The sequence below is a fragment of the Amycolatopsis sp. CA-161197 genome (genome assembly GCF_050942255.1).
Taxonomy (GTDB): Bacteria; Actinomycetota; Actinomycetes; order Mycobacteriales; family Pseudonocardiaceae; genus Amycolatopsis.
The window spans coordinates 2,629,532-2,685,910 of the sequence record NZ_CP192059.1 but is presented as its reverse complement, the minus strand read 5'-3'; the positions used below and the strand labels follow the sequence as shown (position 1 = coordinate 2,685,910).

Genomic DNA, 56,379 nt, shown 5'->3' with positions numbered 1-56,379 from the left:
ATGCGGTAGACGCCGGGCGCGGCGGGCAGGCCCTCGGCGCGGGTGTAGCCGTAGACCACGGTGAGGCCGGTGAAGCGGGGGCGGTCGGCGTCCGGGTCGATGAGGGTGCGGACCTCGGAGCGCACGCCGTCGGCGCCCACGAGCACGTCGCCGGTCGCGGTGGAGCCGTCGGCGAAGGTGGCGACGACGCCTTGAGCAGTGGTTTCGGCGGAGACGAGGCGGCGGCCGTGCTCCACGGTGATCCCGCGGCGGCCGGCTTCCTCCTGCAGCGCGCGGTAGAGCGCGGCGCGGGTGAGCGTGCGCGGCCCGGCGAGCTCACCGGTGTCGAACTCGCGCGTGCCCATCGACGTGCCGTCCGGCCCGACCAGCTCGACGCCGAGGGCGGCGAACGACGTGTCGTTCACGGGACCGTCGGCGTCGATCGCCTTCAGCGCGTCCATGCCGTTGTGCATCACCGTGAGGAACGCGCCGGCGTCGGCTCCTCCGGAGGGATAGGCCTCGAAGACCACGGGCTCGTGGCCGGCGCGCTGCAGCGCCATCGCCGTGACCGTGCCCGCGACGCCACCGCCGGCGATGAGAACGCGCATCGAAATCCCCCCAGTGCCCGAGTCCGTGCCACCGCCGACCGTACCGGGCGGCGGTGGCACAGAACGCCTCAGGCGGTCTGGGCGACGGCCAGGCGCAGGCAGACGACGAGCGCGCGCACGGCTTCCTCGACCTCTTCGAGAACCGGGAAGGTCGGCGCGATGCGGATGGTCGCGTCCTTCGGGTCGTCGCCGTACGGGTGCGTGGCCCCGGCCGGGGTCAGGGCGACGCCGGCCTCCTTGGCCAGGCGCACGATCTCCTTGGCGGTGCCCTCGGGCACGGTCAGCGAGATGAAGTACCCGCCGGTCGGCTTGGTCCAGGTGGCCAGGCCCGAGCCGCCCAGCTCCTCGGTGAGGATGCGGTCGACGGCCGCGAACTTCGGCGCGATGATCTCCGCGTGCTTGCGCATGTGGGCGCGCACGCCGTCGGCGTCCTTGAGGAACATCGCGTGCCGCAGCTGGTTGACCTTGTCGGGGCCGATCGTGCGCTTGGCCAGCACACCCGACCACCACGCGATGTTGGCCGCCGACGACCCGAAGAACCCGACGCCGGAGCCGGCGAGCGTGATCTTCGAGGTGGAGCCGAACACGAACGCGCGGTCGGCGTTGCCGGCCTCGGCGCACAGCGCCAGGATGTCGGCGACCTCGACCTCGGTGTCCGTGAGGTGGTGCACGGCGTAGGCGTTGTCCCAGAAGATGCGGAAGTCCGGCGCGGCCGTGGGCATCGCGGCCAGGCGGCGGGCGACCTCGTCGGAGAAGGTGACGCCGGTCGGGTTCGAGTACTTGGGCACGCACCAGATGCCCTTGATGCCGGCGTCCTCGGCCACGAGACGCTCGACCACGTCCATGTCCGGGCCCTCGTCGGTCATCGGGACCTGGATCAGCTCGATGCCGAAGCGCTCGGCGAGCGCGAAGTGGCGGTCGTAGCCCGGCACCGGGCACAGCATCGCGACGCGCGGCTCGTCGGCCCAGCGGCGCTCACCGCCCGGCAGGGTGCTCAGCAGCGCCTGCACCACGGCGTCGTGCATCAGCTCGAGGCTCGAGTTGCCGGCCGCGAGCAGCTGGTCGACGGGGACCTGCAGCGCGCCGGCGAAGATCCGGCGCAGCTCGGTCAGGCCCTTGAGGCCGCCGTAGTTGCGCGTGTCGGTGCCGTCTTCGGCCTTGTACTCGCCGTTCGGCAGCGTGAGCAGGTCCGCGGAGAGGTCGAGCTGCCGGGGGGACGGCTTGCCGCGGGTGATGTCCAGGGAGAGGCCGCGCTCGACGAGCGCCGCGTAGTCGCGACGGGCGGTGTCGACGTCGACGGGAGCAGTGGTCATGGGCTCAACGCTAAACCGCGCGTCGATACCATTTCGGGTGACCCCCTGTCCAGGGTCTACGGTGGGGTCTCGTGCGTCTCGTGATCCATGCCGATCAGCGTCAGTTCTCGTTGCGGGACAACACCGCCTGGGTCCCCGGCGACGGCGGGTGGTCCGACGAGGCGGTGACCTCGCACCGGATCGCGGTGGAGCCGTCGTCGCTCGCGGTCGCCACCGCGCGTTCCGATCTGGTCGAGGTCGACGTCGCCCTGCATGCCGCCGCGCCCGCCATTCCGGCCGACGCGGAGCACGCGGTCGAGGCCGACCTCGCCGTGCCGGGCGGGACGATGACGCTCGCCGGTCCGGCCGACTACCCGGGCCAGGAACACGAGCTGGTGCTCGCTCCCGGCCGGTACCGCGTGCGAGTGTCCTATGTGGAGAGCGGGCCGCCGGCCGTGACGTGGAACGAGCACGAGTACGGCGAGCACTTCCGCTACGTCGTGGACCTGTGGCCGGTTGCCGAGCCGACGCCCGTCGCCGTGGTGCGCCAGGGCGCCGCGGTCTGGGACGGCTGACCGGAAGCGGCCATCCGGGACCCCTCCCGCTCCTGCGCTCTTACCGTCTTCGCAGAGCAACGCGGAAAGCGGGGAGAGGCAGTGCGGGACAGCCAGAAAGCCGAGATCGTCCGGATCTCCGAGGCGGTGGCGCGGTCGATGTTCGGCCAGGCCGCGATGTACTGGGGCATCGACCGCGAGGTGCACGCGCGGCTGCCCGAGACGATCCGCCGCCACGCCGAGGGCCTGCTGCCGCCGCTCGCGCAGGCGGCGGTCGCAGATGCGACGCCGGACCTGGCCGAGGCGCAGGCGTCGGTGGAGCTCGCCCTGCGGGACACGCTGCGCGCGTCGGCAGCGGAAGCCGTGGAGTCCACCTCGGCGCAGCTGCTGCCGGACCTGGCCGAACGCGCGGTGCGGGCGGCGACGCCGGACGTCGAGTCCCTCCGCGCGAAGCTGGTGTCGGCGGCCACGCCGGAGGTGGCCGAGGCCGTACGCGAGCAGACGGCCCAGACCGTGGCCGGAGCCGTGGAAGAGGCCACCGCCGAGGTGCGGTCCACGCTCGCCGAGCAGCTCCGGCGCACGGTGCTGCCGGATCTCGCCCGCGAGGCCGTCACGAAGGCGACGCCCGATCCCGAAGAGCTGCGCGAGCACCTGCTGCACGAAGCGACGGCCGCGTTGTCCGGCAAGATCGAGAAGGCCGTGGCCGAGGTGGCGCGGCAGGCCAAACCCGACCTGGTCGAGCGGGTGTCGGCTGTGGCGGTGGCGCGCGTCCGCTCCGCCGTGCAGGCGGCGGCGGAGAAGGAGCTCGCGAAGTATTCGCCGACCGTGGTGTCGGTGGTGCTGCCGCAGGGCAAGCCGATCGAGCTGGCCGAGGACACGCACACCGTGCTGCCGGAGGTGCTGGTGGCCCTGCACGCGCGCTGCCACGTGCTGCTGGTCGGTCCCGCGGGCACGGGCAAGTCGATGCTGGCCAAGCATGCGGCGCAGGCGCTGGGGCTGCAGTTCCAGGCGTTGTCGCTGGGCCCGACCACGCCGATGAGCAAGGTGTTCGGCTACTACGACGCCAACGGCCACTACCACGACACCCCGTTCCGTCGGGCGTTCGAGCACGGCGGCGTGATGCTGCTCGACGAGCTCGACAACGGCCACCCCGGCCTGCTGGCCGAGCTCAACCAGGCGCTCGCGCTCGGCGTGTGCGCCTTCGCCGACCGCATGGTGACCGCACACGCCGACTTCCGGCTCGTGGCCACCAGCAACACCTACGGCACCGGCGGCGACCGCCAGTACGTCGGCCGCCAGACGCTGGACTCGGCCACGCTGGACCGGTTCGTGGTGCTCGACGTGCCCATCGACGAGGGACTGGAGGAACGCGTCGCGCTGCGGCACGCGCCTTCGCACCCGGACGCGGTGGAGGAGCTGGTGGCGTCGATCCGGGAGCTGCGCGCGACGGCGCTGGCCAAGAAGCTCCCGGTGATCCTCTCGCCGCGCGCCAGCATCGACGGCGCGAAGCTGCTGGAAGCCGGCGCGACCGTGGAGCAGGTCATGCAGTGGCGCGTGATCCGCGGGCTGTCGGACGCCCACCGCGCGGCGCTCGGGCTGGACTGATGCTGCCCGTCCACCTGCCCCCGATGCTGTCGTGGCACGAGTTCGTGGAGAAGGCCACCGCGCCGCCGACCGTCGTCGGCGCGGAGAGCCGCCGGTCCAAGGGCGGCTGGCACGGCGCGACCTGGGAAGAGGCGCTCACGCTCGCCGTCGACGGGTGGCCATTGGCGCTGGAGGAAGCCGACGTCACCGTGGCCGAGCTACGGGCGGGCGCCGGCCTCGACCAGGGGGCGACCGAGCTGGAACCCGCGTGGGACGTGACCGGCAGCGAGGTCGACATCGCCGCCTTCCTGGCCGGGGTGCCCGAATGCATGGTGGACGCGGTGCCGCGCCAGGTGTCGCGGCGCGGCAAGGTCGTCACGTTCCTCATCCCGGCCGGCTACTCGCACGCGATCGGGCACCAGGTGATCATCAACCGCGGCCTCGCGCTCGCGACACTCTGCACGGCGATCATCGACGTCGGCCACAGCGTCGAAATCTGGTCGGGGGACACGAGCACGCTGCGGACGCCGGAGGGAAAGCTGCGCTCCCGCGCGATGGCCCGGGTGATCACCGCGGGCGAGCCCTTCGACGTCGGCCGGCTGATCTTCGCCGTGGCCCACCCGGCCATGCTGCGCCGGCTCTGGTTCGGCGTGTGGGACGGCCAACCGAAGGAAGTCGCGAAAGCCATGATGCTCGACAACTACGGCCTGCCCGCCCCGTGCCGGACCGACGACCTGCCAGCCGACATCGCCGACCCGTACGTGCTCCCACACCTGGAGGAACACGACCGCCAGTGGGACGACCTGCCGTCCGCGCTGGCGTGGAGCAGGCGGATGTTCGGGGAGCTGGGGCTGATCCAGCACTGACACGGCGCTGCACCGCCGGCAGCAGCCACGATCACGTGCGGCGCTGGTTCTCGGCGAGATCGGACAAAGCCGCTCGGAGATTCACGATCAGGTGTCCGCCGGTGTTGTCACGGCCGCCGAGGGCAGGACAGCCGAGGGCTCCTCGCCAACGGCGAGGCCGATCACCTGATTGCCTCGGACGTCCGTCGTGAGCCCGACGGTGACCTCGATCCGCCTGCCCACAGTGGAGGTGATCACAAGGTCGGCTGCGTGCAGTGGGACGACCTGCCGTCCGCGCTGGCGTGGAGCAGGCGGATGTTCGGGAAGCTGGGGCTGATCCAGCACTGAAAACACCGTGCGCGGCCCGGCCGCGGCGGTCAGACTGGGGCGCGTGCACATGATCGACTTGCCCGACACCGTCCGCGGCGCCCTCGAACTCGAAACCACCGAACGCGGCCTGGTGCCGCACCGGCTGCCCGCGTGGGCTCGCGCGCGAGGGGACGCGCAGCTGGCCATGGTGGAGGCGCAACCCTCCGGGGTGCGGCTGGCGTTCCGGACCGCCGCAACCGTGGTGGAGCTGGACGCGCTGCGCACCAAGGTGTCCTACGTCGGCGCGGCGGCCCGGCCCGACGGGGTGTACGAGCTGTTCATGGACGGCACGCCCGCCGGCGCCGGGACGGTGGGCGGCGGGGACGAGCTTGTTGTCGACATGACGACCGGCTCGACCGAGGTGCGCCGCGGCGAGCCGGGCACGGTGCGGTTCGCCGGCCTGCCCGCGCGGACCAAGGACGTCGAGATCTGGTTGCCGCACAACGAACTCACCACGCTCGTCGCGCTCCGAGCCGACGTGCCCGCCAGCGCGCCGACCTCGGCCGGCCGCCGGCGGTGGCTGCACCACGGCAGCTCCATCAGCCAGGGCTCCGGCGCGGCCAGCCCTACCACCGCGTGGCCGGCGGTCGCCGCACGGCACGCGGGCGTCGAGCTCACCAACCTGGGCTTCGGCGGCAGTGCGCTGCTGGACCCGTTCACGGCGCAGGTCATGCGCGACACCCCGGCCGACGTCGTGAGCGTGAAACTCGGGATCAACCTGGTCAACGCGGACCTGATGCGGCTGCGCGCTTTCGGGCCCGCCGTGCACGGGTTCTTGGACACGATCCGCGCCGGCCACCCCACTGCCCCGCTGCTGGTCGTCTCGCCGCTGCTGTGCCCGATCCACGAGGACACCCCGGGCCCCGGCGCCCCGGTCTTCGAGGGCGACGGGGTGGTCCGCTTCCGCGCGACCGGTGAGCCGGGTCCGGGCAAGCTGACGTTGCGGGTCATCCGGGACGAACTGGCGCGGATCGTCGCGCAGCGTTCCGACGATCCGAATCTGCACCTGCTCGACGGTCTCGCCCTCTATGGCGAGGCCGACTTCGCGGAGCTGCCTCTGCCCGACGCGCTGCACCCGGATGCCGAGACCCACTTGCGTGTCGGCGAGCGCTTTGCGCAGCTGGCGTTCGGTGCGGGCGGTCCGTTCGGGAACGGGTAGCCGCCCGGCTCGGCACGGCGCGCGCCGGACCGAGCCAGGCCCTCGCCGAGCGATCAGTAGCCGGAGACCCCGCCGGTGCCGTTCGACGTGGTCGCCGGAGCGGCCCCGCCCGGGGTGACCACGACCGCGTGCCACGTGCCCAGCACGCCGTCGCCCTTCGTCTGCCCGGGGGCGCTGTCCTGGGCGTAGGTGTAAACGGGCTTCCCGTTGAAGGTCTCCTGCACGATGCCGTCGGAGCGGGTGAACGTGGCGAGCTGCCCGGGCAGACTCACGCCGTTCGCGGGCTGCGCCGGGCCGGTGATCGGCGGCCAGAGCGACTTGCACCCGCTGTCGGTGCACGCCGACATGCCGGGCTTGTCCTCGTCGAACGTGTAGAGCGTGAAGCCCTTGGCGTTCACGAGAACTGTCCCGAGCGACGTGTTCGCCTCACCCACCGTCGTGAGCGCGGCTGCCGAGGAGGCGGGCGCCTGAGCGCCGGCCGGCGGGGGCGCCGAGGCGGCCATGCCGCCGCTCCCGCACGCCGCCAGCACGGCCATCGCCGCGACCGCGCTGCCTGCGATCGCGAGAATCCTGAGGTTTTTCACGGTTTTCACCCTTCTCCTTCGCGACTCCCCCACACCCGGAACACGTAGCGCTCCGGGTCCGGGTTCGACCGGAACCCCTTGCGGCGACGCGGATCACACCGTCTCGTCCACTGTGGACGCAGCAGAAGTGAAGCGGGTCACCGCGGTGAACAAAGAGGACGCGGGTTTCGTGTGACCGGCCGGAAGGTTTCGGGCGAAAGCGCACTATTCGCCCGCGGAGGACGGGATCTACAGCGGGTCGAGACCGGTGATCTTCCACGCCCCGTCGACGCGGTGAGCGGTCACGGCCAGCTGCGCGACGGAAGACTGCGGCACTCCCCCGCCGGACAGGATCGTCTGCTGGTCCAGGAAAAGCAGCAGGGTCGCTTCGTCGCCGTGGAGGGTGCGGACGCCGGCGGAGCGGACGGTGGTGGTGCGGATCAGCTTGCCGGCGATGGCGCGTTGGGTCGCGGCGGCGAACTGGGCGTCGTACTGGCCGATGGCGGGTCCGCTGAGCACCGAGGCGGCGGCGCGCGAGGTGCGGTCGAGGTTGGTGTAGTCGTAGGAAAACAGGGCCTTCACGGCGGCGCTCACCTGGTCGCGGACCTGGGTGGTGGTGGTCTGGTCGACCAGGGCGTCGTCGTCGCGGGGTTGCAGGGCCGAGGCCTGCACGGCGAACCACGCCGCGCAGGCTAAGGCGACCACCGTCACGGCGATCGGCCGGCGTTTCATGAGCCCACCGCCTGGACGCCGGCGACTTTCCACGTGTCGCCGTCGCGGGTGAAGTCGACGGTGAGGCGCGCCTGTTTCGGCACGGGGGCGCCGCCGGCGGTGCTCACGCGGACGTCGAGCACGGCGATGACGCGGGCCGTGCCGGCGGTCGGGTCGAGGTCGGTGACGGCGGCCTGCAGGAGTGACGCCGTCGAGACGGTCTTGGTGCTCGTCGCGCGGTCGAGTTGCAGCCGGCGGTCGCCGGCGAGGGTGGCGCCGTACTGGCCGGTGGTGGCGGCGATCCAACGGTCCACGTCGGCGCCGCCGGTGTGGTAGTCGATCGTGTTGAGGGCGACCAGGTCCGTGGTCGCCGCGGCGACCACGGCGTCGCGGGCGCGGCCGCGGGCCAGGTCGTCGTCGTGGGCCGCGTGCCACCAGGACCAGCCGAACCAGGCGGCCGCGAGGACGGCGAGCACCGGCACGACCAGCAGCGCCTTCATCACGAGCCGCCCAGCAGCGCCCCGAGGCCGCCCGCCGGCGGCGTGAGCAGGCCGAGCAGACCCGGCAGCTGGTTCGCGTCCGGAGTGGTCGACGCCGCCGATTCCTTCGGTGCGGCCGGGATCGCCGGCGGCTTGCCGGCGTACGGCGCGTTCTGCGCCCCACGCACCTCGACGGGGCTGCCCGGCGGCTCCGCGCAGTAGGCGTTCACGTTCACCGGCGCTTCGGTGGTGTCGTTGGCCGGACGCTGCTTCGTGCCCTCGTAGCCCTTCGTGCACGACGCCGGGTCGAAGAAGTTGAACACCACACCGAGGTGCCCGGTGCCGTCCGGCGAAGTCGACGGCGAGAACGCCGAGATCACCGGATAAGCGACCAGCAGCTCCTCGATCGCGTCGGTGCGCGCGGACGTGATCTGGGCCGTGGTCAGGGAGTTCGCGAAGATCACGCCCAGGTCGGAACCCGAGGTGGCGAGCACGTCGCTGATCTGGCGGCTCAGCTGCGGCGCCTGGTCGATCACCGTGCGCAGGTCCGGGTCCGACGACTTCAGCTGCGCCGCGATCGTCTTCAGCCCGCCCGCGAAGTCGGTGATGTTCTGCGCCTGCCGTTCCTGCGTGGCGAACACCGTGCGCGAGTTCGCCAGCAGCCCACGTGTCTGCGGGATGTACTGCGCGGCCTTCGCGGTGAGCGAACCCGTGCTGTCCAACAGCTTCTGCAGCTGTGGCCCGGTGCCGGCGAACGCGTCGTAGGTCTCGTCGACGACGGTCTTGAGCGAGTCCGGGTGCACACTCGCCACGAGATCGTCCAAATGCGACAGCACGGAGTCCGGCGACGCGGGCAGCGACGTGCGGTCCTGCGTGATCACCGAACCGTCGTGCAGGTACGGGCCCGTCTCACGGTCGGGCAGCAGGTCCACGAACTGCTCGCCCACGGCCGAGCGGTTCGCCACCTGCGCGTGGAGGTCGTCGGGGATGTCCGGGCCGCCCGAGTCGAGGTCGAGGTGCACGTCGAGGCCGTGGCCGGTGAGCGTCATGGCCGACACGCGCCCGACGGTCACACCGCGGTAGGCGACCTCGGAGTTCACGAAGATGCCGCCGGAATCGGCCAGCTGCAAGGTGACCTGGTAGCCGCGCGAGCCGAAGAGCCGGTCGAGGCCCGCGTACTTGCCGCCCGCGTAGACCACCGACACCACGGCGATCACCACGAACGCGATGAGCTGGATCCGCGTCTTGCGCGAGGTCATCCCGCACCTCCCCCGAGCAGGCCGCCCAGCAGACCACCGAGCAGCCCGCCCGGCCCGGCCTGGTTCTTCGCCGGCGGAGCGGTCGTCGGCAATGGCAGGGGCAGCGCCGGCGTGGCCGCACCCGTACCCGGCGGCGAAGTCAGCCCGGAAATCTGGATCGGCGGCTGCGAGGAGTTGGTGAAGTTCTGCAGCAGCTTGTCGAGATCGAGGTTCACGGTCGCGTCGACGTTGGCGTAGTCACCCTTGATCGTGTTGCCCGCGTAGTCCGGGAACGGGTAGGTGAGCAGGATCTGCAACGCGTTCGGCAGGTCCTGGCCCGCCTCGCCGAGCTTCTGCAACGTCGGCTGCAGCGCCTTGAGGTTGGCCACGAGCTGGTCGCGGCTGCGGTTCACGGTGTCCACCGCGACGCCGGAAAGCTTGTTCAGCGCGTTCAGCATCCCCACGAGCTGGTCGCGCTGGTCGGCCACGATCTTCAGGCCCGGCGCCAGGTTGTCCAGCGCGGTCTTGATGTTCTGCTGCTGCCCGGCGAGCGTGTGCGAGAGCTTGTCCAGCCCGTCGATCGCGCGCAGGATCTCGCCCTTGTGCCCGTCGAGCTGAGTGGCGAGATCGTCCACTCGCGACAGCAGCGCGCGCATCTCGGGTTCGTTGCCGGACCACGCGTCGTTGAGCTCGTGGCTGATGTCCTGCAGCTGGCCGAGACCGCCGCCGTTGAGGAGCAGCGAAAGCGCGCCGAGGACCTCTTCGACCTCGGGGTTGCGGTTGGTGCGCCCGAGCGGGATCTGCGCGCCGTCGGCGAGGTGACCGGCCGGCTTCTCGGCGGTCGGCTGCCCCAGCTCGACGAACTTCTCGCCCAGCAGGCTCGACTGGCGCAGCTCGGCGCGCGCGTTGGCGGGCAGCTGCACGTCACCGTTCACGGTCATGGCGACCAGCGCCGAGCGCGTGTCGGGCGTGAGCGTGATCTTGTCGACCCGGCCCACGGCCACGTCGTCGACCTTCACGCTCGCCTGCGGCACGAGGTCGAGCACGTCGGTGAACAGCGCCGTCACGTGGTACGGGTGGTCGCCGAGATCGGGCCCACCCGGCAGCGGCGTCGAGTACAGGCCGTTGAAGCCGCCGTCGCTGCACCCGGCGAGCACGAGCACGCCGGCGAGCACCCCGGCCAGGCGCCGCCGCTTCACTTGCCACCGCCGGAAAGCTGCGTCATCACGTCCACGAGCGGGAGCGGCAACGGGGGCAGCTGGCCGTTCTGCAGCGAGTTGAGCACCTGCGGCACGGTCGGCAGCTTCAGCGCTCCGTCGAGGACCGGCGCCAGCTGCTTGCAGATGTCGGTCAGCGTCGTGGGCACGCCCTTCGGGGTGCCCGCAGCGAGGATCCGGCAGACGGTGAGGATCGGCGGGTTGGTGATCTCGTTGAGGTTGTCGCGCACGGCGATGGTGCCGGAGGCGGCATCGTAGGAGTTGATGAAGTTCGTGGCCCCGGTCGGCGCGATGTCGAGCACCTCGGCGAGCGCGGCCCGCTGGTCCACGAGCACGCCCGTGAGCGAGGCCAGCTTGTCCACATTGGACTCCAGGCCGGCCTTGTTGTCGGCCACGAACTGTTTCACGTCACCGAGCGAGGAGGCCAGGGAGCTCAGCGCAGCACCGACGTCGGCCGAGTCGTCGGCGAGGAACCCGCTGACGTCGGCGACGCGTTGGTAGAACTCGTTGAGCTGGCTGTCGCTCTGAGCGAGGGCGTCCGTGAAGGAGTTCAGGTTCTGGACGGTGGCGAACAGGTCGTCCTTGGAGTCGTCGAGCGTGCCCGCGAGGTCGGCGAGACGGCCGACGGTGGAGTTGAGGTCGGCGCCGTTGCCCTTGAGGTTGGCGGCCGCGGTGTCGAGGACGTCGGACAGGGCGCCGTTCTTGTTGGCACCGTTGGGACCCAGCGCGGTGGAGAGCTTGTCGAGGCTCGCGTAGAGGTCGTCGAGCTCCACCGGCGTGGCCGTCTTGTCGCGGGCGAGGACGGTGCCGCTGGCGAGCGTCGGGCCACTGTCGTAGGCCGGGGTCAGCTGCACGTAGCGGTCACTGACCAGGCTCGGGGCGACCACCACGGCGCCGACATCGACGGGGATCGGCACGTCGTCGTTCACGCGCATGTCCACGCGCACGGCCTGCCCGTCCGGCGTCACGGCGGTGACCTCGCCGACCGGCACGCCGAGTACACGAACCGAAGATCCGGCGTAGAGGCCGACGGTCTTGCCGAAGTAGGCCGACAACGTGGTGCCGCTGCTCGTGCGGAAGACCAGCCACAATCCGGCTGTCAGCAGTAGCGCCAAGACGCAGGCGAAACCCAGCCACGTCACCAGGCTCCGCTGAGTCTTCGTTTCGATCGTCACCGTCCACCCACCCCCTGGTTCGGCGCCGCGATGGGCGGGGTGCAGCCCTCGGGGTTGATCGACAGCCCACCCGCCGTGATCGTCGGCGGCAGCAGCCCGCACAGGTAGCCCTCGAACCAGCGCCCGTTGCCCGTCGCGTTGGCGCCGACGCGCGCGAACGGCGCCATCAGCGCCAGGCCGCGGTCGAGGTTGCCCTGGTTGCGCTGCAGCACGTCGGTCACCTTCCCCAGCGCGTCGAGCGTCGGCTTCAGCTGCGTGCGGTTGTCGGCGACGAGGCCGGACAGCTGCTGCGAGATCTGCTGTGTGCCCTTGAGCAACGCGCTGATCTGGTCCCGGCGGTTCTGCAGCTCGGTCAGCAGCAGGTTGCCGTCGCTGATCACCTGCTGCAGCTGCGTGTTGCGGTCCGAGAGCGTCTTGGAGATCGCGCTCGTGTTGGCCAGCAGCGTGTGCAGGTCGTCGTCGCGCGAGGACACCGTCTTCGACAGCGCGGACAGGCCCGAAAGCGTGTCCTTGAGGTACTGCGGGCTGTCCTTGAGCGAATCCGAGAGCGCGGTGAAGCTGTCGGCGAGCTGCTTCGTGTCGATGTCGCCGACGGTCGTGGACAACTGGTCGAACGCGTCCTGCAGCTGGAACGGCGTACGTGTGCGCTGCAGCGGGATCGTGTCACCGGGGCTCTGCGTGCCGGCGCCCTTCGGGTCGAGCGCGAGGTACTTCTCCCCCAGCAGCGTCTTGATCTCGATCGACGCGGTGGACGCGTCGCCCACGCGCACGCCCTTCACCCGGAACTTCACCAGCACCTGCTTGTGCGCCAGCTCCACCGAGGTCACCTGGCCCACCTTCACGCCGGCGACCTCCACCTCGTTGTCCGGCGCGAGCCCGGCGGCCTCGCCGAAGTACGCGGAGTACGTGGTGCCGTTGCCGAACATCGGGATGCTGTCGGAGAAGTAGGCCACGGCGGTCACGAGCAGGATCAGCACCAGCGTCACTCCACCGACCGCCGCCTGGTTGCGTTCCTTGAGCCGCTTCACGGGCCGCACCTCGCCGCGCGCTGGGTGGCCGGCAAGGGAACGATCGGCAGCGTCACGTCCAGCGACGAAATCCCGATCGTGCCTTCGATCCCGCACAGGTAGTAGTTGAACCAGCTGCCGTAGCTCAGCGTGCGCGTGAACTTCTCCAGGTTGCCCGGCAGCACCTGCAGCAGGTGGTCGAGCAGCTGGTCGGAGTCGGCGAGGTTGTTCGACAGCGTGCCGAGCTGCTTCACGTCGTCCTGCACGGCCGGGCGCGCGTCGGCGAGCAGACCCGAGGTCGTCTCGGTCAGCTCGCCCAGCGCGCCCACGGCGTCGCCGATCGGCTTGCGCTGCTCGGCCAGGCCGCTCACGAGCCGCTGCGTCTGGTCGATGAGATCACCCAGCTGCGGGCCACGCGAGTTCACCGTGGTCAGGACCTGGTTGAGGTTGTCGATGACCTGGCCGATCACCTGGTCCTTGCCGGCGATCGACGTCGTGATCGACGCGGTGTGGGCCAGCAGGCTCGTGATCGTGCCGCCCTCGCCCTGGAAGACCTGGATGATCTCGGCCGAGAGCTGGTTGACCTCTTTCGGGTCCAGCGCCTGGAACAGCGGCTTGAACCCGTTGAACAGCACGGTGAGGTTCAGGGCGGGTTTGGTGCGCTCGGGCGGGATCGTCGCGCCGTCGGCCAGCGTGCCGCCGCCGGTGACGTCGGTGCCGAGCGCGAGGTAGCGCTGGCCGACGAGGTTGCGGTACTTGATCGTCGCGGTCGTGAGCGCAGGCAGTTTGTACTGGGCGTCGACGGCGAAACGCACGTTGGCTAGATTCTGGGCTCCGTTCTGGTCGCCCTGCTGCACGTCGATCGAGTCGACCTGCCCCACCTTCACGCCGGAGATGCGCGCGTCGTCGCCCGGCTGCAGGCCCGACGCGTCGGTGAACTTCGCGGCGAAGCCCGCCGTGGTGCCGAAGTTCGTGTTCGCGATGGTGGCCGCGAGGATGCCGGTGAGCAGCACGGTGACGGCGGCGAAGATCAGGATCTTCACCAGCGCGGGGACGAAGGACCTCACTTGAGCTCCACCTCCGCTCCGCGGTAGAGCGGCCCGACGAGCAGGCCGGCCCAGCCGGGCACCTGGTCCGGTGTGGTCTTCATCGCCGACGAGGCCAGCAGGTCGATCAGCTCCTGCTCGTCGGTGGACCCGAAGATCGAGGGCGCACCACCCGACTCGCCGCCGCCGCCGTTGCCCTTACCCGCGACGGTGTTCGACGTGATCGCGCCCGAGGTGATCTCGCCCGGCAGCGACTCGGCCGGGCTGTGCGGCGGCGCGGGTTTCGAGGAGCCGTCCTTGACCGCGCCGTCGGGCGGGTACTGCGGCCAGTACCCGGGTTTCGGCACCTGCGGGTAACAGCGGGGGCCGCGCTTGTCGTCGTACTTCGGCTCGTCGACGCCCGGCAGGTACTTGCCGCGGCTGGCGCTGAACTCGATCGTCACGCGGCTCACCTCGGGGTGGGCCGTGCCCTTGCCGAACGCCAGCTCCGCCTCCGGCACCGAAGCGGCGAGCTGCTTGAGCAGGCACGGGTACTCGGGCGCGTACTTCGCGAGCACGTCGAGCGTCGGCTGCACGGCCGTGGTGAGCCGGATCAGGTTGTCCTTGTTGACGTCCAGGAAGCTCGTGAGGTCGGCCGACGCCGCCGAGACCGAGGCGTACACATCGGACAGTCCCTGGCGTTTCTCCACAATGGTCCGAGTCGTCGTGGTGAGGTCGGCCAACGCGTCGAGCAGGTCGGGCGCGGCCTTGTCGTAGGTGCCCGAAACGTTGGCCAGGCCCGTGATGTCGGCCTTGAGGTCGGGCAGCGACGGGTTCAGCTGCCCGAGGTAGTCCGACAGGTTCACGAGCGTCTGGCCGAGTTGCTTGCCGCGGCCGTCGAGCGCGCTCGACACGGCGCTGAGCGTGCTGGAGAGCTTCTCCGGTTGCACCGCCTGCAGCAGCGGCATCACGTCGTCGAGCACCTGTTCCAGCTCGATCGCCGTGCTGCTGCGGTCCTGCGGGATCACGTCGCCGGCTTCGATGTGCGCGGCGGGCTTTTCGGGTAGCTGCAACGCGACGTAGCGCTCGCCGAAGAGCGTCTTGGGCAGCAGCCTCGCTGACACGTTGCTGGGGATCTCGTCGATCTTGTCCGGCTGCAGCGCTAGTTCCAGCTCCGCGTGGTCGCCCTTTGCCGTGACCGAACGGATTTCGCCCACGAGCAGGCCGCGCACCTTCACGTCGCCGCCCGTGCGCAGCTGGCTGCCGACGTGGTCGGTCTCCAGCTTCACGAGCGTGACGGGCGTGAAGACCTTCTTGTAGATCGCGATCGTCGTCGTGAAGAACAGCGCCGCGACGACGAGGAAGACCAGCCCCAGCACCTGGTACCGGAGCCGCTTCAGCGTTTCGCGCCGCGTGCTCATCCGGAGATCCGCACGGTGGTGTTGGCGCCCCAGATCGCGAGGCTGAGGAAGAAGTCGAGCACCGAGATCAGCACGATCGAGGTGCGCACCGCGCGGCCCACCGCGATGCCGACGCCGGCCGGCCCGCCGTCGGCGGTGTAGCCGTAGTAGCAATGGGACAGGATCACGATCACGCTGAACACGATCACCTTGGCGAACGACCACAACACGTCTTCAGGGGGCAGGAACAGCGTGAAGTAGTGGTCGTAGGTGCCGGCCGACTGGCCGTAGAGCCAGATCGTGATCTGCCGCGACGCGAGGTAGGACGACAGCAAGCCGATCGCGTACAGCGGGATCACCGCGGTGACGCCGGCGAGCACCCGCGTCGTCACGAGGTAGGGCATGCTCGGCACGGCCATCACCTCGAGTGCGTCGATCTCCTCCGAGATCCGCATCGCGCCCAGCTGCGCGGTGAAGCCGCAGCCGACCGTCGCCGACAGCGCGAGTCCGGCCGAGAGCGGCGCGACCTCCCGCGTGTTGAAGTAGGCGGAGATGAAGCCGGTGAGCGCGGCGGTGCCGAGCTGGTTGAGCGCGGAGTAACCCTGCAGGCCCACGATGAGACCGGTGAACAGCGTCATGCCGATCATCACGCCGAGCGTCCCGCCGATCACCGCGAGCCCGCCCGTGCCGAAGCAGACTTCGGTGAGCAGCCGGCGGGTCTCGTGGCCGTAGCGGCGGATCGTGCGCGGCGACCAGGCGAGCGCGCGGCCGTAGAACGACAGCTGGCGCCCGAGGCCTTCCAGGCTCGCGCCCGGACGCGCGATGATCTCGAGCGTCCGGTCGGACAGCGCGGGGGCCTCGATCGGTTCGGCGGTCACGTCACAGCGCCTTCGGCGGCACGATCTTGAGGTAGATCGCGGTGAGCACGACGTTGATGAGGAACAGCAACAGGAACGTGATCACCACGGCCTGGTTCACCGCGTCGCCCACACCCTTCGGCCCGCCCGCGGGGTTCAGGCCGCGGAAGGCCGCGACCACGCCGGCGACGAAGCCGTAGAGGAACGCCTTGATCTCGCTGATCCACAGGTCCGGCACCTGGGCCAGCGCGTTGAAGCTGGCCAGGTACGCACCGGGCGTGCCGCCCTGGAGCACGACGTTGAAGAAGTAGCCGCCGAGCACCCCGACCACGCTGACCAGGCCGTTGAGCAGCACGGACACCACGATCGCGGCGAGCACGCGCGGCACGACGATGCGCTGGATCGGGTTGACGCCGAGCACTTCCATGGCGTCGATCTCTTCCCGGATCTTGCGCGCGCCGATGTCGGCACAGACCGCACTGCCGCCCGCGCCGGCCACCAGCAGCGCCGTGATCAGGGGGGCGGCTTGCTGCACGATCGCGAGCGCGCTCGCGGCACCCGTGAACGACTGCGCGCCGATCTGCGTGGTCAGCGACCCCAGCTGGAGCGCGATCACGGCCCCGAACGGGATGGCGACCAGCGCCGTCGGCAGGATCGTGACACTCGCGAAGAACCAGCACTGCTGGATCCACTCGCGGAACTGGAACGGACGCCGGAAGATCGCCCGCAGCACCTCCCAGGACAGCGTGGCGAGCCGGCCGACCTGGGTCAGCGCCGCGGTGCCCGGGAGGGTGATCGAGCCGCTCTCGCTCACCACACCTCCCAGTAGTCACCCCCGAGTCTTGTCCATACCTCCCGCCCGATTTCCGTTAGCGGTGTTCACTGCTCGCTCTCAGTCGCGTGGATCACAGCTTCAACGCGTGAGTCGCCGTAGCCCCGCCATCCGCTACGAACTCGCTCCCGGTGCAGTACGAGCTCTCGTCGCTCGCGAGGAACACCAGCAGCGGCGCGATCTCGTCGGCCCGCCCCACCCGGCCGAGCGCCACCTTCTTGCCGACCCACGACACGTCGACGTCGGCGCCGGCGGCTTCGGAAACCATCTTCGTGTCGATCATGCCGGGATGGACGGAGTTCACCCGGATGCCGTGCGCGCCCAGCTCCAGCGCGGCGACCTTGGTCATCCCGCGGATCGCGAACTTGCTCGCGGTGTAGGCGACGAGGAACGGCATACCGGCAAGTCCCTCCACAGAGGACACGTTGACGATGGAGCCGCCACCGGCCCCGGTCATCGGTTCAACGACCGACCGCATCCCGAGAAACGCCCCGGTCTGGTTCACACGCACCACGCGTTCGTAGTCGGCCAGTGTGGTGCTCTTCAGCTCGGCGAAATGCAGGACGCCGGCGTTGTTCACGAGCACCGTCGGCGGCCCGAACTCGGCGACGGTCCGCTCGATCGCGGCCGTCCAGCCGTCCTCGTCGCCCACGTCGAGGTGCTGGAACACCGCGGCGTCGCCGAGGTCGGCGGCGAGCTGCTTGCCCTCGGCGTCGAGCACGTCGGCGATGACGACGCGGGCGCCCTCGGCCACGAACGCGCGCGCGGCCGCCGCGCCCTGGCCGCGGGCGGCGCCGGTGACGAGGGCGACGCGGCCGTCGAGCCGGCCCACTACATCAGCTCCTCGCCGAGCGGCATGAGCACGGTCTTGAGCTCGGTGTAGGCCTCGAACGCCGACAGCCCGCCCTCGCGCCCGAGGCCCGACTGCTTGAACCCGCCGAAGGGCAGGTGCGGCTCGACCTGGAAGCCGTTGACGCCGATGGTGCCGGCGCGCAGCCGCCGGGCCACGCGGAACGCGCGGGCGGAGTCGGCGGTGAAGAGGCCGGCGCCGAGGCCGTACTCGGTGTCGTTGGCGAGCGCGATCGCCTCCTCTTCCGAGCCGAAGGGGACGACGGCCAGGACGGGGCCGAAGATCTCTTCCTGCGCGATCGTGGCGTGGTTGTCCACGTCGGCGAAGATCGTCGGGGCCACGAAGTTGCCGCTCGCGTAGTCGCCGTCGAGCCGTTCGCCGCCGGTGACGAGCCGGCCTTCCGCCTTGCCCTTCTCGATGTAGCCGAGGACGCGTTCGAGCTGGCGGCCGTTCACGAGCGGGCACGAGATCACCGCCGGGTCGAACGGGTCGCCGTAGGTCACGGCCGCGGCCATGCCCTGCGCGGCGGCGAGGAACTCGTCGTAGACGTCGCGGTGCACCAGCGCGCGGGTGTTGGCCACGCACGCCTGGCCGGACAGGCCCATGGTGACCGCGCCCATCGTGGTCATCGCGGCGAGGCCGACGTTGGGCGCGTCGGGGAACACGATGGCCGGGCTCTTGCCGCCGAGCTCCAGCGACACGCGCTTGAGCGTGCCCGCCGACGCCTCGACGATGCGTTTGCCCACCGCGCGGCTGCCGGTGAAACTCACTTTGTCGACATCCGGGTGCGTGATGAGCCGCTCGCCCGTCGGGTCGCCGGGGCCGGTCACGAGGTTGAGCACGCCCGCGGGCAGGCCGGCCTCGGCGAGCAGCTCGACCATGCGGATCACGGCGAACGACGCGTACTCCGAAGCCTTGAGCACCACTGTGCAGCCCGCGCCGAGCGCCGGGGCCACCTTCTGCGCGAAGAGCAGGAAGGGCGCGTTCCACGGCAGGATCGCCCCGACCACGCCGATCGGCTCGCGGAAGGTCATCGCCAGGTGGTCGCCGCCCTGGTACGGCGGCAGCGTCTGGCCGCCCGCCTTGTCGACCCAGCCGGCGTGGTGGGTGAACACGTCGGCCGCGGCGGCCACCGACGTCGCGTAGATCGCGCCGAAGGACAGCGGCACGCTGTTGTCCAGGGCCTGCAGCGCGCGCAGCTCGTCGGCGTGGGCGCGCAGCAGCTCGGCGTACTTGAGCAGCACGGCGATGCGGGTGCTCGCCCGCGAGGTGCCCCACGTCGCGAACGCCGCGCGGGCGGCGGCCACGGCGTCGTCGACGTCGGCGGGACCGGCCACGGCGAACTCGCCGATCTCCTCACTCGTGGCGGGATGCAGGTGGGTCCACGTCGCGCCGTCGCGCGCGGGCGTCCACTCGCCGCCGATGAACAGCTGTCCGGCCTTGAGCCCGGCTTCGTCGCGATGGGGTAACACGGTGAGCGTCATGAGGTCTCCCGGGAGGTCAGGGCAGGGTGAGCAGCTCGGTGGCGGCGAACATCCGCTCCGGGTCGCGGCCGGCGAAGTGCGCGCCGACCGTCTCCGCCAGCTCGGCGGGGGTCCACGTGCCGTTCGCGGCGTCGAAGCGCTGCTCGACCGAAGGTGGACGGAGCAGCGCGACCATTCCGCCGTGGACCACGAAAACCTGGCCGTTGACGTGCTCGGCGGCGGGCGAAACGAGGAAGGCGACGAACGGGGCGACGTGCTCGACCGACAGCGGATCGAGGCCGATTTGGGGCGCGTCGCCGAAAACATCGGCCGTCATCGCCGTGCGGGCGCGCGGGCAGATCGTGTTGGCGCGCACGCCGTACTTCGCGAGCCCGCGCGCGGCGGACACGGTGAGCGCGGCGATGCCGGCTTTCGCCGCGGAGTAGTTGGGCTGGCCGGGTGAGCCGACGAGGAAGGCCTCGGACGCGGTGTTGACCAGCCGTCCGTAGACCGGCTTTCCGTCCACTTTGGCGCGTTCCCGCCAATGCCGTGCGGCGGCGCGGGAGAGCAGGAAGTGGCCGCGCAGGTGGACGGCGATGACCTGGTCCCATTCGGCGTCGGTCATCGAGAACAGCATGCGATCGCGCAGCACGCCGGCGTTGTTGACCACGATGTCGAGGCCACCGAAGTGGTCCACGGCGGCGGTGAGCAGCTCCTGCGCGGTCGCGGTTTCGGAAACGTCACCCGCCACCGCGAGCGCTTTGCCGCCGCGCGCCACGATTTCCTCGACGGTCGCGCGGGCTTCGGTGACGTCGTTGACCACCACCGCCGCGCCTTCCCGGGCCAGCGCGAGCGCCTCGGCCCGGCCGAGCCCGGCGGCGGACCCGGTGACGATGGCGACCTTGGCGTCGAGGCTCACGCCAGCGTCACCACCTGGCGGATCACGTCGGTGCTGCCTTCGCGCAGCAGGCCGAGGCCGTCGTTGAGATCGGCGAAGGTGAGGCGGCGCGAGATCATGCCGTCGAGGTCGAGCAGGCCCGCGCGCCAGAACCGCAGCATGGTGGCGGTGTCGCGGTGCACGTGCGAAGAACCGTAGAACGAACCGAGGATCTTCTTGTCGTGCAAGAAGAGTTCCTGCGCACTGAACGACACCATCGCGTCGCCCCGCCCGGCGCCGACGACCACCACCGCACCCCCGCGGCGGGCGGCGTCCCAGCCGGCGCGGATGGTGGCGGGCGCACCGACCACGTCGAACGCGTAGTCGAACCCCTCGCCGCCGGTCAGCTCGCCCTTCAGCTGGTCGAGGTTCTCCGGCGTCACGGCGTGGGTGGCACCGAAGCCTCGGGCGACGGAATGCTTGCCCTCCACCGGATCCACGGCGACGATCGTGGCCGCGCCGGCGATGCGCGCGCCCTGGATCACGGAGATCCCGACGCCGCCGCAGCCGAAGACGACCACTGTGGAGCCCGGCTCCACCTTCGCGGTGTTGAGCACCGAGCCCACTCCGGTGAGCACACCGCACGCGATGAGTGCGGCCGTCTCGAACGGCACGTCGGCGTCGACCTTGATCGCACCCGACGAGGGCACCACGACCTCGTCGGCGAACGTGCCGAGCCCCGCGTAGCCGAACAACGGCGTGTCGCCCAGACGGAACCGCGGCGTGGTGAACGCGGCGATCGCGTGCACGGCGCAGAGGTTCGGCTGACCGCGCAGGCAGTTGGCGCACGAACCGCACGGCGGCACGAACGACACGGTGACGTGGTCGCCCGGCTGCAGGCGCGTGACCGCGGAGCCGACTTCGAGGACTTCGCCCGAACCCTCGTGGCCGACGACGCCGGGCGCGAGCGCCGGCAGCGTGCCGTCCATCGCGGAGAGGTCGCTGTGGCAGATGCCCGACGCCCGCACCCGGATCCGGACCTCGTCCGGCCCCGGATCGACGGTGGTGACGTCGTCTCGCAGCTCCAGCTTGTCGTCGCCGATCGCGTTCAGTACGGCTGCTCTCACCGCGAGCCTCCTCGTCGAAGCCTGCCTTGGTGCCCCAGACTAGAATCTGTTCTCGTTTCAGGCAAGGCTCGCGACGCCTTCCTTCTTACTGGTCCGACTGCTACAAATAGAACAAGTTCTATACAACCGGCGGCGAGGTGAGCGGTGCGGATCGACCACACGGACGCCCAGCGCGAGCTGGCGGCCCAGCTCCGGGAGTACTTCGCCGAGCTGATGACGCCGGCCCGCCGGGAGAGCCTCGCGGCGGGTGGCGGTGAGTACGGCGATGGGTTGGCGTACAAGGAGATCGTGCGCCGGCTGGGCAAGGACGGGTGGCTCGCGCTGGGCTGGCCGCAGGAGTACGGCGGGCAGGCGCGCTCGATGCTCGACCAGCTCGTGTTCACCGACGAGGCGGCGTCCGCGGGCGTGCCCGTGCCCTTCCTGACGGTGAACACGATCGGGCCCACCATCATGCGCTACGGAACCGAGGACCAGAAGGCGTTCTACCTGCCGCGCATCGCCGCCGGCGAGCTGCACTTCTCCATCGGCTACTCCGAACCGGGCGCGGGTACGGACCTCGCGTCGCTGCGCACGCGCGCGGTGCGCGACGGCGACGAGTACGTGATCACCGGCCAGAAAATGTGGACCAGCCTCATCGAGTACGCCGACTACGTGTGGCTCGCGGTGCGCACCGACCCGGACGCGCCCAAGCACAAGGGCTTGTCGATGCTCGTCGTGCCGACGTCGGCGCCCGGGTTCTCCTGGACGAAGGTCCACACGGTCGCGGGCCCCGGCACCAGCGCCACCTACTACGACGGGGTGCGCGTGCCCGTGACCGCGCGCGTCGCCCAAGAGAACGCGGGCTGGCCGCTGATCACCAACCAGCTCAACCACGAGCGTGTCGCGCTGACCTCGGCCGCGCCGATGCGCGCCGCGCTGCACGACGTCATCGAGTGGGCGCGAACCGCCGTCACCCCCGAGGGCACGCCGCTGCTCGACGCCGAGTGGGTGCGGCTGAACCTCGCCCGCGTGCACACCCGCGCGGAGTACCTGAAGCTGCGCAACTGGCAGATCGCGTGGGCCGCGGCGCAACGCGAGCTCGGGCCGGCCGAGGCGTCGGCGACGAAGGTGTTCGGCACGGAGTCCGCGATCGAGGCCTACCGGCTGTTGATGGAGGTGCTCGGCGCGGCCGCCGTCGTCCGCGAGGGCTCGCCGGGCGCGGTGCTGGCCGGCCGCATCGAACGGCTGCACCGCTCCGCCCTCATCCTCACCTTCGGCGGCGGGACGAACGAGGTGCAGCGCGACATCGTCGCCGCGGCCGCGCTCGGCCAGCCCGTGACGCGTTAGGAGCACCGCCGTGGACTTCTCCCCCACCGAGGCGCAGCAGGACCTGGCCGCGCTGACCCGCCGCCTCCTCGCCGACCACGTGACACCGGAAACGCTGGGACCGCACGGTTCCGGGGGCTTCGACGCGCCATTGTGGACGCGGTTGGCGCAGTCGGGTGTGCTCGACGCGGCCCTGCCCGCGGCCGTCGGTGGTGGCGGGTTCGGGTTGCTGGAACAGTGCTCGGTGCTGATCGAGATCGGCCGGGCCGTGGCGCCGCTGCCGTATCTCTCCTCCGTGGTGCAGGCGGGCTCGGTGCTGGCCGAGCTGGGCCGGCCGGAGCTGGTGGAGCGCTGGCTCCTGCCGGTGGCACGCGGTTCCGCGGTGCTGGCGGTCGCGGGCGGTTTCACCGAGACCGGCGGACGGCTCAGCGGCACGCAGACCGCGGTGCCGTTCGCGGCGTTCGCCGACGCGGTGCTGGCCGAGACTCCAGGCGGGGTTTTCCTGGTGGAACGCGACGCCCCCGGCGTCTCCATCGCCGCGCAGCAGACGATCGACCACGCCGACGCGGGCCTGGTCCGGCTCGACGACGCCCCCGGCACGCCCCTGGGCGACGTCGGCCGAGCGTTGCGACAGCGCGGCGCGGTGGGGTTGTGCGCGCAGCAGCTGGGTGTCGTCGAGCGGGCCCTGGAGCTGACGGCCGCCCACACGCGTGAACGCGAGCAGTTCGGCCACGTCCTCGGCGGTTTCCAGGCCGTACGCCAGCGGCTCGCCGACGCGTACCTCGACGTCGAAGCCGTGCGGCTCACGCTGTGGCAGGCCGCGTGGCGCCTGTCCGAAGGCCTGGCCGCCGACGCCGAGATCGCCACCGCGAAGTACTGGGCCGCCGAAGCCGGCCACCGCGTCGCCCACACCGCGGTGCACCTGCACGGCGGCGTCGGCATCGACGTCTCGCACCCGCTGCACCGCTACTTCGCGGCGGCCAAACGCCTCGAGTTCACCGGCGGCGGCGCCACCGCGCAGCTGCTCACTCTGGGCGGGCTGCTGACAGCTTCGCCGGATCGGTGACCACGGTCAGCTCCGTGATCCGCCCGTCGACGACCGTGAACGCCAGCAGCGCCACCACCGTGCCGTCCTCGTCGAGGGACACGACACCGGGGCGCCCGGCCACGAGCACGTCCCGGCCCGTGGCGGCCAGGCCGCCGGACAACCGCGCGCCGCTCGCGACCTTGGTGGCGCCGAGGACCACGACCACGCCGTCCGGGGTTTCGGAGGTGAGCCGCACGTCGGGGTCGAGCACCCGCAGCAGCCCGGCGAAGTCGCCGTCGCGAGCCGCCGCCAGGAAGGCCCGGACCACCTCGCGCTGCTCTCGTCCGGCTGAGGGCCGCTCGGATTCCCGTACCTTCCGACGGGCACGGCTGGCGAGCATCTTCGCCGCGGCGGTCGACTTGCCGAGGATCTGGCCGATTTCCTCGAACGGCACCGCGAACAGGTCGTGCAGTACGAACGCCAGTCGCTCCCCCGGCCCGAGCGCGTCGAGCACCACCAGCAGCGCGAGCCCGACCGAATCGGCGAGCGCGACGTCGTCCTCGGGGCTGTCGAGCGCCACCACCCCCTCCGGCAGCCGGTCGTCACCCGGCGCCTGCGGCCGGCTCTGCCGCGCGCGCAGCACGTCGAGGCTGAGGCGGCCGACGACGGTGGTGAGCCAGCCCCCGAGGTTGTCGATGGCCGCGGCGTCCTGGCGCGACAAGCGCAGCCATGCCTCCTGCACCACGTCGTCGGCGTCGGCGTGCGAACCGAGCACGCGGTAGGCCACGGCGCGCAGCCGTTCGCGCTGGGCTTCGAACGCTTCCGCGATCGGGTCGGTCATGGTCGTTACCTTCCTCGTCACTGCTCCGTCATGCGAGATGACGGGCCCGACCGGGCCGAGGTAACCGCAGAAGGAGCACGGACATGACCACCACGACGAAATCCGCGGCAAGCACCGAGGTGATGACCGCGATCGGGCACCTGAACCGCGCGATCCACGCCGGCGGGGTCGACCCGCGGCTCCTGGGGCTGGTCCACCTGCGCGTGAGCCAGATCAACGGCTGCAGCCCCTGCGTGTACGCCGGGGTCGCGGCGGCGAAGAAGCACGGGGAGACCGACGAGCGGCTGCACAACGTCGCCGCCTGGCGCGACACGCCCTTCTTCAGCGACACGGAACGCGCGGCGCTCGCGCTGGCGGAGGCCGCGACCCGCCTGCAGGACGGCGCGGCGGGCGTCACGCCCGAGATCCGCGAAGCCGCGTCCACCCACTTCACCGCGGAGCAGCTGTCGGCGCTCACGCTGGAGATCGCGCTGACCAACTTCTTCAACCGCATCAACCGGACGAACGGGGAGCAGGCCGGCAAGACCTGGTGAGCCGTCAGTCCGACGGCGTGATGTGGCGCAACCGCCGCGGCCCGGTGTCCGGCCGGGTCGGCGGCGGGCCCAGCACCATGCGCGCGTTGGCCACGAAGGCGCCGTCGGGCGAGGCGAGGATCGGGTCGAGCGCCAGGGACCGGACCTCCGGGTTGTCCTCGGCCAGCGCGGCCACGCGCAGCACCATGTCCTGCAACGCCGCGAGGTCGGCGGGCTCGTCGCCGCGGTAGCCGGTGAGCAGGGGCGACGTGCGGGGCTCGCGGATGAGCGTGGCGGCGTCGACGTCGGTGACCGGCACCGCGCGGTAGGCGCGGTCGCCGAGCAGCGTGCTGACCAGACCCGAAAGGCCGAACGACACGAGCGTGCCGAACGACGGGTCGTCCTGCAGGCCGATCACGCACGAGATTCCCTTGGCGGCCATGCGTTGCACGTAGAGCTCGTTGTCGCCGGAGACCTCGCACAGGTCGCGGTAGGCCACGCGCACGGAGTCCTCCGAGGTGAGGTCCAGCCGCACGCCCGCCAGGTCGGGCCGGCCGCGCAGCCGCTCGTCCACGGCCTTGAGCGTGACGGGATAACCCAGCTCCGCGGCGGCCGCGACCGCACCGTCCACATCGGACACCACGCGGAACGGCACCACGTCGACGCCGTAGCAGCCGAGCAGCCGCACCACGTCGTCGTCGGACAGCATCGTGGAGTGGCCGTCGGCTTCGGCGAGCAGCTCGCGCACGATCGACTGCGCCTGCTCGACGTGCAGCCCGCCCGGGCGCACCAGTGTCCCCTGTGGACGCTGCCGCCACGCCGAATACCGCACCACGCGGGACAACGCGGTCACCGCGCGTTCCGGGCTCGGGTACGACGGGATCGAACCCCGGGTGGGCACACCGTCTTCACTGAGCACGGCCAGCTCGTCGGGCACGCCCTCGGCCGCGAGGAACGTGGACACCACAGGTTTCGTGCGCTCGTGCTCCAGCACGGCTTCCTTCAGCGCCCGCGCATACGCGGTGCCGGGAATGGCGACGGGCGGGGCGAACACGGCGATGAGCGCGTCAGTCTCCGGCGAATCAAGGGCTTCGCGCACGGCCGCGGCGAACGCGTCGGGCCCGGCCTGCGGGCCGATGTCCACCGGGTCGGCCGCGAGGTGCAGCCCCTGGGCCCGCGCGGTGTCGGCGGCGAGCAGCCCGATCGCGCTCGAGTTGCCGACGATCGCGATCCGCGGCCCGGCCGGCAGCGGCTGGTGCGCGAACACGAGCGCGGTGTCGAAGAGCTGCGCGAGCGACTCCACCCGCACCACGCCGGCCTGTTCGAACAGCGCCTGCACGCTCGCCTCGTCGACCTCCGCCGACGTCGCGGCCAGCTGCGGGCGCACGGCGTGGCGGCCCGACTTCACCGCGACGATCGGCTTGTTCCGCGCGAGCCGCCGCGCCAGCCGCGCGAACTTGCGCGGGTTGCCGAAGGACTCGAGGTAGAGCAGCACGAGGTCGGTCTCGGGGTCGGTTTCCCAGTACTGCAACAGATCGTTGCCCGAGACGTCGGCGCGGTTGCCGGCGGAGACGAAGGTGGACAGACCGAGGCCGCGCGAACCGGCGTCGGCCAGGATCGCCGTGCCGAGCGCGCCGGACTGGCAGAAGAACCCGGTGCGCCCACGGCGCGGCAGCTGCGGGGCGAGGGTGGCGTTGAGCCGTACGCCGGGCGCGGTGTTGAGCACGCCGAGCGCGTTCGGCCCCACCACGCGCATGCCGTGGGCGCGGGCCTCGCCGACGAGCCGCAGCTCGGCGTGCAGGCCGAGCGGGCCGGACTCGGCGAAGCCGCCGGAAACGATCACCAGCGTCTTCACGCCCTTGACGAGGCAGGCGTCGAGCACGGACTCGACGAGCTCGGCCGGAACCGCGACCAGCGCGAGGTCGACCGGGTCCGGAATGTCGAGCACCGACGCGTACGCGCGCACGCCGCGCACCGAGCGGTGCTCGGGGTTGACCGGGAAGACGGTGCCGGTGAAGTCGGCGGCGAGCAGGTTGCGGAAGGCGACGTGGCCGACCTTCGTGTGGTCGGCCGACGCGCCGATCACCGCGACCGACCGCGGGTGCAGCAGGTTGTGCACGCTGCGCGCCTCGGCCGCCTGCTCGCGCGAGCGCGCGACGGCCAGCGACTCCTCCGTCGGGTCGATGCTGAACTCCAGGTGCAGCACGCCTTCCTCGATGGCGCGGCTGACCTGGTAGCCGGCGTCGCGGAACACCCGCACCATCGGCGCGTTCTCGGCGAGGACCTCGGCGACGAACCGGCGCAGCCCGCACTCCGACGCGGCAGCGGCGAGGTGCTCCAGCAGGATCGAGCCGAGCCCGCGGCCCTGGTGCTTGTCGTCGACGACGAACGCGACCTCGGCCGAGGGGCCGCCGTCGAGCCGTTCGTAGCGCCCGACGGCCACGATGTCGTCGCCGAGCAGCGCGACGAACGCGACCCGGTCGTGGTGGTCCACAGTGGAGAACCGCTGCAGGTCGCGCGGCGGGATCCGCGGGTAGGCGCCGAAGTACCGCAGGTAGCGCGTGCGCTCGGAAAGCCTGCTGTGGAAGGCGACGAGACCGTCGGCGTCCGTGGGCACCACGGGCCGCAGGTGCACGGTGCCGCCGTCGGACAGGACGACGTCGGCCTCCCAGTCGCGGGGGTAGTCGTACGGGTCGCGCAGGCCGTTTCCGAGCGCCGGGTCTTCGGACATGGTCAGTCCCTGGGATCGTCCGGGTCGAGGCCGTGCAGCGGGAACACCGCGCGGCGGGTGTCGCGGATCGCGATGTCGACCGGGTCGTCGGCGGCGTCGCCCCACGGCTTGAACGCGGTGTCCTCGTCGTCGGTCATCGCGGGCGGGATCTCGGCGGTGGGCGCGGCCTTCGTGATCGCGGAGACCCAGCCGGGCGGCAGGGCCGTGTCCGGTGCGACGTCGCGGTCGAGCACCGTGGCGATCAGGTGCGTCCACGAGCGCGGGACCACGCGGATCAGCTGGTACCCGCCGCCGCCGACGGCGAGCCAGCGCCCGCCGCTGTAGGTCTCGGCGAGGTCGCGCATCGTCGAGTAGATCGTGCGGTGGCCGTCGACCGAGAGCGACAGGTCGGCCAGCGGGTCTTCCTCGTGCGAGTCGACGCCGCACTGCGTCACGAGGATCTGCGGCTCGAACTCGGCCAGCAGCGAGGGGACGACCGCGTTGAACGCCCGCAGCCAGCCGGGGTCCTTCGTCTGCGGCGGCAGCGGGATGTTGACCGACGTGCCGGCGGCCTTGCCGTTGCCGATCTCGGCGGCGTAGCCGGTGCCGGGCCAGAGCGTGAACGGGTGCTGGTGCACGGAAACGGTGAGCACGCGCGGGTCGTCGTAGAAGGCGGTCTGGACGCCGTCGCCGTGGTGCACGTCGGTGTCGAGGTAGGCGATGCGGTCGAAACCGTGGTCGAGCAGCCAGGAGATGGCGATGGCGCAGTCGTTGTACACGCAGAAGCCGGACGCGTAGTCGCGCATCGCGTGGTGCAGCCCGCCCGCGATGTTGACCGCGCGCTTCACCTCACCGTCGGCGATCTTGCGCGCCGCGAGCAGCGTCGAGCCGACCACCAGCGCCGACGCGTCGTGCATCCCGCTGAACACCGGGTTGTCCGACGTGCCCAGCCCGTGGCCGACGTCCCAGCCGACGAGCGGCGCCTCCCGCACGGCCGCCAGGTACTCGGGCGCGTGGATGCGCAGCAGCTCCTCGTCGCCGGCCGCGGTGGGCACGAGCAGCTCGACGTCGTTCAGGACGCCGAGCTCCGTGGCCAGCCGGATCGTGAGCTCCAGGCGGACGGGGTTGAACGGATGCTCCCCGCCCAGGTCGTATCCCAGCAGCGCGGCATCCCAGACGACAGCAGGCGAGGACATGTACCGCACTGTACTGGGCTCGGCGCGCCCGAGCCGGGTTCGGCTGCGGCGCCTTGTTGTTCGGTCGCGCGGTGGTTGGGGCGCGCGGTGGTTCGGGGCTCGCGGTGGTTCAGCCGCGTTCGGGGCCGGTGGCGGCGGGGCGTTCGGGGTCGCGTGACCAGTGCGACCAGGAACCGGTGTACAGCGCCGCCGGCTCGGGGTGTCCCGCGACCTCCAGCGCGAGCACGACCGACGACGCCGTGACGCCGGAGCCGCAGTAGGCGCCGACGGGGGTGCCTTCGGTCAGGCCCAGGCCGGCGAAGCGCGCGGCCAGGTCGGCGGGCGAGCGCCAGCGGCCGTCTTCGCCCACGTGCTCGCCCGACGGCGCGCTGATCGCCCCGGGGATGTGGCCGGCGCGCGGGTCGACCGGCTCGGTCTCGCCGGTGTAGCGCGCGTGGGCGCGGGCGTCGAACAGCACGCCTTCACGGGCGCGGGCGGCGGCTTCGTCGGCCGTGAGCACCGGCATACCGCCTGGGCGCACCTCGAAGTCGCCGGGTTCGGGGGCGGGCGCGTCGGTGGTCGTCTCGCGGCCTTCCGCGAGCCACGCTGCGTAACCGCCGTCGAGCACCGCCACGTCGGTGTGCCCGGCCCAGCGCAGCAGCCACCAGGCCCGCGCGGCGACGGAGCCGTCGGCGTCGTCGTACACGATCACCGGGCGCCCGGCGCTCACGCCGGCTTCGCGCAGGTCACGCTGCAGATCGGCGGGGTCGGGCAGGGGGTGGCGGCCGCCTTCGCCGGGCGGCGCGGCGAGCGCGGTGTCGAGGTCGACGAACACCGCCCCGGGCACGTGGCCCTCGCGATAGGACTCGGCGGCGGGCGGCCCGGCCAGGCGCCAGCGGACGTCCAGCACCACGGGGCGCCGCGCCTCGGACTGGGCGGCGAGCTCGGCGGGGGTGATCAACGGTCCCATGCGTCCCATCCTGCAGGTCCGGGCGCCTCGCGCGCACCCGGGCCGGACTTTTCAGCTTGCCTGGCTTGTTATGTCGGCGCGTGCCGTCGCTGTCGGGGCCAACGACTACGATGAGCTACGCGGACGAAGGGGACAGCGTGAACGATCTCATCGACACCACCGAGATGTACTTGCGTACCATCTACGAGCTCGAAGAAGAGGGTGTCGTCCCGCTGCGGGCACGGATCGCGGAACGCCTGCAGCAGAGCGGGCCGACCGTGAGCCAGACCGTGGCCAGGATGGAACGCGACGGGCTGGTGGTCGTGGCCGACGACCGGCACCTGCAGCTGACCGACCACGGTCGTGAGCTGGCCATCGCCGTCATGCGCAAGCACCGTCTCGCCGAGCGCCTCCTCGTCGACGTCATCGGGCTCGAGTGGGAGCACGTGCACACCGAGGCGTGCCGCTGGGAACACGTGATGAGCGAGGCCGTCGAGCGCAAGCTGGTCAAGCTGCTCGACCACCCGACCACCTCGCCCTACGGCAACCCGATCCCGGGCCTCGACAAGCTGGGCGATGGCGACCCCGCCCCGCCCGCCGAATCCGACCTCGTGCGCCTCGACGAGTTCGCCCGCACCGGCGGCGGCGACGTCGTGGTGCGGCGCATCGCCGAGCACGTGCAGCTCGACGAGTCGCTGCTCACCGAGCTCAAGTCCGTCGGCATCGTTCCCGGCGGCCGCGTCACGGTCGGCAAGGCCAACGGCGGCACCGTGACCATCGAGGTCACCGGCAGCGACTCCTCGGCCCAGGTCTCCACCTCGGCGCTGCACGCCGTGCTGGCGCAGGCCAGGTGAGCCCCGCCGAAGACGCCGCCGCCGCGTTCCACCGGATCCACGGCCGCGCCCCGGCCGGGGTCTGGTCCGCTCCCGGCCGGGTGAACCTGATCGGTGAGCACACCGACTACAACGACGGCTTCGTGCTGCCCTTCGCCCTCCCCCACCGTCTCGCCGTGGCGGCCACGCCGCGTGACGACGGCAAGCTCAACGTCGCCACCCTCGGCGACGACGGCCAGCTCCAGTACTCCGACCTCCTCGACATCGCTTCCCTCGAACCGGGTTCGGTCGAGGGCTGGGCCGCCTACCCCGCGGGCGTCGCCTGGGTGCTGCGCGACCACGGCCACGCCGCGGGCGCCGACCTGGTCATCGCCGGCGACGTCCCCTCCGGCGCCGGCCTGTCCTCGTCCCACGCCCTCGAGTGCGCCGTCACGCTCGCGCTGCTCGGCCTCGCCGGCGTCGAGCTCGACGCCGAGCTGCCCGGCACCCCGACCCGCCCCGAGATCGCCCGCTGGGTGCAGCGCTCCGAGAACGACTTCGTCGGCGCCCCCACCGGCCTGCTCGACCAGACGGCGTCCTTGTGCTGCCAGGACTCCTGCGTGCTGTTCCTCGACGTCCGCTCCGGCGAGATGGAGCAGGTGCCGTTTCCGCTCGCCGAGGCCGGCGTCCGCGTGCTGATCATCGACACGCGCACCAAGCACTCCCACGCCGAAGGCGGCTACGGCGAACGCCGCCGCGGCACCGAGCGCGCCGCCGAGCTGCTGGGCGTCAAGGCCCTGCGCGACGTCACCCTGTCCGGGCTCGACGCCGCCCTGGCCCAGCTGCCCGCCGACCTCGCGCCGCTCGTGCGCCACGTGGTCACCGAGAACCAGCGCGTGCTCGACGTCGTGGCCCTGCTCCACCAGGGCCGCCTCGCCGACATCGGCCCGCACCTGGACGCCTCCCACGCCAGCATGCGCGACGACTACCGCATCTCCACCTCCGAACTCGACCTCGCCGTGGACTCCGCCCGCTCCGCCGGCGCCCTCGGCGCCCGCATGACCGGCGGCGGCTTCGGCGGCTCCGCCATCGCCCTGGTCCGCGACGCCGACCTGGAACACGTCCGCGCGGCCGTCGAGCGGGCCTTCGAAGCCGCCGGCCTTCGCCGCCCGCGCACCTTCACCGCGGTCCCTTCCCGCGGCGCTGGCCGCGACACCGCCTGACGCGGTCTCGGGTTCGGGGGCTTTCGGATTCGGGCGCCGTCGGCTTCGGGCGCCGTCGGCTTCGGGCGCCGTCGGCTTCGGGCGCTGTCGGCTGCCGTGCTGTCGGCTGCCGTGCTGTCGGCTGCCGTGCGATTGGCTGCGGTGCTCTTTGACTGCGGCGCGATTGGCTGCGGCATTTTGGCTGTGGCACTGCCCTCGGGACTCCGGTCGCGGGGGCAGCGTCGTGTCCGGGGCCCGCGCGTTCGCCATCCGGCCGGACCGGCCGCGGCAACCCCCGGGCGGCCGGGCGCGGCGCGGTGAGGGGAGACTGTGGCGCACAGTCACCGCCCACACCAGAAAGGCCACACCGTGACGGACCCGCAGAGCCCCCTGAAACTGATCGTCACGGGTGGCGCCGGTTATGTGGGCAGCGTGTGCGCCGCGCGGCTCATCGAGGCCGGTCACCAGGTCACGGTCGTGGACGACCTGTCCACCGGGCACGCTGACGCCGTGCACCCCGACGCGCGCTTCATCGAGGGCGACGCCGCCGCCGTGGCCGCCGACGTCCTCGGCGAGGGCTTCGACGGCGTGCTGCACTTCGCCGCGAAGTCGCTCGTCGGCGAGTCGATGACGGACCCGGCGAAGTACTGGGAAGGCAACGTCGTCACCTCCCTGCGCCTGCTGGAGGCCATGAAGGCCCACGGCACGCCGCGCCTGGTGTTCTCCTCCACCGCGGCCACCTACGGCGAGCCCGAGTCGTCGCCGATCCCGGAGACCGCGCCGACGCAGCCGACCAATACCTACGGCGCGTCCAAGCTCGCGATCGACCACGCCATCACGAGTTTCGCCCGCGCCCACGGCATCGCCGCGGTGAGCCTGCGCTACTTCAACGTCGCCGGCGCCTACCACGCCTTCGGCGAGCGCCACACCACCGAAACCCACCTCATCCCCCTCGTGCTCCAGGTCGCCACCGGCGACCGCGCCCACATCTCCATCTACGGCGACGACTACCCGACGCCCGACCACACGGCTGTCCGCGACTACATCCACGTCGTCGACCTCGCCGACGCCCACCAGCTCGCACTGCGCCACGCGACGCCCGGCGAGCACCGCATCTACAACCTCGGCAGCGGCACCGGGTTCTCCGTGCTGGAGGTCGTCGAGTCCTGCCGCCGCGTGACCGGCCACCCGATCCCGGCGGAGGTCGCCCCCCGCCGCGCCGGCGACCCGTCGGTCCTCGTGGCCTCCAGCGAAAAGGCCGGCCGCGAACTCGGCTGGAAACCCGAACGCACCGACCTCGACGGCATCGTCTCCGACGCCTGGGCGTTCACGCAGTCGCGCCGCTCCTGACCGATCTCCCTTCCGGCGGGTCCGGGCTCCTGGCGAGACTGGGCCCGCCGGACGCGTTTTCCCTGCCGGGTCACCACGTTCGCGAGTCCATACCGAGCTCCGGCACGAACATGCCCGGCGAGCTTCCGCTCCTGGGCGCCGCGACCGCCGCTCGCGGCTCCACCTGCCGCAAGCGACGCCCACCAACCCGCCGGCTGCCCTGGTCACGGCCGACCGGGCCGCGGCAGCGGGCTGCGGCACCGGGCTGCGGCAGCAGGCCGCCGGATGCGGCCCGCCAAGCTTCGGCCCTGGTCGCAACGACCGCCGCCCGCGACTCCCCCGCCCGCGAGCAACGCCCGTCGAACCACCCGCCGCCCGAGCCACCGCTGACCGACCCGCGAGAGCGAGCCGCAGGCCGCGGGCCGCGGCCCGCCAAGCATCGGCCCTGGTCGCAACGACCGCCGCCCGCGACTCCCCCGCCCGCGAGCAACGCCCGTCGAACCACCCGCCGCCCGAGCCACCGCTGACCGACCCGCGAGAGCGAGCCGCAGGCCGCGGGCCGCGGCCCGCCAAGCATCGGCCCTGGTCGCAACGACCGCCGCCCGCGACTCCCCCGCCCGCGAGCAACGCCCGTCGAACCACCCGCCGCCCGAGCCACCGCTGACCGACCCGCGAGAGCGAGCCGCAGGCCGCGGGCCGCGGCCCGCCAAGCATCGGCCCTGGTCGCAACGACCACCGCCCACGGCTCCACCGCCCGCGAGCAACGCCTCGACCCACCAGTCGCCCAGGCCGCCGCTGACCGAGCCGCGAGAGCGGGCTGCGGGCCGACAGCATCTGAGCCGCCGTGCGAGGGCGGATCCGTGGGAGCCGAGGCGGGTCCACCGTCAAGGCCCGAGGTCGGGCGGCGGATCGTCCACACTCAGCTCCGGCAACGACAGCCCCAGGTCCACGGCGTTCGGCAGCGAAGCCAGCCCGGCGAGCCTCGCCGGGTCCGTACCGATGTTCCAGGCCGCGTGCAGGAGCTGCGCCAGGACGTGGTCGGGGCAGGCGTCCAGGGCGTTGGCCAGGGCCATGCCCGCGAGAGCGCCCTCGCTTCGCATGAGGGCGGCGTAGGCGACGAGGGAGGCGGCGTCCGCGCGGTGGGGCGCGGGCAGTTCGCGTACGAGTTCCAGCCACAGGCTCATCGCGGACACGGCGACGGGCGACTCCGGCGGGACCGCCGTGGCCAGGCAGGCGTCGCGGACCTTCGGGACGCGCAGGGCGTGGGCGAGGCGCACCGCCTGGTCGTCCGACGGCGGGCCTTCCGCCCGGCGGTGGCGGAAGAACGCCGCGCGCACCTCGGCGGCCGCCGCGAGCACGTCGTCGGGATCCCCCGGTGGGGCGGCACGGGAGAGCAGGGCACGCCGCCGCACCAAAGCCGTGGGAGACCGGGGCTCCATCAGCGCCAAGACGTCGTCGCGGCTGGGGAAGGAGACGAAGCCGGCGTTGGTGAGCGTGGCGGCCACCACCGTGTCGCGAGGATCCGGCAAGAGGCCGCCACAGGTGGGTTCGCGGTAGCACGCCCACGGTGCCCCGGCGGCGATCTCCGGTGTCCACAGTGGATGCATCACGGGCAGCTCGTACTCCTTGAGCGCGCGCACGAGTTCCCCGGCGAACTCGGCGTGGGGCGGCTCGCCGTCGGGACCGGCCCGGCCGCCGACGATCACCACGGTGACGCCCGTGTGATCGTCCACGCGGAACCGCGGAGCAAGCGCATCCGCTTGCTCCGCAATGAGATCACGCGGCGGCAGGTCCGCGCGCAGGATCAGGCCGATCCGCGTGCCGGGCGGGCGGTGCCCAAGCAGGACGACGGATTCGGCCGGTTTGAAGCCGAGCAGGTACGGGAGCGCCGCGATGAGCTGCGCCGGGTCGGTGAGCAGGACCCGGGCCGTGCCGGGTGGGGTCGAGGTGGTCACGCACTCCACTGTGCGGCGGAAAACGGGCTGCGGAAGGTCGTCACCGAAATCTGTGGACAGCTGCAGGCGGTTGTGGAAAACCCGGCCCAGCCGCGCGGGCCGGACCGGGTTCGTGTCGGTGCCGTGTGCTAGGCGCTCAGCCGCAGTGCTCGAACGCGCTCGTGTAGGTGTCCGAACCCACCGAACCACCCCACTTCACGCAGGTGGCGCCCGCGGTCTTCTTCACCGGCCCCGCGTAGTAGGTGAAGTTGCCGGAGTCGGTCGTGCGCGCCTGGCCCTGCACTTCGAGGAACGCCGACGTCGGGCTCGCGGTCCCCAGCGAAACCGCCTTGAGCGTCGTCACGCAGTTGGCCTTCGTCGACGCGTTGTACAGCAGGTACGCGGTGCCGGACGAGCCCAGCCCCTGCTGGTCGATCACCGAGAACCCGGACCCGCACACCTCCGTGGCGGAGTAGGGGTTGCCGCCGCAGTTGTTCTTGCTCGTGAAGTCCTTCTTGCCGTAGTAGACGGCCGCGACACCGTTGAGCACGGCCTTTTGCGTCACGCCGTTGAGGTTCTCCTCGAAGTGCAGGTGCGGTCCCGTCACGCCGCCGGTCGCGCCCGCCTTGCCGATTTCGGCGCCCCCGCTCACCTTCTGGCCCACGGACACCTCTTGCGCGGACAGGTGTGCGTAGCGGGTCCGCCAGCCGCCGCCGTGGTCGAGCTCGATCCAGCGGCCGTAGCTGGTGCTGCCCTCGTTCTCGACGCGCGTGACCGTGCCGGCCACCGACGCGACCACGGGCATCCCGGTGATGCCCGACTTCTGGAAGTCGACTGAGTTGGCGGGGTTGTGCCCGCTGAACGTCGCGGCCGTCACGGTGACCCCGCACTTGAACGGCACCTGGAAGTTCGGCGCGGCGGACGCGGGCGCCTGGGCGGCGAACGTGAGACCGAGCGCGGGCAACACCGCGGCAGCGGCGAACACGGCGAGCCGTCGCAACCTGGACATGGTGCGTACCTCCTGTTTCGCGTGGATGACGGCAACCAGGAAAGCGGCGCGAAGTACATTTTGCGTACATGCCGGGCAAACCACCTGGTAGCACCTGGTGTCCCGACGGCGAACAGCGCCACGGCAGCGGCATTGTCACGATCAGACAATGCGGTCATCGGCGCCGTAACGGAACATCCGCGCCCGCAGACTTCCGTCGATGAATGAACCACCATTCCCGAGCCGGAAAAGAGCGAGCTCACGAAGGCAGCGACGAGAATCGCCGTCGCTTCCCTCTTCGTCGCCCTGGCGACGGCAGGCTGCGGCGCCGGCCCGGCCGGGGCCTGGTGGAGCCCGGCGCTCGGCGGCACCGTGAGCGCCGACTCCGACCACGTCACGATCTCCGGCACCATGGACGTGACCTGCACCAGCGGGTACGGCTGCGGTGGCTACTCCGACGTCTCGGACGGAACCCAGGCCACTCTCGTCGACGAGTCCGGCAAGACCGTCGCCGTCACGAACCTCCACCAGGCGAGCCCGGGCTCGACGACGTCCACGCGGTCCTACGTGTTCACCTTCGTCGACGTGCCGAAAGCCCAGCGCTACGGCTTCCACGCCGGAAATCTCAACCGAGGCGTCATCTGGGCCTCGCTGAACGACGCACGGAACAACGGTTTCCACCTCAGCCTCGGCAGCTGAAGGCCTTCGCGTCCGCCCGCCGGAGCCGGTGGTCCTCCCGTACATTCTCCCTACAAGCATCGGGGAGGGACATGGCCACCACGACCACCGGGAACCGCTGGCGGGTCGGCGCGCCCGATTGGGTGCGGTGGGGGTTCGTGGCGTTTCCGTTGATCATCTCGATCCCGTATCTCGCGGGGTGGTGGGCGTGGGTCCTGTTCGGGGTGACGCTGGTGGCGTCGGCGCCGTTGCTGCCGGTGGCGGTGGAGTCGAGGCCGGCGTGGGTGTTGCCGGCGGCGATGCCGGTGGTGGTCGCGGCGTCGGGGGCGCTGTGGGTGCTCGATCCCAACAGCTGGATGTCCGTGGCGATGTTCAGCACGACGTTCTACACGCTGCGGGCGTTCGGCCGGGCGCTGGGCGCGGTGGTGCTGGTGTCGAGCGCCGGCGCGATCGTCGCGTGGGCCGTGGTGCACCGGCTCGACTGGCTGAACGCGCTGGCGCTGTTCGCGATCCTGGTCGTGATGATGCTGCTCGCCGCCAGCCGGCGCGACCGGGCGGCGCGGCTGGAGCAGACGGAGCTCGCGCTGGCCCGCGCGCAGACCGCCACCGAGGAGCACGCGCGGGCCGCGGCGCTGGCCGAACGCGCGCGCATCGCCCGTGAGGTCCACGACGTCCTCGCCCACTCCCTGGCCGGCCTCGCGCTCAACCTGCAGGGCGCCCGGCTGATGCTCGTGCGCGACGGCGCCAGCCCCGAAGCCGTCGCCCAGATCGAACGCGCCCAGAAGCTGGCCTCCGACGGGCTGTCCGAGGCGCGCAAGGCGGTCGCCGCGCTGCGAGAGGACGCGGTGCCCGCGCAGCGCGCCGTGGCCGACCTGCTCGCCGGCTACCGCCTGGACACGGGCGCGCGGGCCGACCTCGTCGTGGAGGGCGAGCCGCGCGACCTCGACGCCGGCGTGACCACCGCGCTCGTGCGCGCCGTGCAGGAGGCGCTGTCGAACACGCGCAAGCACGCGCCGGGAGCCGAGGTGGACGTCACGCTCGCCTTCGCGGAGTCACACGTCGAGCTGACAGTGCTCGACCGCCAGGGCCGCCGTCCGCCGGACGCGCCCGCGGCGGGATACGGTTTGCGCGGCATGGCCGAGCGGGTCGCGCTGCTCGAAGGAAAGCTGGACAGCGGGCCGGGAGAGGACGGATGGCGGATTCACCTGACGGTGCCGGCGTGAACCTGCGCGTGGTGCTGGCCGACGACCAGGCCGTGGTGCGCGAGGGCCTCGTGACGCTGCTGGGACTGCTGCCCGGCGTCGAGGTGGTCGGCGCGGCCGCCGACGGCGACGCCGCGCTGGAGCTCGTCGCCGAGCACCACCCGGACGTGCTGCTCGTCGACCTGCGCATGCCCCGCCGCGACGGCGTCTCCACGACCGAGGCCGTCCGCGAGCGCTACCCCGCCACGGAGGTCGTGGTCCTCACCACCTACACCGACGACGAGTCCCTGCTCGGCGCGCTGCGCGCCGGCGCCCGCGGATTCCTCACGAAAGACGCCGACGCCGAGGCCATCGCCCGGGCGCTGCGATCCGCCGCGGCCGGCCAGTCCACAGTGGACGGCGAGCTGCAGCGCCGCCTCGTCGACGCCGCCACGCGCCGGGCCCCCGTGCGCGTGGCCGAGGTCGAGGGCTTGACCGCGCGTGAGATCGAGGTGCTGCGCCTCATCGCGGCGGGCCTGCCGAACACGGAGATCGCGCGGGAGCTGGTGGTCAGCGAGGCCACGGTCAAGACGCACGTGAACCACCTGTTCTCGAAGGCGGGCCTGCGGGACCGGGCGCAGGCCGTCGCGTTCGCCTATCGAGCGGGGATCGCGGACTAGCGCGAGGCCTCGACGTACCGGAGGCAGCGGTGGCCGCTCTCCACCGTTCGAGCAACCGCGGCCCGCCAAACGTGCCGCCGCACCTTCCTCACCACCGCGTGCGCGGTCGTGACCATCCAGTGCCGTCTATCAGGTTCACACGCTCCATCCGAAAACTTTTTTTGTCTTGACAACTCAAACCATCGGTCGACAGGATGGACGCACCACCACAGGAGAGGAACCGACACTCGTGGACCACGTCACCTCAGCCGACGGCACCCGCATCGCCTACGACAAGCAGGGGCAAGGGCCCGCACTCGTGCTCGTGGCGGGCGCGTTCAGCTACCGCCGCTTCCCCGGGCTGCTCGAACTCTCCACACTGCTGTCCGAGCACTTCACGGTCTACAACTACGACCGCCGCGGCCGCGGGGACAGCGACGACAAACAGCCGTACACCACCGGAAGAGAGGTCGAGGACCTCGCGGCGATCGTCCAGGCCGCCGGCGGTGAGGCGACCGCGTGGGGCCTGTCCTCCGGCGCCGTCCTCGCACTCCACGCGGCCAGGGCCGGCGTCGGTTTGACCAGGCTCGCGCTCTACGAACCGCCGTTCGTGACCACCGAGGCCGGCCACCCGCCGCACGACTTCGCCGAGCACCTCACATCCCTGATCTCCCAAGGAAAACGCGGCGAAGCCGTCAAGTACTTCATGACCCGGGGCATGGGCGCCCCCGGCTTCGTGATCCCGATGATGTGGATCATGCCCGGCGTCTGGAAGCGCCTGACGTCGGTCGCCCACACGCTGCCGTACGACGCGGCCCTCCTCGAAGGCCACCTGAACGGCGAAGCGCTGGCCGACTTCAGCACCGTCGGCCGCCCACGCTCGTCCTCAGCGGCGGCAAGAGCGCGAAAAGCCTGCAGCAGGCGGCGAAAGACCTCGCCGACGCACTCCCCCAGGCCCGGCACCGCACGCTGGACGGCCAGAACCACAACGTCTCGATGAAGGTCCTGGCTCCCGTTGTCGCGGAGTTCCTCAGAAGCCCAGCGCCGGCTTCCCGCCGGTGACCGGCAGGGTCAGCGACGTGCGCGTGAGGTCCAGCGACAGCCCCGCTCCGGGGCGCGGCCGCAGGGTGTAGTCGTGGTCGCTGGAGGCCACGAGGAGCTCCAGGCGGTGGCCGGCGGCCAGCACGTAGTCCTTCGGCATCAGGGAAACCCCGATGCGGTACGAAGTCCCGGGCACGATCGGCGAGGTCACCGCGGGCGAAACCCGGTTCTGCGGATCGGTCCAGCCACGCGTGATCACGAAGGACTTGCCGTCCGGCGAGCGGTCCAGCAATGCCACCGTCACGTTGGCGGCGGGCCGGTCGAACGACAGCTGCAGGTCGGCTCGCGCGGTGCCCGACAGGCGCAGCGGCGACTTCACCGCGGGAGTCCCGTACAGCAGGCGGTTGCCCGACGAAGTGGCGTCGGCGAGTTGCTGCACGGTCTTCGACGCGTCGTCGGCCAGGACCTCCACCGTGGGGCGGCCGGGCACGGCGACCGCGGAGAGCGTGCCCTTCGAGCGGCCGCCCGGCCACGGGTGGACCTGCACGTCGCGAGTGCCGGGCGCGGGCCAGTCGGCCTCGTCGACCCACGACTTGTCCTCGCGCTGGATCGTCGCCTTCGGTTCGCGCTCGATGCCGTTGTCGAGACCGTAGAGGTAGTGCGACAGCCACTTGTTCAACGTCGTCAGCCACACGTCGCGGCGCAGCGAGATCGGGTCCGCGTGGCCCGACTGGTGCAGCCAGATCTTGTGCTCGACCCCGTGCGCCTTCAGGGCTTCGTACCACGAAGCGACCTGGTCGGTCTTCACGTTCCAGTCGTTCAGACCGTGCACCGCGAGCACGGACGCGTGCACCTTGCCGACGTCGTTGCGATAGTTGCGCACGTCCCAGAACGGGCCGTAGTCCCCCGTCACCCGGTCCTGGTCGGCGGTGAGGCCGTCGATCACCGACCGGCAGATCTGCCGGTCGGCGCGCGTGTAGACGTACTCGGCCAGCACGTCGGTGTCCTCGCCCTGGAAACCGCCGGCGGCGACGACCGCGCCGTCGTTGCGGTAGTACTCGTACCAGTTCGAGATCGCGGCGATCGGCACGATCGTCTCGAGGCCCTCGACGCCGGTGCTCGCGACGGCGTTGGGCAGGGTTCCGTTGTAGGACACGCCCATCATGCCCGTGTGCCCGGTGCTCCAGCTCGCGCTCACGGGCGCGCCCGCCTCGTCGCGGGCCGGGGCGCGGCCGTTGAGCCAGTCGACCACCGAGCGCGCGCCGACGGTCTCGTTCACGTCCCCGGTCGTCGGGCAGCCCGTGGACAGGCCGGTGCCCAGGGACTCCCCGTACACCACGGCGAACCCGCGCGCGGTGAAGTAGTCCTGGTAGCTCCAGCGGATCGGCGGCGCCGCGTGCGGGCCGATCCCTTCAGCCGCGACACGCGAAGAATCCGGCACCGACAGCTCCACGTCCACGTTGTGGTTCGCGACGTCGTTGCCACCCGCGAAGTACGGGCTCGCCTCGTACACCACCGGCACCTTCATCCCGGCGTCCGTCGCGCGGGGCCGCACCACCTGGGCGTGGACGAGGTCGTCCTGCCCGTCGTGGTCGCTGTCCACCGGTGCGGTGACCCAGACGTCCTCGCGCACGACGTCGGCCGGGTCGAACACCGGCTGCGCCTGCCCGTCGGAGAACACCGGCGCGGGTGGCGGATCCGCCTGCGCCACCCCCGTTCCGAGCGGAAGCACGAGCACAGCGGCGAGCACGGACGCGATCCGAGCAGCTCCCACCAGAACCCCCAAGCCGGACGAAGCGGGCGATCACCCCCGACACTTCCGGCAACCGCGGCCGCCGTCAACCGACTAACGTCGGGGTCATGGATGCTCCGATCGTCGCCGTGACCGTCTACCCGCAGCACGCGCGGATCACCCGCCGCGGCCGGGCGACCCTGGCCGAGGGCGCCCGCGTGCGGATCACCGGCCTGCCGCTGGCGCTCGACGCGGAATCGGTGCGCGTCACGGGAACCGGCGCCGCGCTGATCACCGGCGTCGACGTCGGTTACGAGCAGCACGCCGGCCCCGCCGACCCCGCGCTCAGCGCGCTCGTCGAGCAGCGCCGCACCGACCAGGCCGCGATCGACGCCGTGGCCGACGACGAAGCGGCCGAAGCGGCGAAGGTGGAGTTGCTGAGCGGCGTGGCGAAGCGCAGCGGGGCGAGCTTTGCGAAGGCACTGGCGTCGGGCGTCGCGGGCCCGACGCGCGTCGAGGAGGTCACCGAAGCGCTGGGCGGCCAGCTCGCCGCCGCGTTGCGCACCCGCCGGGCGCTCACCGAACGCCTCGAGCGGATGCGCGAGGACCTCGCGGCGTTGGAGCGCCGGATCGCGACCCACAGTGCGCAGTCCGAACAGGACAGTGCCGGCGTCACCGTCGATCTCGAACCGCAGGAAGACGCGGGAGAGATCGAAGTCGAACTGTCCTATGTGGTCCCCGGCGCCAGCTGGGAGCCCGGTTACGACGTGCGTGTGCGCGACACCGACGTCACCGTGACGTCCTTCGGCCTGGTCAGCCAGCACACCGGCGAGGACTGGCCGGAGTGCGAGCTCGCCCTGTCGACCGCGCGCCCCGCGAGCACCGTCGTGGTGCCCGAGCTCGACCCGTGGTTCCTCGACCGCGTGCAGCCCGCCCCACCGGCGCGGCCGATGGCCGCGTTCGCCGCGGCCGCACCCGGCAGCGCCGCCGTGCGGGACAAGGCGGTTTCCTTGCGCCGCATGGCCCCGGTGTTCGCCGAGGCCGAGCAGGGCACCACCGCGGTCACCTACCGGCCGTCACACCCGGTCGCCATCCCGTCGGGCTCGCAGGGCCACCGGACCACGCTGGCGCAGCTCGACCTCACGGCCGAGCTGGGCTACGTGACCGCGCCCGTGCAGGCGACGGAGGCCTACCTGCGCGCGACCGTCGTGAACACCGGTGAGCACACGCTGCGCGCCGGACGCGCGTCCGTCTTCCACGACACCGAGTTCGTCGGCACGACCCGGCTCGACCTGTGGGCCCCGGGCGAAGAGATCGAGCTGGCCCTCGGTGTGGACGACCGCATCCGCGTGGAACGCGACCTCGTGCGGCGCACGGCGAGCAAGGCCACGCTGTCGGGCCAACGCCGCCGGGAAGCGGAATACCGCACCACGGTGAGCAACCACAGCCCGCGCGAAGCCGTGGTCACGGTGCTCGACCAGGCGCCCGTCTCCCGCGACGAAGCCATCACGGTGCGGGACGTGCGCGCGACTCCCGATCCGGTGGAGACCACCGACCTCGGCGAGTTCACGTGGCGGCTCACGCTCGCGCCCGGTGCGACCGGGACGGTCACGCTCGCCTACCGCGTGGACGTCGCCAAGGGGGTGGAGCTCAGCGGCTGGCGGGAATGACCGTCAACCCTGCGCGATGTAGGCCTCGAGCTGCTCCTGGCTCTGCTCGAGCTGCTCGATCCGGGACTTGACCACGTCGCCGATGCTGACGATGCCGGCGAGGCGGCCGTCTTCGAGCACGGGCACGTGCCGGATCCGGCGTTCGGTCATCAGCACGCTCAGCTCGTCGACCGAGTCGTCGGGACCGGCGCTGGCCACCAGTTTCGTCATGATGTCCGCGACCGGACCGTCGAGGACCGTCGGGCCGTGGTCGTTGAGCCGGCGCACGACGTCGCGTTCGGACACGATCCCCGCGATGGCGCCTTCGGGTGTCACCACCACCATGGCACCGACGTTGTGGCGGGCGAGCCCGGCGAGCAGTTCGGTCACCGTGGTCCCCGGAGCCACCGTGGCGACAGCGGCGCCTTTGGTCCGGAGCAGATCCGCGATCCGCATGGTGTTCCCCTCTCCTCGTCGAGTTGGGTCACACCAGGTTAGGGCCCGGGTGCCGAGTGCGAAAGTCCGGCGAGCCGCGTTCACCCGTGGTATGGAGTGCTCACCCCAGCCGCTCGGCCAGGCCTTCCAGCGCGGCGCGAATACCGGCTGCGTAGTCGTCCTCGCCCAGCGCGTCGAGCTTTTCCCGGGCCGCCGAGAGATGCCGGCGCGCGGCGTCGAGGTCGCCGAGCTTGCGGTAGTCCTCACCGAGGTTGAGGTGCAGCGACGGGTAGAAGCCGCGCACGGCGAGCGTCGAGTGGTACTGCTGCGCGCGTTCGTCGGTGAGGGAGTCGGCGGCGGCAAGGGCACGGAGGTCCCACTCCAGCTCTTCGGCGGGCTCGTCGCAGACGTCGGCGAGGTGGTGGGCCAGCGCGCAGCGGTGCAGCGGGTCGCCGTCCTCGCCGATCTCCTGCCACAGCGCGAGGAACGTCTCGCGCGCGCCCGCGCGGTCGCCCGCGATGTGCTTGCGCAGGCCCGCGTCGATCGCCACCATCACGTCGTCGGTCATCGCACTCCCTCGTCGAACACCCGGCGCAGCCGGGCCAGTCCCGGTTCGATGGCCTCGACCGCGATCGCACCGTAGCCGAACAGCAATCCGTGGCAGGGCCGGGTCATCGAGAAGTCGCCGAGGGACATCAGGCGCACGCCGGCGTCGCGCGCGGAGCGGGCCACCAGCCGCAGATCGCGGTCGGCCGAAGCGCCCAGATGCAGCCCGGCGGCCGCGGGGACCGGGTCGAGCACGTCGCCGAACTCGCTGCGCAGACCGTCGACGAGCAGGTCGTGGCGTGCGCGGTAGATCTTGCGCATCCGCCGGATGTGGCGCGCGAAGCCACCTTCGTCGATGAAGTCGGCCAGCACGGCCTGTTCGAGCGAGGGCGTGTGCCAGTCGGCGAGGTACTTCGCCTTCGCGAGCGCGCCGACGAGGGATGGCGGTGCGGCCAGGAACCCGACCCGCAACGCCGGTGAGAGCACCTTCGACATCGAGCCCACGTACACCACGCGGCCGCGGGAATCCAGGCTGTGCAACGGTTCCAGCGGGCGTCCGGTGTAGCGGAACTCGCTGTCGTAGTCGTCCTCGATGATCACCGCACCCGTGCGCTCGGCCCAGTCGAGCAGTTCCTGCCGCCGCGCCAACGACATCGCGACGCCGAGCGGGCACTGGTGCGAAGGCGTCACGTAGACAACCCGCGTGCCGGCCGGGATCGCCTCGACGACGATCCCCTCGGCGTCCACCGGCACGCCCGCGACGCGCATGCCGAGGGTGTCGAGCAGCAACCGCGGCGGCGGGTAGCCGGGATCCTCCACGGCCACGAGGTCACCGGCCCGCAACAGGACGCGCGCGACGAGGTCCACGGTCTGCTGGACTCCCGTCGTGACAACGATGTCCTCCGGCCGCACGCGCACGTTGCGCGAGACCCCGAGGTGGCGCGCGAGCCCCTCGCGCAGCCGCGGATCGCCCTGCGGCGCGCCGTACATGAGCAGATCGGCCTGCGACGCGCGCAGCCGCTGCGTCATCAGGCGGCGCCAGGTGTCGAACGGGAACAGCCGCACGTCGGGCACGCCGGCGCGGAAGTCGTACTCCGCCACGGGCCCGAAAGAACGCGGCGGGGCCGGCACCGCCGTCCATTCCGGACGCGGGCGCACCCCGTCCCCGGACGGCTCGGCCGCCGGCTCGGCCGGCCACGGCGCGGCACCCGACCGGACGAACGTGCCCGCGCCGGGGCGAGCGTTGAGGAACCCCTCGGCGGCGAGGCGTTCGTAGGCCGCGCTGACGGTGGTGCGCGAGACGGTGAGCCGCTGGGCCAGCTCGCGCGTGGGCGGCAGGGCGTCCCCGTCGCGGATCCGGCCGTCGAGCACCGCCTCGCGGATCTGGCGGTAGATCTCGTCGCGATGGCCACGGCGGCCGGTCAGGTCGATGTGCAGGTCCACGTCGCCAGCCTAGATTGGTCCACCGGAGTTCGGCTGGTTTTGGACCTTCAACTGGTCCGCTGCGGCGGTTAGCGTCCGGGTATGACCACGTTCGAACTCGACCGCAAGTCTCTACTCGTCCTCGACAAAATCGTGGCCGGAGCCACTGACCAGGACCTTTCCCGGCCCACCCCCTGCGCCGGCTGGACGCTCGCCGACCTGCTGCGTCACCAGGTCAGTGAAAACCACGCCTTCGCCGAAGCGCTGCGCCGCGGCGAAGCGGCCGACTGGGACGCCGGCCGCCTCGGCGAAGACGCGTACGCCTCCTACGCCGCTTCGGTCGACGAATTCCTCGCCGCGTACGGCGAGGAGGGTGCGATGCGCCGCCAGGTGAAGATCCACGAGATCGGCCCGTTCACCGCCGAGATCGCCGCGGCCATGCACCTCGTCGACACCGTCGTGCACGGCTGGGACCTCGCGAAGACCTTCGGCGTGGCCTACGAGCCCGTGCCGGAAGCGGTGGCCGCCGCCCTCGGTTTCGCCGCCATGGTGCCCACCGACCCGGCCGAACGCGCGGTGAGCGGCGCGTTCGGCGCGCTGGTCGAGGTGCCCGAGGGTGCCGGCGAGCTCGACCGGCTGATCGGGCTGCTCGGCCGTGACCCCGGGTGGAAGCTCAGCTGACCTCGTCGGCCGGCGCCGACCACGTGTTGCAGGAGGCCGTGTTCTGGCCCGTGAACCCGGCCTTCGCCCAGGCCAACTGGTTCACGCGGCTGCCGTGGTCTTCGCTGTCGTCGGCGCGGCCGTAGTCGGCGACGGCGGCGTTGGCCGTGGCCCGGCTGATCGAGCCGCGCCCCTCCGCGGCGGCGATGAACAGCGCGCCGAAGCAGTTGGCCTGCAGCTCGATGCGCCGCACCAGCGCGAGGTCGGCGGGGCTGTTCTGGTCCGGCGAGCTCATGCGGTCGGCCGCCGCGGTCAGGATGCCGCTCTCGCTCTGCACGTGGTGGCCGTACTCGTGCGCGATGGTCGCGAGGTGGCGCGAGCGGTTCTGGCCGGCGTCCGCGAGCATCCAGTCGGTCGGGGCGTAGATCGTGGTGTCGCCGCCGCAGTAGTAGGCCACGGCCTGGTCCTTCGACGGCGCCGCGCCGCACGCGCTCACCTTCGGCAGCGTCACGGACACGGCGACCTTCACGCTCGGCTCGTCCGCACGGTCGAGGGCCGGGCGCCACGCCTGTTCCAGGCAGCCGGTGAGCGCCTCGTAGAACGCCGACAGCTCGGGCCCGGTGTCCCCCAGCTGCGGCAGCTCGCACGACACCGCGCCGAGCTTGACGCCGTTCGCCAGGATGGGGTTGTTCTCCAGCTCGGGCACCGAGTGGGGGTCGGCGCGGGCTCCGTCGCCCGGTGACGCGTCGGAGCGGTGCACGGAGGTCGGCACGGCGATCGCGTGACCGGACAGCTCGTGCGGGACCACGGCCACGACCCCGGCCGTGGCGACCAGGATCACGAGCGCGATGACTCCGCCGACGACCCCGCCGTTGCGGCGGCGCGGCGGACCGTACGAAACCGGTGCCCACGGATTCACGGCGGGTGGCCGGGCCGCCATCGGCGGCGGTGGCGGCGGCCCGGCCGGCTCCCTCGGCGGCACCCTGCCCGCGTTTTCGCTCAACTACGTTCCCCCTGTCACCAGCGCGCTCAAGCATACGGAGCACCCGGCCGGACGGGATCACGAAACGGGAACGCCGGACGGGTGGCCGGAACCCCCGCCCGGCGGCGAGACTGGGGCCATGAGTGTCGAAGATCCGTACCTGTGGCTGGAAGACGTGACCGGCGACGAGGCACTGGACTGGGTCCGCACGCGCAACGCCGAGACGCTGGACGTGCTCACGTCCGGCGAACGCTTCGCCGCGCTGCGGGACGAGGTCCGCGAAGTGCTCGACGCCGGCGGGCGCATCCCCTACGTGACGCGCCGGGGGCCGAAGCTCTACAACTTCTGGCAGGACGCCGAGCACCCGCGCGGGTTGTGGCGGCGCACCACCCTGGAGGAGTACCGCAAGGCCGAACCCGACTGGGAGGTGCTGCTCGACGTCGACGCGCTGGCCGAGGCCGAGCACGAGAACTGGGTGTGGAAGGGCGCCGCGGTGCTGCGGCCCGGCCACCGGCTGGGGCTCGTGCAGCTCTCGCGCGGCGGCGCCGACGCGACGGTGGTGCGCGAGTTCGACCTGGACGCGCACGAGTTCGTCGACGGCGGCTACTTCCTGGCCGAGGCGAAGAACCGCGTCGGCTGGATCGACGAGGGCCGCGTTTACGTGGGCACCGACTTCGGGCCGGACACGCTCACCACGTCCGGCTACCCGCGGCTGACGAAGGAGTGGCGCCGCGGCACGCCGCTCGAGTCGGCCGAGCTGGTGTTCGAGGGCAAGCCCGACGACGTCGCCGTGGCCGCGTTCCACGACCCCACCGAGGGCTTCGAGCGCGACTTCGTGCACCGCTCGATCGACTTCTACCGCACCGAGGTGTTCCTACGAACGCCGTCCGGGCTGGAGAAGCTCGACCTGCCCGACGACGTGGAGCTGTCGGTGGAGCGCGAGTGGCTCTACGTGCAGCCGCGCACGCCGTGGACCGTCGGTGCCACGGTGCACCCGGCCGGCGCGCTGCTCGTGATCGGGTTCGACGCGTTCCTGGCGGGCGAGCGGGACTTCACCGCGCTGTTCACGCCGGACGCGCACACCTCACTGGAGTACTACACGTTCACCCGCAACCACGTGCTGCTCGCGAAGCTGCGGGACGTGAAGACGGAGCTGGTCGCGCTCACGCCCGGGCCCGACGGCTGGACGGAGGCGCCGCTGGGCGGGGCGCCGGAGTTCGGCAGCGCGGACATCGTGGGCACCGACCCGGACGAGAGCGACGAGTACCTCGTGGACTCCTCCAGCTACCTCCAGCCCTCGACCCTGAGCCGCGGCGAGGTGGGCGGCGAGGTTGAGGTGCTCAAGCAGGCGCCCGGGTTCTTCGACGCGGCCGGGATCGAGGTCGCGCAGTACTTCGCGACGTCGGAGGACGGCACGAAGATCCCGTACTTCGTGGTGCGCCCGCCCGGCGCCGAGAACGGCCCGACGCTGCTCAACGGCTACGGCGGCTTCGAGGTGTCGCTGACTCCCGCGTACAGCGGCGTGATCGGCCGCGGCTGGGTCGCGCGCGGCGGCACGTACGTGGTCGCGAACATCCGCGGCGGCGGCGAGTACGGGCCGGAGTGGCACGCGCAGGCCGTGAAGGAAAACCGGCACAAGGTGTACGAGGACTTCTCCGCGGTCGCCCGCGATCTCGTCACCCGCGGCATCACCACGGCCGAGCGGCTCGGCATCCTCGGCGGCAGCAACGGCGGGCTGCTGATGGGCGTGATGCTCACGCGGTACCCGGAGCTGTTCGGCGCCGTCGTCAGCCAGGTGCCGCTGCTCGACATGAAGCGCTACCACCTGCTGCTGGCGGGCGCGTCGTGGATGGCCGAGTGGGGCGACCCGGACGTGCCCGAGGAATGGGAGTACATCGCGAAGTACTCGCCGTACCACAACGTCCACAAGGGACGGACGTACCCGCCGACCCTGTTCGCCACGTCCACAAGGGACGACCGCGTGCACCCGGGCCACGCCCGCAAGATGATGGCGCGGATGCAGGAACAGGGCCACGACGTGCGCTACTACGAGAACATCGAGGGCGGCCACGGCGGCGCGGCGGACAACGCGCAGCTGGCGTTCAAGTGGGCGCTGGTGTTCGAGTTCCTGTGGTCGCGGCTGTCCTGACGTGATGGGGGCGCCTTCACCGGCGCCCCCTTCACCTCCCCACCTTGCGCCAGATCACGACGGCGCCGATCACCAGCACCACCACCGCGCCGAGGCCGATCAGGCCCTTGACCAGCAGGTCCATCAGCAGGTGGTGCAGCAGCTCGTCGCCGTTCACCGGTCGTCGAACCGGTTGAGCGCTTCCCTGGCCACGCGGCTGCTTCGGCTGGTCCCCCGCTCTTCCAACACGCGCGCGGCGAACCGCGCCGCCGTCGCCACGTGGTGGCCCTTTCCTCGGCGCCGCAGCGTGACCACCACCGCGAACACCACCAGGCCGAGCACCACCAGTCCGGCCGCGATCAGGCCGAACCGGATCAGCAGCAGGTCGAGCACCGTCTCCATCGTCTCCCACCTCGTTTTCTATCACACCTGTGACATAAAAATTGGTATCACAGGTGTGATAGAAAGGTCCAGTGCCCAAGGTCATCGACGGTGAACAACGCCGCGCGGACATCGCGGACGCCGTCCTGCGCCTCGCCGCGCGCGACGGCTTGCCGGCCGTGTCGCTGCGCTCGGTGGCCGCGGAGTCCGGCCTGAACATCGGCTCCGTCCGGCATTACTTCGACGGCCAGCGCGACCTCATGCGCTTCGCGATGCGCTCGACGATCGACCGCGTCTCCGCCCGCCTGGAACGCCGCCGCGCCTCGCTGCGACCCCTCTCGGAGCTGACGCCCGACGAGGCGGCCGCACAACTGACCGACTTCCTCGCCGAACTGCTCCCCCTCGATGCCCCCCGCCGCGCCGAAGCCACGGTGCTGGTCGAGTTCCTCGTCGCGGCCCGCGTGGACACCGACCTGACCGAACTGGCTCACGAAGCCCTGGGCGGGACTTTGGCTCTGGCCCGCCGGATCGTCTCGGCACTGTCCCTGCCGCCCGCCGCGGCCGACCTGGAGGCCGAGCGGCTGGCCGCTTTGCTGGACGGCCTCACGTTCCGCTCGGCCCTGCACCCGGAGGCCACCACGCCCGAGGTCTGCCGCGACGTCCTGCGGGCGCACCTCACCTCGCTCAGCGCAGAGTTCGCGGCCGCGCCCTGAACGGCCCCGTCGCGACCGGAGCCGTCCGTCCACCGTGGACATCGGCGACCACTTCTTCGAACCTGCCCAGCACCTCGGCCGCGAACCTCAGCCGCGTGATGCCCAGGGTGCGCAACGCCCGCCCGTGATCCGTGGTGACGGCCACCAACGCCCCGGCCATCATCACCCGCCACCCGCCGGCGACGAGTTTTCCTTTCACCCCGGGAAAACTCCCCCTGAGCTGATCGCACTGGAACGGCACATGCCGCTCCTCATCCGCCAGAATCCGCGCCGCGACCTCCCTCGCGAGGGGATCGCCCGAGTTCTTCAGCGCCTTGTAGTAGCTCAGCGCCACGACTTCGGCGATCAGCGGCACCATCAATTCCAGCCTCAGCCCCAACGCCCGCCTGAGCCAGACGAACACGGTGTCGGACCAGTGTTTGGCGATCGTCGCACTCCCGGCGGCTTTGAGCAGCTCCGCCAGCAACCGCGCGTGATTCTGCTCCTCGGCAACGAACAATTCCACCGCTTGCCGGTAGCGCGGGTCGGCCTTGGCGATCAGGTTGACCCCGTCCCCCGACTCCCCCACCTGGAACCGCTGCACACTCCTGATCACCGCCGGCTCCAGCTGTGCGCCTCTTCCCCACTCGGGCTCGGGGCGCACACTGCGCCGCTGTGCTTCTTCCCTGAACTCCTTCAGCCACTCCACGCGCCCGATGCTGGCGCACCGATGTGCGCACCCAACGGAGGACGTGTGGAGATCCTGTGCGGAAACACGCGTGACCAACGGGCTAGTTGTAGTCGACCATGCCGAGGAATGCCCGAAGGCCCAGCCGTGGACCGACTTCGGTGGCCAGCCAGCGCAGGTAGTCCGGATGCAGGTCGTCGTCTCCGCTGTCGAGGGCGCGGCGCCTCGCGCCGGACCAGTCGTCGCGGTCGAGCACCGACCGGTAGGCGTCACGCAACCGCCCGAGTCTGGCCGGAGGCAGTCGGAGGCGATCCGCCGCGGGGCTGTGGATTTGGTCGGCGAGCATCGTGGCGGCCGCGAAGCGGCGAGCAGTGGGCGGTTGAGTACCGAGGTGTCGAACGTGCTGTTCGAGAACGTCGGCCGCGTGGGCGTACTCCTCGATCCGCGTGCTCATTTCCCCATAATCGGCAGGCACGTGCCACAGCCGACCGGCGTGGTCGATCAGCTCGTCGTCGGCCGCCGGATCCGCGATCGCCTCGTGCAGTGCGGTTTTCACCGCGACCTCGCCGGCGAAGTAGCCGTTGAGGAATTCCCCGTTGACGGCCCGTCGCAACAACCACGGCTTCGCGGCCGGATCGTCGAGCCGGCACAGCGCCTCGACCACGTAGACGCGGCCCCATCCCTCGACGCGCTCGGCCAGCCACAGCAGCGCCGTCGTGCCGCCGTCCAGCCGTTCCAGCGCCCGCGCGACGACGGCGGCGAACTTGTCGGACAAGCCATCGCCCGGTGAGCCGCGCTCGTGCCGGGTCGACGCGCGCGACGACGGCGGAAATGTGTTCGTTCAGGTGGCGGGAGACGTACGCGCTGTGGAAGGAGTCCGCGAGATCGCCGGGTACAGCCGAAGGATCCGCGAAGTGGTCCGCGAGAATCCTTGCCGCGGCGACGCCGACCAGGCTCCTGTCCTCGGGTGTTCTGGGGCGGTTTCGGCCGCGGTGGAGCGCGTCGTCGGGGTAGGGCTCGCCGTCGCGGGGCAACGGTGAACCGGGTGACAACGAGTGCAGCCGCTGCGCATGGTTGAGCAAGGTCTGCCGGGGTCCGAGCGGCATCGGCTCGGGCTGGACCCTCACCGGCGTGCGGAGGTCTCGATTCTTTCGGTCATGGACCGAGCGTGGCAGCGAAACCCTCGGGCGGCAAACCATTACTCCACGAAGCCGGTAGCGGAAAAGCAAAGCGGGGAGCCGGAACCCCGGCTCCCCGCTTCACCACGATCAGCTACAACCCGACGTAGCCCCACACCCTTCACACGCGTAGCACGACCCCGCGGGCCGCATCTTCGTGCCGCACGTCATGCACAAAGGCGCGTCGGCGGCTTTGCCCAGGTGGAGTTCCATCAGTTCGGCCGTGGAGTGCGCGTCCGGGGTGGACGGTTCCTGAGCAGGGGCCGAAGGGGCCGACGCCGGGGAGGAGTCGACGCTGGTGCGCAGGGCCTCGAGGTCCATGCCGCCGTAGTTGGATTCCACTTCGGCCGAGCGTTCGTCGGCGGTGAAGATGCCGAGTTGCGAGCGCTTCTCGTAGGGCAGGTAGTCGAGGGCCAGCCGGCGGAACAGGTAGTCCATCACGCTGGTGGCGATGCGGATGTCCGGGTCGTCCGTCATGCCGGCGGGTTCGAAGCGCAGGTTGGAGAACTTCGAGACGTAGAACTCCAGCGGGATGCCGTGCTGGAGGCCGACGGAGATGGACATCGAGAAGGCGTCCATGACGCCCGCCAGCGTCGAGCCCTGCTTGCCGAGCTTGACGAAGATCTCGCCGAGGCCGTCGTCCGGGTAGGAGCCGGCGTGGAGGTAGCCCTCGGCGCCGCCGACGGTGAAGGAGACGGTCTGGCTCGGGCGCTTCTTCGGCAGGCGACGGCGCACCGGGCGGTACTCCACGACCTTCTCCGGCTCCGGCTCGGCTTCCTTCTTCTTCGCCGTGGACAGCGGCTGGCCGACCTTGCAGTTGTCGCGGTAGATCGCGAGCGCCTTGAGGCCCAGCTTCCAGCCCTGGAAGTAGATCTCCTCGACCTCTTCGACGGTCGCCGTCTCCGGCATGTTCACCGTCTTCGAGATCGCGCCCGACAGGAACGGCTGCACCGCGGCCATCATCCGCACGTGGCCCATCGGCGCGATGGAGCGCTCGCCCACCGCGCAGTCGAACACCTCGTAGTGCTCCGGACGCAGGCCCGGCGCGTCGACGACGTGGCCGTGCTGCGCCACGTACTCGACGATCGCCTCCACCTGCTCGTCCTGGTAGCCCAGCACCTTCAGCGCGCGCGGCACGGTCTGGTTCACGATCTGCATCGACCCGCCGCCGACGAGCTTCTTGAACTTCACCAGCGAGAAGTCCGGCTCGATGCCCGTGGTGTCGCAGTCCATCATGAAGCCGATGGTGCCGGTCGGCGCGAGCACCGAGGCCTGCGCGTTGCGCCAGCCGTGGCGCGAGCCGAGCTCGATGCCGCGCTGCCACTCCTCGGTGGCCAGCGCGCGGACGGCCGCGTCGTTGGAGTGGTACGTGCGGACCAGCTCGTTGGCCGCGGCGTGCTTGCGCATCACGCGCTGGTGCGCCTCGGCGTTGCGCGCGTAACCCTCGTACGCGCCCACGACCTTCGCCATCTCCGCCGAACGCCGGTACGACACCCCGGTCATCAGCGACGTGATCGCGCCGGCGAGCGCGCGGCCGCCTTCGGAGTCGTACGCGTGGCCCAGCGCCATCAGCAGAGCGCCCAGGTTGGCGTACCCGATGCCCAGCTGGCGGAACTTGCGCGTGGTGTCGGCGATCGGCTCGGTCGGGAAGTCGGCGAAGCAGATGGAGATGTCCATCGCCGTGATCACGAACTCCACGGCCTTCGCGAACAGCGGCGCGTCGAACGTGCCGTCCTCCGACACGAACTTCAGCAGGTTCAGCGACGCGAGGTTGCAGCTGGAGTTGTCGAGGTGCATGTACTCGCTGCACGGGTTCGACGCGCTGATGCGGCCGGACTCCGGGCAGGTGTGCCAGTCGTTGATCGTGCCGTCGTACTGCACGCCCGGGTCGGCGCACTCCCACGCGGCCTGCGCCATGGTGCGGAACAGCTTCTTCGCGTCGGTGCGCTCGATGACCTCGCCCGTGAGGCGGGCGCGCAGCCCGAACTCCGTGCCGTTCTCCACGGCCTGCATGAACTCGTCGGACACGCGCACGGAGTTGTTGGCGTTCTGGTACTGCACCGACGCGATGTCCGCGCCGGAGAGGTCCATGTCGAACCCGGCGTCGCGGAGGACCTTGATCTTCTCCTCTTCACGCGCCTTCGTCTGGATGAACTCCTCGATGTCGGGGTGGTCGACGTCGAGCACGACCATCTTCGCCGCGCGCCGCGTGGCGCCGCCGGACTTGATGGTGCCCGCGGACGCGTCGGCGCCGCGCATGAACGAGACCGGGCCGGACGCCGTGCCGCCAGAGGTGAGCAGCTCCTTCGAGGAGCGGATGCGGGAGAGGTTGAGGCCTGCGCCGGAGCCGCCCTTGAAGATCAGGCCCTCCTCGCGGTACCAGTTCAGGATCGACTCCATCGTGTCGTCGACCGACAGGATGAAGCACGCCGAGACCTGCTGCTTCGAGGACGTGCCGACGTTGAACCAGACCGGGGAGTTGAAGCTGAAGACCTGGTGCAGCAGCATCCAGGTGAGCTCGTGCTCGAAGATCTCCAGGTCGCCCGCGCCGGCGAAGTAACCGTGGTCCGCGGCGGCCTTCACGTACGTCTTCACCACGCGGTCGATGAGCTGCTTGAGGCTGCTCTCGCGCTGCGGGGAGCCGACGGCGCCGCGGAAGTACTTGCTGGTGACGATGTTGGTGGCGTTCACCGACCAGAACCCGGGGAACTCGACGCCCCGCTGCTCGAAGTTCACGCTGCCGTCGCGCCAGTTGGTCATCACGACGTCGCGCTGCTCCCACGCGACCTCGTCGTACGGGTGCACGCCTTCGGTCGTGAAGACCCGCTTGACGGACAGACCGCCACTGGCCTTTTTCTTGCTCCGGCCGGCGGCCGCCGCGCCGGTTCCCACGGTTTCGGTCATCGGGTCTCGTCCCTCGCTCCCGCGCGGCGCAGGCGACACTCAGTCGTCTCCGGCGCGCTCGCTTCCTTCTTCCGCGGCAGTCCCCGCCATGGCTTCCCGCAGGTCCGCGATCTCCTTCTCGAAGTCCTCGACCGAGGAGAACGAGCGGTAGACGCTGGCGAACCGGAGGTAGGCGACCCCGTCGAGCTCCCGCAAGGGACCGAGGATGGCCAGGCCGACCTCGTGGCTCGGGATCTCCGCCAGACCGGCGGAGCGGATCGACTCCTCCACGCGCTGCGCGAGCTTCTGCAGCGCGTCGTCGTCGACCGGCCGGCCCTGACAGGCCCGCCGCACGCCGTTGACGACCTTGTCCCGGCTGAACTGCTCGGTGACGCCGGACCGCTTGACGACGGCGAGCACCATCGTCTCCGACGTGGTGAAGCGCCGGCCGCACTGGGCGCACGAGCGCCGCCGCCGGATCGCCTGTCCTTCATCCACCTCTCGGGAGTCGACGACCCGAGAGTCCGCATGCCGGCAGAACGGGCACCTCATCCGCCGATCACCTTCCCCTCAACGCCGGCCGAGTCCATCCACGCCGGCCCCTGCCGCCACGCTACGGCCTGGACCACGACCACCCCGCACGGACCCGCGCCTGGTGATCGACTTGTGGACAACCGGTGGGTGAACACCGCCCAGCTGTGGACAACTGGTCTCCAGTCTACCCCTACCTGTGGACCAACTACAGCGGTGTAACTACCAGATGTAGGGGTTGACCATAGATCGCCCGGACGGCCCACGCAAGCGACACAAGCGGGTGAAGAAGGCACCGATTCGGGGTGCGATCGCACACATCCCGACGGTCACGAACCGAACCCGGCCACCTCCGACGCGACCGGCACGGTGAGCGGCAGACCCGGCACGAGGACGGCGTCGTCGAGGTGGTTGAGCTGTTTGATGCGCTCGACCACGGCGGCCTGGTCCGAGTCGGGGGCGAACCGGGCGGCGATCGCGGTCAGCGTGTCGCCCTGCTGCACGGACACCGACGCCGTGCGCGCGGGCACCGCGCCACCCGGCGTGCCGGACCCGAAAACACCCAGAACGGTGACCACCAGGCAGGCGGCGACGGCGATCGCGGCGAGCCACGGCCACCGCACGGCGGGCCGGCGCGGCTCGGCACACGTGGCCGGCACGACGCGATGCCCCGCGACCACCCGGGCGCGTGTCGGCGGCCGCAGCGGCTCGCCCCGGCGCTCGCGCGTGCCGCGAACGGGTGTCGTGGGACCGATCGGGGGACCCGAGGGAACCCGAGCCGGAGCGGCGGCCTGCCGGGCGGGCCGGAGCGGGCGGACGATCCCGCGGTCTGCCAGAATCGACATGGCGAACCTCCTTCTGACCTGCTGATCGGTTCGATCCGAGCCCGGTCCGGTGCTCTCACCGGCGACAATGCGG

General features: G+C 71.4%; 54 protein-coding genes (1 of these 54 running past the window's edge). 18 read left to right on the top strand and 36 right to left on the bottom strand.

Annotated elements, in window-relative coordinates; genetic code table 11:
* Positions 1-587: the 5' portion of an FAD-dependent monooxygenase gene (locus ACQPXB_RS12880; protein WP_432851722.1), read on the bottom strand. It extends 520 nt beyond the left edge of the window; 587 of the gene's 1,107 nt are visible here — the first part of the coding sequence; its start codon is at positions 585-587; its stop codon lies beyond the left edge, outside the window.
* Between the two features lie 68 nt (positions 588-655).
* Positions 656-1,900, bottom strand: a complete 1,245-nt coding sequence (locus tag ACQPXB_RS12875; protein ID WP_366583825.1) for an aminotransferase class I/II-fold pyridoxal phosphate-dependent enzyme — start codon at positions 1,898-1,900, stop codon at positions 656-658.
* A gap of 71 nt (positions 1,901-1,971) precedes the next feature.
* Between ACQPXB_RS12875 and ACQPXB_RS12870 the strand changes: the two genes are divergently transcribed.
* From ACQPXB_RS12870 to ACQPXB_RS12860, 3 genes are all read left to right on the top strand, one after another.
* The gene (locus ACQPXB_RS12870) at positions 1,972-2,454 is read left to right on the top strand and encodes a hypothetical protein (protein WP_432851720.1); all 483 of its coding nucleotides are present in this window, start codon (positions 1,972-1,974) and stop codon (positions 2,452-2,454) included.
* A gap of 81 nt (positions 2,455-2,535) precedes the next feature.
* A complete protein-coding gene (locus ACQPXB_RS12865) occupies positions 2,536-4,038 on the top strand; it encodes an AAA family ATPase (protein WP_432851718.1) in 1,503 nt (500 codons plus the stop codon).
* Positions 4,038-4,883, top strand: coding sequence for a DUF7192 family protein (locus ACQPXB_RS12860; protein WP_432851716.1), 846 nt, complete (start codon positions 4,038-4,040; stop codon positions 4,881-4,883). The genes ACQPXB_RS12865 and ACQPXB_RS12860 overlap by 1 nt, the downstream gene beginning before the upstream one ends.
* Before the next feature lie 87 nt (positions 4,884-4,970).
* Here ACQPXB_RS12860 and ACQPXB_RS12855 read toward each other — a convergent pair whose 3' ends face one another.
* Positions 4,971-5,207, bottom strand: a complete 237-nt coding sequence (locus ACQPXB_RS12855) for a hypothetical protein (protein WP_432851714.1) — start codon at positions 5,205-5,207, stop codon at positions 4,971-4,973.
* A gap of 52 nt (positions 5,208-5,259) precedes the next feature.
* Here ACQPXB_RS12855 and ACQPXB_RS12850 point away from each other — a divergent pair, with 52 nt between their 5' ends.
* Positions 5,260-6,390, top strand: coding sequence for a GDSL-type esterase/lipase family protein (locus ACQPXB_RS12850; RefSeq protein WP_432856594.1), 1,131 nt, complete (start codon positions 5,260-5,262; stop codon positions 6,388-6,390).
* A gap of 53 nt (positions 6,391-6,443) precedes the next feature.
* Here the strand turns inward: ACQPXB_RS12850 and ACQPXB_RS12845 are convergent, their stop codons facing one another.
* From ACQPXB_RS12845 to ACQPXB_RS12775, 15 genes are all read right to left on the bottom strand, one after another.
* Complete coding sequence (locus tag ACQPXB_RS12845; RefSeq protein ID WP_432851712.1) at positions 6,444-6,983, bottom strand: COG4315 family predicted lipoprotein; 540 nt, start codon at positions 6,981-6,983, stop codon at positions 6,444-6,446.
* 219 nt (positions 6,984-7,202) lie between these two features.
* Positions 7,203-7,685 carry a hypothetical protein gene (locus ACQPXB_RS12840; protein WP_432851710.1) on the bottom strand — a complete coding sequence of 161 codons (483 nt, stop codon included), beginning with the start codon at positions 7,683-7,685 and terminating at the stop codon, positions 7,203-7,205.
* Positions 7,682-8,164: a hypothetical protein gene (locus ACQPXB_RS12835; protein ID WP_432851708.1), complete on the bottom strand. Its 483-nt coding sequence runs from the start codon at positions 8,162-8,164 to the stop codon at positions 7,682-7,684. Before ACQPXB_RS12835 ends, ACQPXB_RS12840 begins: the two co-directional genes overlap by 4 nt.
* A complete protein-coding gene (locus ACQPXB_RS12830; RefSeq protein WP_432851706.1) occupies positions 8,164-9,402 on the bottom strand; it encodes an MCE family protein in 1,239 nt (412 codons plus the stop codon). The genes ACQPXB_RS12835 and ACQPXB_RS12830 overlap by 1 nt, the downstream gene beginning before the upstream one ends.
* Positions 9,399-10,580 carry an MCE family protein gene (locus ACQPXB_RS12825; protein ID WP_432851704.1) on the bottom strand — a complete coding sequence of 394 codons (1,182 nt, stop codon included), beginning with the start codon at positions 10,578-10,580 and terminating at the stop codon, positions 9,399-9,401. Before ACQPXB_RS12825 ends, ACQPXB_RS12830 begins: the two co-directional genes overlap by 4 nt.
* Positions 10,577-11,773 carry an MCE family protein gene (locus tag ACQPXB_RS12820; RefSeq protein WP_366583816.1) on the bottom strand — a complete coding sequence of 399 codons (1,197 nt, stop codon included), beginning with the start codon at positions 11,771-11,773 and terminating at the stop codon, positions 10,577-10,579. Before ACQPXB_RS12820 ends, ACQPXB_RS12825 begins: the two co-directional genes overlap by 4 nt.
* Positions 11,770-12,801, bottom strand: coding sequence for an MlaD family protein (locus tag ACQPXB_RS12815; protein ID WP_386956055.1), 1,032 nt, complete (start codon positions 12,799-12,801; stop codon positions 11,770-11,772). Before ACQPXB_RS12815 ends, ACQPXB_RS12820 begins: the two co-directional genes overlap by 4 nt.
* Positions 12,798-13,847: an MCE family protein gene (locus ACQPXB_RS12810; RefSeq protein ID WP_432851701.1), complete on the bottom strand. Its 1,050-nt coding sequence runs from the start codon at positions 13,845-13,847 to the stop codon at positions 12,798-12,800. Before ACQPXB_RS12810 ends, ACQPXB_RS12815 begins: the two co-directional genes overlap by 4 nt.
* The gene (locus ACQPXB_RS12805) at positions 13,844-15,226 is read right to left on the bottom strand and encodes an MCE family protein (RefSeq protein ID WP_432851699.1); all 1,383 of its coding nucleotides are present in this window, start codon (positions 15,224-15,226) and stop codon (positions 13,844-13,846) included. Before ACQPXB_RS12805 ends, ACQPXB_RS12810 begins: the two co-directional genes overlap by 4 nt.
* Positions 15,223-16,083 (bottom strand): MlaE family ABC transporter permease, encoded by an 861-nt coding sequence (locus ACQPXB_RS12800; protein WP_386956053.1) that lies wholly within the window; start codon positions 16,081-16,083, stop codon positions 15,223-15,225. The genes ACQPXB_RS12805 and ACQPXB_RS12800 overlap by 4 nt, the downstream gene beginning before the upstream one ends.
* Before the next feature lies 1 nt (position 16,084).
* Entirely contained in the window at positions 16,085-16,879 is a 795-nt protein-coding gene (locus ACQPXB_RS12795; RefSeq protein ID WP_366583811.1) for an MlaE family ABC transporter permease, read from the bottom strand.
* A gap of 88 nt (positions 16,880-16,967) precedes the next feature.
* Positions 16,968-17,726, bottom strand: coding sequence for a glucose 1-dehydrogenase (locus tag ACQPXB_RS12790; protein ID WP_366583810.1), 759 nt, complete (start codon positions 17,724-17,726; stop codon positions 16,968-16,970).
* Positions 17,726-19,228, bottom strand: a complete 1,503-nt coding sequence (locus ACQPXB_RS12785) for an aldehyde dehydrogenase family protein (RefSeq protein WP_432851696.1) — start codon at positions 19,226-19,228, stop codon at positions 17,726-17,728. The genes ACQPXB_RS12790 and ACQPXB_RS12785 overlap by 1 nt, the downstream gene beginning before the upstream one ends.
* A 16-nt stretch (positions 19,229-19,244) precedes the next feature.
* Positions 19,245-20,126 carry a 3-oxoacyl-ACP reductase gene (locus ACQPXB_RS12780; protein WP_432851694.1) on the bottom strand — a complete coding sequence of 294 codons (882 nt, stop codon included), beginning with the start codon at positions 20,124-20,126 and terminating at the stop codon, positions 19,245-19,247.
* Complete coding sequence (locus tag ACQPXB_RS12775) at positions 20,123-21,211, bottom strand: zinc-binding dehydrogenase (protein WP_432851692.1); 1,089 nt, start codon at positions 21,209-21,211, stop codon at positions 20,123-20,125. The genes ACQPXB_RS12780 and ACQPXB_RS12775 overlap by 4 nt, the downstream gene beginning before the upstream one ends.
* A gap of 144 nt (positions 21,212-21,355) precedes the next feature.
* On the opposite strand from ACQPXB_RS12775, the gene ACQPXB_RS12770 reads away from it, so the two are divergent.
* Complete coding sequence (locus ACQPXB_RS12770) at positions 21,356-22,537, top strand: acyl-CoA dehydrogenase family protein (protein WP_432851690.1); 1,182 nt, start codon at positions 21,356-21,358, stop codon at positions 22,535-22,537.
* Positions 22,538-22,547: 10 nt separating this feature from the next.
* Positions 22,548-23,582: an acyl-CoA dehydrogenase family protein gene (locus ACQPXB_RS12765; RefSeq protein ID WP_432851688.1), complete on the top strand. Its 1,035-nt coding sequence runs from the start codon at positions 22,548-22,550 to the stop codon at positions 23,580-23,582.
* Here the strand turns inward: ACQPXB_RS12765 and ACQPXB_RS12760 are convergent.
* Entirely contained in the window at positions 23,542-24,384 is an 843-nt protein-coding gene (locus tag ACQPXB_RS12760; RefSeq protein ID WP_432851686.1) for a sigma-70 family RNA polymerase sigma factor, read from the bottom strand. The two genes, ACQPXB_RS12765 and ACQPXB_RS12760, sit on opposite strands and share 41 nt — an antisense overlap.
* A gap of 83 nt (positions 24,385-24,467) precedes the next feature.
* On the opposite strand from ACQPXB_RS12760, the gene ACQPXB_RS12755 reads away from it, so the two are divergent.
* Positions 24,468-24,917: a carboxymuconolactone decarboxylase family protein gene (locus ACQPXB_RS12755; RefSeq protein WP_432851684.1), complete on the top strand. Its 450-nt coding sequence runs from the start codon at positions 24,468-24,470 to the stop codon at positions 24,915-24,917.
* Positions 24,918-24,921: 4 nt separating this feature from the next.
* Here the strand turns inward: ACQPXB_RS12755 and ACQPXB_RS12750 are convergent, their stop codons facing one another.
* From ACQPXB_RS12750 to ACQPXB_RS12740, 3 genes are all read right to left on the bottom strand, one after another.
* The gene (locus tag ACQPXB_RS12750; RefSeq protein ID WP_366583802.1) at positions 24,922-27,627 is read right to left on the bottom strand and encodes a GNAT family N-acetyltransferase; all 2,706 of its coding nucleotides are present in this window, start codon (positions 27,625-27,627) and stop codon (positions 24,922-24,924) included.
* Between the two features lie 2 nt (positions 27,628-27,629).
* Entirely contained in the window at positions 27,630-28,802 is a 1,173-nt protein-coding gene (locus tag ACQPXB_RS12745) for an acetoin utilization protein AcuC (protein WP_366583801.1), read from the bottom strand.
* Positions 28,803-28,911: 109 nt separating this feature from the next.
* Entirely contained in the window at positions 28,912-29,751 is an 840-nt protein-coding gene (locus ACQPXB_RS12740) for a sulfurtransferase (RefSeq protein ID WP_366583800.1), read from the bottom strand.
* Between the two features lie 110 nt (positions 29,752-29,861).
* Between ACQPXB_RS12740 and ACQPXB_RS12735 the strand changes: the two genes are divergently transcribed.
* The 3 genes from ACQPXB_RS12735 to galE all read left to right on the top strand — a co-directional run bounded on the left by ACQPXB_RS12735 (position 29,862) and on the right by galE (position 33,094).
* Positions 29,862-30,584: a metal-dependent transcriptional regulator gene (locus ACQPXB_RS12735; RefSeq protein ID WP_304504291.1), complete on the top strand. Its 723-nt coding sequence runs from the start codon at positions 29,862-29,864 to the stop codon at positions 30,582-30,584.
* Positions 30,581-31,765 carry a galactokinase gene (gene galK / locus ACQPXB_RS12730; RefSeq protein ID WP_432851680.1) on the top strand — a complete coding sequence of 395 codons (1,185 nt, stop codon included), beginning with the start codon at positions 30,581-30,583 and terminating at the stop codon, positions 31,763-31,765. The genes ACQPXB_RS12735 and galK overlap by 4 nt, the downstream gene beginning before the upstream one ends.
* Positions 31,766-32,113: 348 nt before the next feature.
* Entirely contained in the window at positions 32,114-33,094 is a 981-nt protein-coding gene (gene galE, locus ACQPXB_RS12725; protein WP_366583798.1) for a UDP-glucose 4-epimerase GalE, read from the top strand.
* A gap of 863 nt (positions 33,095-33,957) precedes the next feature.
* On the opposite strand, the gene ACQPXB_RS12720 is transcribed toward galE, so the two are convergent.
* Together ACQPXB_RS12720 and ACQPXB_RS12715 are read right to left on the bottom strand one after the other, a co-directional pair.
* Positions 33,958-35,028, bottom strand: a complete 1,071-nt coding sequence (locus ACQPXB_RS12720) for a DUF4192 domain-containing protein (protein WP_432851678.1) — start codon at positions 35,026-35,028, stop codon at positions 33,958-33,960.
* A 136-nt stretch (positions 35,029-35,164) separates the two neighbouring features.
* Positions 35,165-36,016: a M23 family metallopeptidase gene (locus ACQPXB_RS12715; RefSeq protein WP_366583796.1), complete on the bottom strand. Its 852-nt coding sequence runs from the start codon at positions 36,014-36,016 to the stop codon at positions 35,165-35,167.
* Positions 36,017-36,367: 351 nt separating this feature from the next.
* Between ACQPXB_RS12715 and ACQPXB_RS12710 the strand changes: the two genes are divergently transcribed.
* The 4 genes from ACQPXB_RS12710 (at position 36,368) to ACQPXB_RS12695 (ending at position 39,513) form a co-directional block, all read left to right on the top strand.
* Positions 36,368-36,694, top strand: a complete 327-nt coding sequence (locus ACQPXB_RS12710; RefSeq protein WP_432851676.1) for a hypothetical protein — start codon at positions 36,368-36,370, stop codon at positions 36,692-36,694.
* Between the two features lie 71 nt (positions 36,695-36,765).
* Complete coding sequence (locus ACQPXB_RS12705) at positions 36,766-37,896, top strand: sensor histidine kinase (RefSeq protein ID WP_432851674.1); 1,131 nt, start codon at positions 36,766-36,768, stop codon at positions 37,894-37,896.
* Positions 37,893-38,534, top strand: coding sequence for a response regulator (locus ACQPXB_RS12700; RefSeq protein WP_432856591.1), 642 nt, complete (start codon positions 37,893-37,895; stop codon positions 38,532-38,534). The genes ACQPXB_RS12705 and ACQPXB_RS12700 overlap by 4 nt, the downstream gene beginning before the upstream one ends.
* A gap of 229 nt (positions 38,535-38,763) precedes the next feature.
* Positions 38,764-39,513: an alpha/beta fold hydrolase gene (locus tag ACQPXB_RS12695; RefSeq protein WP_432851672.1), complete on the top strand. Its 750-nt coding sequence runs from the start codon at positions 38,764-38,766 to the stop codon at positions 39,511-39,513.
* A 30-nt stretch (positions 39,514-39,543) separates the two neighbouring features.
* Here the strand turns inward: ACQPXB_RS12695 and ACQPXB_RS12690 are convergent, their stop codons facing one another.
* Positions 39,544-41,328 (bottom strand): Xaa-Pro dipeptidyl-peptidase, encoded by a 1,785-nt coding sequence (locus ACQPXB_RS12690; protein WP_432851670.1) that lies wholly within the window; start codon positions 41,326-41,328, stop codon positions 39,544-39,546.
* A gap of 86 nt (positions 41,329-41,414) precedes the next feature.
* Between ACQPXB_RS12690 and ACQPXB_RS12685 the strand changes: the two genes are divergently transcribed.
* Positions 41,415-42,956 (top strand): DUF4139 domain-containing protein, encoded by a 1,542-nt coding sequence (locus ACQPXB_RS12685; protein WP_432851668.1) that lies wholly within the window; start codon positions 41,415-41,417, stop codon positions 42,954-42,956.
* Between the two features lie 3 nt (positions 42,957-42,959).
* Here the strand turns inward: ACQPXB_RS12685 and ACQPXB_RS12680 are convergent, their stop codons facing one another.
* From ACQPXB_RS12680 to ACQPXB_RS12670, 3 genes are all read right to left on the bottom strand, one after another.
* The gene (locus ACQPXB_RS12680; RefSeq protein ID WP_386956036.1) at positions 42,960-43,391 is read right to left on the bottom strand and encodes a CBS domain-containing protein; all 432 of its coding nucleotides are present in this window, start codon (positions 43,389-43,391) and stop codon (positions 42,960-42,962) included.
* A gap of 100 nt (positions 43,392-43,491) precedes the next feature.
* Positions 43,492-43,938: a hypothetical protein gene (locus ACQPXB_RS12675; protein ID WP_386956035.1), complete on the bottom strand. Its 447-nt coding sequence runs from the start codon at positions 43,936-43,938 to the stop codon at positions 43,492-43,494.
* Positions 43,935-45,359 carry a PLP-dependent aminotransferase family protein gene (locus ACQPXB_RS12670; protein WP_432851666.1) on the bottom strand — a complete coding sequence of 475 codons (1,425 nt, stop codon included), beginning with the start codon at positions 45,357-45,359 and terminating at the stop codon, positions 43,935-43,937. Before ACQPXB_RS12670 ends, ACQPXB_RS12675 begins: the two co-directional genes overlap by 4 nt.
* A gap of 81 nt (positions 45,360-45,440) precedes the next feature.
* Between ACQPXB_RS12670 and ACQPXB_RS12665 the strand changes: the two genes are divergently transcribed.
* Positions 45,441-46,019, top strand: coding sequence for a TIGR03086 family metal-binding protein (locus tag ACQPXB_RS12665; RefSeq protein ID WP_432851664.1), 579 nt, complete (start codon positions 45,441-45,443; stop codon positions 46,017-46,019).
* On the opposite strand, the gene ACQPXB_RS12660 is transcribed toward ACQPXB_RS12665, so the two are convergent.
* Positions 46,012-47,001: a neutral zinc metallopeptidase gene (locus ACQPXB_RS12660; RefSeq protein ID WP_432851662.1), complete on the bottom strand. Its 990-nt coding sequence runs from the start codon at positions 46,999-47,001 to the stop codon at positions 46,012-46,014. The two genes, ACQPXB_RS12665 and ACQPXB_RS12660, sit on opposite strands and share 8 nt — an antisense overlap.
* 118 nt (positions 47,002-47,119) lie before the next feature.
* Between ACQPXB_RS12660 and ACQPXB_RS12655 the strand changes: the two genes are divergently transcribed.
* A complete protein-coding gene (locus tag ACQPXB_RS12655; protein ID WP_432851660.1) occupies positions 47,120-49,129 on the top strand; it encodes a prolyl oligopeptidase family serine peptidase in 2,010 nt (669 codons plus the stop codon).
* Positions 49,130-49,160: 31 nt separating this feature from the next.
* Here ACQPXB_RS12655 and ACQPXB_RS12650 read toward each other — a convergent pair whose 3' ends face one another.
* Both ACQPXB_RS12650 and ACQPXB_RS12645 read right to left on the bottom strand, forming a co-directional pair.
* Positions 49,161-49,286 carry a hypothetical protein gene (locus ACQPXB_RS12650; RefSeq protein WP_432851658.1) on the bottom strand — a complete coding sequence of 42 codons (126 nt, stop codon included), beginning with the start codon at positions 49,284-49,286 and terminating at the stop codon, positions 49,161-49,163.
* Complete coding sequence (locus ACQPXB_RS12645) at positions 49,283-49,510, bottom strand: hypothetical protein (protein WP_432851656.1); 228 nt, start codon at positions 49,508-49,510, stop codon at positions 49,283-49,285. The genes ACQPXB_RS12650 and ACQPXB_RS12645 overlap by 4 nt, the downstream gene beginning before the upstream one ends.
* A gap of 71 nt (positions 49,511-49,581) precedes the next feature.
* On the opposite strand from ACQPXB_RS12645, the gene ACQPXB_RS12640 reads away from it, so the two are divergent.
* Positions 49,582-50,202, top strand: coding sequence for a TetR/AcrR family transcriptional regulator (locus tag ACQPXB_RS12640; protein WP_432851654.1), 621 nt, complete (start codon positions 49,582-49,584; stop codon positions 50,200-50,202).
* Here the strand turns inward: ACQPXB_RS12640 and ACQPXB_RS12635 are convergent.
* The 5 genes from ACQPXB_RS12635 to ACQPXB_RS12615 all read right to left on the bottom strand — a co-directional run bounded on the left by ACQPXB_RS12635 (position 50,174) and on the right by ACQPXB_RS12615 (position 56,306).
* Positions 50,174-50,890 carry a ferritin-like domain-containing protein gene (locus ACQPXB_RS12635; RefSeq protein WP_432851652.1) on the bottom strand — a complete coding sequence of 239 codons (717 nt, stop codon included), beginning with the start codon at positions 50,888-50,890 and terminating at the stop codon, positions 50,174-50,176. The two genes, ACQPXB_RS12640 and ACQPXB_RS12635, sit on opposite strands and share 29 nt — an antisense overlap.
* 82 nt (positions 50,891-50,972) lie before the next feature.
* A complete protein-coding gene (locus ACQPXB_RS12630) occupies positions 50,973-51,644 on the bottom strand; it encodes a hypothetical protein (protein WP_432851650.1) in 672 nt (223 codons plus the stop codon).
* Positions 51,645-52,137: 493 nt separating this feature from the next.
* Positions 52,138-54,951 carry a vitamin B12-dependent ribonucleotide reductase gene (locus ACQPXB_RS12625; RefSeq protein WP_432851648.1) on the bottom strand — a complete coding sequence of 938 codons (2,814 nt, stop codon included), beginning with the start codon at positions 54,949-54,951 and terminating at the stop codon, positions 52,138-52,140.
* 39 nt (positions 54,952-54,990) lie between these two features.
* A complete protein-coding gene (nrdR, locus tag ACQPXB_RS12620) occupies positions 54,991-55,482 on the bottom strand; it encodes a transcriptional regulator NrdR (RefSeq protein WP_220238112.1) in 492 nt (163 codons plus the stop codon).
* A gap of 308 nt (positions 55,483-55,790) precedes the next feature.
* Positions 55,791-56,306 carry a LysM peptidoglycan-binding domain-containing protein gene (locus ACQPXB_RS12615; RefSeq protein WP_366583777.1) on the bottom strand — a complete coding sequence of 172 codons (516 nt, stop codon included), beginning with the start codon at positions 56,304-56,306 and terminating at the stop codon, positions 55,791-55,793.
* Between the last annotated feature and the right edge of the window lie 73 nt (positions 56,307-56,379).

What these genes read in the sequence shown, in the direction of transcription:
- ACQPXB_RS12875 (WP_366583825.1), bottom strand. Translation starts at nt 1,900, where the DNA reads ATGACCACTGCTCCCGTCGACGTCGACACCGCCCGTCGCGACTACGCG.
- ACQPXB_RS12860 (WP_432851716.1), top strand. Translation starts at nt 4,038, where the DNA reads ATGCTGCCCGTCCACCTGCCCCCGATGCTGTCGTGGCACGAGTTCGTG.
- ACQPXB_RS12850 (WP_432856594.1), top strand. Translation starts at nt 5,260, where the DNA reads ATGATCGACTTGCCCGACACCGTCCGCGGCGCCCTCGAACTCGAAACC.
- ACQPXB_RS12840 (WP_432851710.1), bottom strand. Translation starts at nt 7,685, where the DNA reads ATGAAACGCCGGCCGATCGCCGTGACGGTGGTCGCCTTAGCCTGCGCG.
- ACQPXB_RS12835 (WP_432851708.1), bottom strand. Translation starts at nt 8,164, where the DNA reads ATGAAGGCGCTGCTGGTCGTGCCGGTGCTCGCCGTCCTCGCGGCCGCC.
- ACQPXB_RS12830 (WP_432851706.1), bottom strand. Translation starts at nt 9,402, where the DNA reads ATGACCTCGCGCAAGACGCGGATCCAGCTCATCGCGTTCGTGGTGATC.
- ACQPXB_RS12805 (WP_432851699.1), bottom strand. Translation starts at nt 15,226, where the DNA reads ATGAGCACGCGGCGCGAAACGCTGAAGCGGCTCCGGTACCAGGTGCTG.
- ACQPXB_RS12785 (WP_432851696.1), bottom strand. Translation starts at nt 19,228, where the DNA reads ATGACGCTCACCGTGTTACCCCATCGCGACGAAGCCGGGCTCAAGGCC.
- ACQPXB_RS12760 (WP_432851686.1), bottom strand. Translation starts at nt 24,384, where the DNA reads ATGACCGACCCGATCGCGGAAGCGTTCGAAGCCCAGCGCGAACGGCTG.
- ACQPXB_RS12755 (WP_432851684.1), top strand. Translation starts at nt 24,468, where the DNA reads ATGACCACCACGACGAAATCCGCGGCAAGCACCGAGGTGATGACCGCG.
- ACQPXB_RS12750 (WP_366583802.1), bottom strand. Translation starts at nt 27,627, where the DNA reads ATGTCCGAAGACCCGGCGCTCGGAAACGGCCTGCGCGACCCGTACGAC.
- ACQPXB_RS12745 (WP_366583801.1), bottom strand. Translation starts at nt 28,802, where the DNA reads ATGTCCTCGCCTGCTGTCGTCTGGGATGCCGCGCTGCTGGGATACGAC.
- ACQPXB_RS12740 (WP_366583800.1), bottom strand. Translation starts at nt 29,751, where the DNA reads ATGGGACCGTTGATCACCCCCGCCGAGCTCGCCGCCCAGTCCGAGGCG.
- ACQPXB_RS12735 (WP_304504291.1), top strand. Translation starts at nt 29,862, where the DNA reads ATGAGCTACGCGGACGAAGGGGACAGCGTGAACGATCTCATCGACACC.
- ACQPXB_RS12715 (WP_366583796.1), bottom strand. Translation starts at nt 36,016, where the DNA reads ATGTCCAGGTTGCGACGGCTCGCCGTGTTCGCCGCTGCCGCGGTGTTG.
- ACQPXB_RS12705 (WP_432851674.1), top strand. Translation starts at nt 36,766, where the DNA reads ATGGCCACCACGACCACCGGGAACCGCTGGCGGGTCGGCGCGCCCGAT.
- ACQPXB_RS12685 (WP_432851668.1), top strand. Translation starts at nt 41,415, where the DNA reads ATGGATGCTCCGATCGTCGCCGTGACCGTCTACCCGCAGCACGCGCGG.
- ACQPXB_RS12680 (WP_386956036.1), bottom strand. Translation starts at nt 43,391, where the DNA reads ATGCGGATCGCGGATCTGCTCCGGACCAAAGGCGCCGCTGTCGCCACG.
- ACQPXB_RS12675 (WP_386956035.1), bottom strand. Translation starts at nt 43,938, where the DNA reads ATGACCGACGACGTGATGGTGGCGATCGACGCGGGCCTGCGCAAGCAC.
- ACQPXB_RS12665 (WP_432851664.1), top strand. Translation starts at nt 45,441, where the DNA reads ATGACCACGTTCGAACTCGACCGCAAGTCTCTACTCGTCCTCGACAAA.
- ACQPXB_RS12655 (WP_432851660.1), top strand. Translation starts at nt 47,120, where the DNA reads ATGAGTGTCGAAGATCCGTACCTGTGGCTGGAAGACGTGACCGGCGAC.
- ACQPXB_RS12645 (WP_432851656.1), bottom strand. Translation starts at nt 49,510, where the DNA reads ATGGAGACGGTGCTCGACCTGCTGCTGATCCGGTTCGGCCTGATCGCG.
- ACQPXB_RS12625 (WP_432851648.1), bottom strand. Translation starts at nt 54,951, where the DNA reads ATGACCGAAACCGTGGGAACCGGCGCGGCGGCCGCCGGCCGGAGCAAG.
- nrdR (WP_220238112.1), bottom strand. Translation starts at nt 55,482, where the DNA reads ATGAGGTGCCCGTTCTGCCGGCATGCGGACTCTCGGGTCGTCGACTCC.
- ACQPXB_RS12615 (WP_366583777.1), bottom strand. Translation starts at nt 56,306, where the DNA reads ATGTCGATTCTGGCAGACCGCGGGATCGTCCGCCCGCTCCGGCCCGCC.